This window comes from Acinetobacter sp. IK40 (genome assembly GCF_035615075.1).
GTDB classification, from domain to species: domain Bacteria; phylum Pseudomonadota; class Gammaproteobacteria; order Pseudomonadales; family Moraxellaceae; genus Acinetobacter; species Acinetobacter courvalinii.
The window spans coordinates 288,357-346,027 of the sequence record NZ_JANBOE010000003.1; the positions used below are offsets into that span (position 1 = coordinate 288,357).

Sequence of the window (57,671 nt, forward strand, 5' to 3'; positions counted from 1 at the left end):
CAAGTCGGTTCTAAAGAAATTTTGCTGGATGATTCGAAACGCTTTAGAGAAAAAGCTGAAAAAGCCGATGTCGAAGTGAACTTTAAACTGTATACCGGCATGTGGCATAACTTCCAGATGTTTAATGCCTGGTTCCCTGAGGCTAAACAGGCTTTGGCCGATCTTGCTGAATTTGCACATGCCTTAGATCGCGACTAAGTACCCTCAAAATCTGTGTAAAAAATGGTCAGCTTGGGCTGACCCTTGTCACTCTTGATTCAGTTTGGTCATCAACTAATAAAAATGATTGAATATTCTGATAACAGCTTATTTTTCAAAATATTTTTCCCGTCCTGATTTGCACTAAATCCGCCAGATGCAGACTTTTTTCTCATTCTAAAGATGCTATTGTTATTTGAATAAGCGTTCCTCCGTATTTTGATGACGGATACACAGTTCCTAGGAATCTCATTGCATAAAAGGATGCATGCCAATGGTGAAGATTCATTTTAATAGGTCAACTGACGCAAAACGATGGGGCTTTCGGCTTTCTTGGGAACATCATATTGTCGTCAATTGGACCATGCTTAAAAAAAGCATTTTATTACTTATACTTGCTGCATTAATGAACCTGTTCTGGATCAGCTGGGACATTTTCGTACTCATGAATCCGGTTTATTCAGAATGGGTCCATCTCAAGCTGGTCCGTTCACAATTATGGACCAGCCTGATTATGCTGGTGGTTTTGATCCTGTTGATTATTCCCTGCCATCTGTTCAGGGAACAACACTGGGCACAGGAAGTCCTCCCGATCCTTAGTGTGCAGGTCTTTACTGCCATGCTGTGCCATAACAGCTATCTGGTCGGCAGCTTTAGTCCCGCCACCATGGTGGGCTATGTCAGTGTCGTGGGTGTCGGTCTGGTGCTATTTGACCGCCGTATGGTGTATTGCGCCCTGATTCCAGCCACACTGGCGCTGTTCTTTTGTAATTACCTTAGCATGGTCGGGGTTCTTACCTACGCACCATTATTTAACATGCAACATCTGAATCAGGTGGCCATGCATCCCTTCTGGGTCGGCAGTATGCTGTTTTTTCTGGTTCCGATCTTGCTGGCCTGTTTATTTCTATTTGAAATTTTACTGACCCAATGGCGGACTCGAGAAATGACTATCCAGATGTTGAGCCGTCTCGACCCCCTCACCAATGTCCTGAACCGGCGCAGTATTGGCAGTTATCTGGACAGATTACACCAGCAACCAGAGCAGCAATATTCGATTGTGCTGCTCGATTTAGATCATTTTAAAAATATTAATGATTATTTTGGACATAGCATGGGAGATCAGGTGCTGATTCAGGTGGCACAGTGTCTGACCACCCATCTTAGAGAACAGGATATGATTGGCCGTTTTGGCGGGGAGGAGTTTATTTTATTGCTGCCCGATACTCATACAGCCCAGGCACAAAAGGTTGCAGAGCGCTGTCGGCAGGCAATATCTCAATTACGTTTTATTACCGAACATAAGCAAGAGTTCAGTATTAGTGCCAGCTTCGGTATTAGTAGTTCACTCAGTGCCGATGAGCCACATCTGATTATTAGTCAGGCAGATCAGGCCCTATATGCGGTGAAAGCGGTGGGACGTAATCAGGTCAGAATCTTTACTGACCTGATCACCCGTTAGCAAAGTGAAGGCCTTGATTTGCCTTCACTTGAGTCCCAATCAGACTTTTAAAAATTCTTCCCGCTGTTGACGATAAGGCTCATCAAAAGGCACAAACTGCTGTTCTTGCTTGGCTTCAGCAATCCATTGTTGTACTGAAGGTAAAGCCAATATTTTCTGCATATAGCTTTGGCTAGAAGCCGAGATGGGGAGTTGATAACAGTCAAAACGCATCACCACCGGCGCGTAAAATGCATCTGCAATACTGAATTCGCCACACAAAAAACTGTCGTCACCTGGACGTTGTGACCAGATCTGTTCAATACGGGCCACATCAGCACGCAACTGCGCATGCTCAGACCAGAGCTGCTGACCAATATGTGTCAGGTCTGCTTCGACATTCATGGGACAAAGATTGCGTAATCCCTGAAAGCTACTATGCATCTCGGCACTGATACAGCGCGCTCTGGCACGCAAGCTTTTATCTTGTGGCCATAAGGCATGCTCAGGATGTTGTTCTGCCAGATATTCACAAATAGCCAGTGTATCCCAAACCACCAGTTCTCCATCCACAAGTGCAGGCACTTTCCCGGTTGGATTCAGTTTAAGAATTTCTGTTTTAAACTGGCTATCTGCTTCAAAGCTATCAAACCGGATCAGCTGCTCCTGAAATGGTATGCCCGCCTGTTTCAATAAAATCCACGGACGCATGGACCAGGTTGAATAGTTTTTATTGCCAATAAAGAGTTGGTACATTGTTATTCTTTTCCTTTAAATAAGGCCAGTTGTTGTAATAGCTCGGCTTTCTGGAATACACCCGTTAAACGTAGCGAGCGAACTTCTTGTTGTTGCTGATTCAGGAATAAATAGGTTGGTGGACCTAAAATATCCCACTGTGCTAAAAGTGCCTGATGCGATGCATCATAGTGGCTTAAATCCAGTTTAATTAAATAATAACTCGCTAACGCCTGCTGCACCTCGGCATCTTTTAAAATACGATGCTCAATTGGCTGACAAGCCACGCACCAGTCTGCATAGACATCAATCACAATGCCGCGATCTTTCGGTGCATGGGCGAGAATCTGCTGAAACTCGTCCGCAGTGTGTGCCACATGCCATTCAGCCAGCTTGTCTGCCTGAACTGAACTCAGGCTTTGGATGTGCTGGTATTGGTTAAAAGCCAAGGCCGGAATCACGACAATCAGCAAGATCGCATACAGCCATTGCAACTTGGATTTCTGCCCAAACAGGCGATAAACCGCATAGATAATAAATGCCAGACCCAGAACTAAACTCAGGATTTGAATGGCGAGTTCCGGCAATAAAGGACGAATGAAATAAAGACTCAGGGCCAGCATCAAGAAGGCAAAGATCACCTTAATCTGGTTCATCCAGTCACCGGCTTTCGGTAAAGCTTTGGCCCCCAAAACACTGGCAAGTAACAATGGAATACCCATACCAAAGCCTAGGGTAAACAGTAATAATGCACCCTGCCATTGGCTCTGCGTTTGCGAGATAAACAGTAATACGCCGGCCAGCGGTGCCGTCATGCATGGCCCAACCAGCAAGGCTGAAATCATGCCCATGACACTAGCACCCACCAAGGTACCGCCTTTTTGATTGGATTGCATCTGATCAAGTCGATTGACCCAACGCTGGGGCAATTTCAACTCGAACAGGCCAAACAGATTCAGGGCAAACACCACAAACAGCAAACTAAATGCAATCAGGGTCGCAGGTTGCTGTAACCAGCGCTGAAAATTCAAACCTGCTGCGGAAGCAATTAAACCGAGGACCGCATACACCAGCGCCATACTGACCACAAAGGTCAGCGCAATTGACCATGCTTTCACACCTTTGTTGTCACGTACGATCAACGAGGTCAGAATCGGTAACATCGGTAGAGAGCACGGCGTAAAAGCCAACAGAATGCCTAAGCCCAAGAACAATAAGATGCTATACGCCAGGGAATGCTGTTCCAGTGCACTAGACCATTTCTGGTCTTGGGCCATCACACCCGAGTTGCCTTGTGAGGTTGATTCTGCAGCTGTTTCAGTCTGTACTTCATCATCGCTGGCTGACTGTTGTGCATTCAATACACTGGATGAACGGGCCACGTCCAGAAAGCTTTTTTGCGTATTGGAGCTGACATTCTGGGCACTGACCAAACCATCCGCATCGGTTTGAAACTCAATATTTTGTGGTGGATAGCAAATACGGTCTTTGGCACACCCCTGCCAAGTCACGCGGTAGTGTTGTGATGCCTGAGTCGGGATACTGAATTCAGCTTGTTGATAATAAACCTGGCTATGACCATAGTTTTCATCATATTGCTCAACCGCTTTGGGCAAATTCAAGGCAACCGGTTGATTGCCCTGCTTTACCTCAAATTTATGCTGATAGAGATAGTAGTTGGGCTGAATCGACCAGTGTAACCGTGCCTGATTCGCTTGCGTCGACTCAACCGTAAATGCAAACGCCTGTTCAGGGCTAAGTAAGGGTGCTGATGTATTCTCTTGGGCATAGGTCAGTGACCCACATAACAACAATAAGGTCCCAAGAAAATAATGCATCAGTGAAGAACCGTCTCCACCTTGAACAGAGCTTTTCATTCTCATCTCGCTATTTTTCTCCCGAATCTGCTAGGCACTTCTATAAAAGTAAGTTTAAGCGTATTCAGGAGCATGATTATTAGAATAAGACCGATACGCCGAGGCCACCGTTATAGCTTTTCTGGTCGCCATTGAGATCAACCCCAATGCTAGCGTCCAGCTGGGTGCGATTATTCAAAGCATAAATCAGACCTGTACCTAAACCATACTCATAGTCTTGGCTCTCGGCTTTACGGTAAACAAATTCGGAATAACCTGATAATTTTCCTGCAATTTTATAGTCAATGGTTGGAATCGCAGTTACCGCCCAATCACTGTTTTGCGCTTCATAACGCATGGTAATCGAGGTCCCGATCAGGTCGCTAAATTCATAAGCAACCGCGGAGGTAAGGCTATAAATATCATCATGGTTGGTAAATTCATCATTACCGGTTGCAATGATGGCTTCTGCCAACAAAGCCATAGATAAACGGTCATCTTTGAGATCAATGGCTTTTTTCAAACCAATGCTGACATCGCCTAAACCATTGGTTTCCTTTTTCATGCCGGCACGCTTATATTGCTGCCAGACCGGACCTTGCCAACCCAATTGCAATTCCAGGCCATCTGCCAGACCGGTACGCAACAACATATCGCCATTTAAGGTCAGGGTTTTATCTTTTACCCCATCGACATTACCTTCCTGATAACTGACGCTTGGCAAGCTTTGTTCCCATGCCAGTTTACCAACCGGGGTAATGCCTGTGCCCATACCGGCACCGGGACGGTCAAAAGAAAAATCAGCCGCAAAAGCGCTGCTTGCCATCATCGATACGGCAACTACGCTTAAAGTTTGAAGTATTTTCATCATGTTCCTCGTTCTGTTATATCGGCTGGGCTTAAGTGCCTAGCTCTTTTGACATTTTTGCGCCATGCTGACGTAACAATTCCAGTGTTGCACGTTCTTCTGGCAATGATTCTGACCAATCAATTTCATCAAATTCACAATCAAAGAATAATTGGCTAATTGAAGATAGAACGGTTAAACCCTCTTCATCACGGGTATTTGGATCTACTTTTTCTTCGAGTAAACGTTGTACCACAGGCACACAAGCCGAACTTGCTGCATCCCAAAGCGGGCCATAAAATTCTTCAGCATCCCATAAATGCAAATTGGCTTTGGCCTGAATCAGCGCATCCAAAATATCCAGATAGACTTGAAGCGATTGTTGCTTTTCTTCTTCGCTTAATGGCTGGCCTGCCTCATATGCTTCACAAATTGCTTCCCACCAGGTGAATAAACCATCACAAATCACCGATACAGGCGGCCCCTGTTCAGGATCAATAAAATTCGGGTCGAGTCCTTCAGCAAGTAAAGATTGCACTTGGTCTAAATCGAGTTGTTGTATGGCTTGCACCAAGGCCTGCTGTTGCTTATTTAACATGACCAGTTCTCACAATATTTTTTAATGAATGTATTATGCCGAATATCCTGACAGGATTTTATAAAACCATCTAAAAAATCATGTAGAAATTTGATACAGGCATAAAAAAAGCCTTAAATTAGTCTAATAACACATTATTTATTTAATGAGAATGGACAGTGTCGGAATGAAAATAACTTTATTAGATGTACAAAAAGTATTCAACGATGTGCTAAATCATAGAATTAGTCGAGAGGAAGCTGAAGCGTGGGCAGCAACAAGGATGAATGCCTTGGACAACAACGAATTGTTCTTTGATCCTGCTACAACAGAGGATCTTCTATGGGAGGCTGTACTCTATTTAAGTGGTATTGGGTTAAAAATAGCCCCTGATAAGTATTTGGAGAATGAAGATGGCATTAAAGAAATGTTTGATACTTATTGGAATTAATAAGTGAAGATCTAAAGCTAACCATAAGAAATATATTCACGATTAGAGTCACAATAAATTCAAGCTTAAATTAAAAGGACCGAGTCCTACCTATATACAGAACTCGGTCCTTAAAAGCTGCTTAATCAAACTGCTCAAATTATTGAGATCAGCTCAGATTAAGGCCTTTTTTGCGTTTATTTTTACGCTTCGTCGTCTACTTTGACACCTTCATCTGCATCGACATATTCTGGTAAACCGCCACGGTGATGATCTTTCTTCTCATAAAGATGCTCCAGACTGCGTTTTAATTTATCAATCGCACCATGAATCGAGTGATCAATATTTGGCGCTTTATGTGTCACTGCAACAGGTTTCATGCCTGCTGGACGGGCTTCAATCATACAACGTTTGTCATGATCGCCCGATTTATCCCCGTTTTCATCACTAATATGAACCGAAAAGTGCGTAATACGCTCGCTATAACGTTGGAATTCCTGTGTAAGTTCTGCACGAACATAACTAATTAAACGTTCACTACCTTGAATGTTTTTATCTGTACGGATTTCAATATTCATAAATATCTTCCTCTCTTTTCTGTGAGACGGTGCTACAAAACTTTGTTATTCAGCACACTTTGAGCATGCGGTCATTCAGTGCAGTTGTATATTTTGATTATGTAAATGCTTGTGGTCTCCTCGCTTAGCATCTGTTGATTTTCAGTATGTAAGAAGATCTTCTATAGTTCCAATATCTGTCTTTCCTCAGAAATATGCAAGCTGATTTTTGACATTTTTATTAAAACTTAAACAAAAACAGCTTTAACTTTACACGACTTTATTTTTGGCCCGAGCTCTACAATTATTTTGTACCTTTGGTCAAATTTGGCTTTATTTTTGCTTAATACCTTGTATGCTTTACACGCCTTTTTGGGGGGAAATTTTTAAATGCAATTGAAGCAAGTTACAGCAGCATGTTTATTAGTATCTACAGCAGCTTTCGCTCAGGCAAAGCCAATCTGGCAGGACTTTAGCCTGACCGGTTTGTATGGGGAAAACTACGAAGTTGTTGATGAAAAACAAACAACCTTAACGGTTGAATATGCGGCAAAAGTGAAGTATGCCGATATGTTTTTCTTTATGGACCGTATGCGTGGTAATGAAGACCATAAAGTGACTTATTTCGAACTCTCTCCGCGTTTTAGCTTAGGCGAGATTTCAGGTCACAAACTTGCTTTTGGTCCGGTTAAAGATGTGTTGATTTCAACCACATGGGAAAGCAACAATGATGACTTTTCCAGTTTTGACAACTTCTTGTACGGCGTAGGCTTTGATCTTGCAGTTCCATATTTCCAATATGCAAATGTGAACTTCTACCGTGCCAACAACGAAAACACATCAGATGACTATCAAATGACCATTGCTTATGCATTGCCATTTAAAGTATCAAATGAAGATTTCCTCGTCGATGGTTTCCTTGATTGGTCTACTGGTGAAAAAGATCACGCCAGTGAACTGAACTGGACTACCCAATATAAATGGAATGTGGGTAAACACATTTCACCGGATACTCGCCTCTATTTAGGTGTTGAGCATTCGGTGTGGAATAACAAGTTCGGTATGAAAAACCGTGACGAAAATAATGTCAGCGCTTTGATCAAATACCACTTCTAATCAGATTAGAATGTTAAAAAACAGCAAGGATTTCCTTGCTGTTTTTGTTTGCATCCCTGAATATAAATGTCAGTTGATCTTTTGTCCTGTCAGCATCCCATCTGTTTATTTTGTCTAATTTGATGACCTTTGCTTATGTCTGAAAATATCGTACTTGCCGCTTCTACCTTAGCCGCACATTTCCGCATTCGCTTTGCCACAACAGATGACCTCGAACACATCCTCACGATTTATAATCACGAGATTTTAAATGGCACAGCCAACTGGAATGATCAGGCTGTCTCACTCGGGGATTATCAGCAACGTTTTCACGGCATGCAACAACAGCACTTCCCCATGATTGTGGTCGAAGACTTGAATAGCCATCAAGTGGCTGGTTATGCCTATTACGCCGCGTTTCGTGCGATCAGTGGTTATCGCCAAAGCATTGAACATTCTGTTTTTATTGATCCAAGTTATGCTCGCCAAGGCCTAGGAAAAGCGCTGATGCAACAACTGATTCATCTGGCCAAACAGCAAAATATGCATATTATGGTGGCCGCAATTGACAGTGAAAATAAGGGTTCGATTGTGCTGCATGAACAATTGGGCTTTGTGCAAACAGGCTATATGCCACAAGTGGGACAAAAGTTTGGGCAATGGCGGGATTTAGTCTGGATGCAACTGCAACTCACAGAATCTCAATAAAAACCTCACTTTTACCCTACTGTCTTACGACTGAATTGTGGCTTAGAATGAAAGCAATACTTGATTTCAAAAATAGCCAAAATGATTAAAACATCTCAACTCGGTCTGTGCCTTTCCATCGCAATCGCTTCAAGTGCCAGCTTTGCAGAACTGTCCTTCGAGCAAGAATTGCAACAAGGCTGTGCCAAAGTGAAACAATATGCCCAAGCAGGTAAAAAGTTTTACGATCAGAAGCAATATCTTAAAGCAGCCAAGCAATTCGAAAACCAAGCCGCATGGGCACATTTCTGTCAGGCCAATGCAGATGAAAGCGGGATTCAGGTCAGTGACCGGGACATTGAAATCGCTAATAATAATGTGGGGTTAAGTTATGCCAAACGCGGTAAGCCGCAATGGGCCAGAGTCTGGTTTTTACGTGATAAAGACTCAAAAACCAGCCAATACAACTTAAAACAACTGCCAAAGCCTCAAATCTCACCAGGTCTACAAGGGACTTATGTCCGTGCCAATGGCTTTGGGCAATGGGACTATATCAAGGTCAGCAAAAAACAGAATCAATATCAGATTGCCTTCGATGGCTACTATTTTGGTCCACGCGGCCTGATCTATGGTCCCAATATGGGACAGTTTGAAACCAGCATGTCCCTCAAGTCAAAACAGGCGAACTATCGTAATGAAGACTGTGTGATTAAACTTCAATTCGCCAATGACGCAAAGCTTGGACAAAAAATTGAGGTTGAACAGCACAACGGCGAATCTTCATGTGGCTTTGGACATAATGTCTATGCAGGCGGAACGTTTTATAAGGTTGAAGACAAATAAATCGAGTGCTAACCATTTAATATTCTAAATTGCATTTTCCCAACATTCACTATCGTTATAGGCGACATGGATGTCGCCATGTTCGACTGCCTTGCGCTGCTTCCAAAGCCATGCTTTGGAATTGCTCAGGATGTACCGTCAGTCGAACAAAAGATTTTTGCTTACTTTTGATCTCTCAAAAGTAAGGTCCATCATAAAGATACATTCCTTAGAACAAGGATAAAGTAACTGTTAGCCAAGAAATACTAAATCGCCACCAACTCCCGAATCCCCTTCTCAGGCATCTCCTCCCCCCGCCCTTGTGCAATCATCTGCCCACGTGCCATCACGCTATACGCATCGGCCAACTCTTCGGCAAAATCATAAAACTGCTCCACCAAAATAATCGCCATCTCGCCTTGATCTGCTAACTTGCGAATCACCCGACCAATATCCTTAATAATTGAAGGCTGAATCCCTTCCGTCGGCTCATCCAGAATCAATACCCGTGGTTCAGAAGCCAACGCCCGAGCAATCGCCAGCTGCTGTTGCTGACCACCGGATAAATCTCCTCCACGGCGGTGTTTCATTTCATCAAGTACGGGGAAAATTTCATATAAATGCGTCGGCACTTTACGCGTCTTGGCACCCGAAAATTTAGCCATGCCAATTAAAATATTTTCTTCTACCGTTAAAGTCGAAAAGATATCACGACCTTGCGGCACATAGGCCAAACCGGCACGTACCCGTTGTTCAGGAGACATCTTGGCAATGTCTTTACCATCCAGCAGGATCTGTCCTGACTTAATTGGCAGAATACCCATCAGGCATTTCAGCAAGGTGGTTTTGCCCACACCATTACGCCCCAGCACCACACTACATTCACCCACAGGCGCATTAAAAGACACATCACGCAGGATATGACTGCCACCATAGAACTGGTTAATTTGTTTCACTTCTAGCATGTGTCTCTCCTAACGCCCTAAATACTTTTCAATCACATCTTCATTGGCCTGAACCTCTGCCAATGTGCCCTCAGCCAGAATCGCGCCTTGCGCCAAGACCGTGACTTTTTCACTGATGGTGTCAATAAAACTCATGTCATGTTCCACCACCACCAGCGTGTGATTTTTTTTCAGTTCCAGACACAGTTCAGCCGTGCGCTCGGTTTCAGCATCGGTCATACCGGCAACAGGCTCATCCAGCAAAATCAACTTGGGTCGTTGCATCAGCAACATGCCGATTTCCAGCCACTGTTTTTGTCCATGTGAGAGCAGACCTGCGGGCTTTTGCACAAATTCCGTTAAACGGATCTGCTCGAGACTTTCATCCAGGGCCAGCTGCGCTTCTGGGTCTAAACGGGAAAAAAAGCTTTTTTTCACCCGTTTATCGCGTGGCGCTGCCAATAGCAGATTTTCCATCACGCTAAAATTTTCAAATACCGTGGGTTTCTGGAATTTACGTCCAATCCCCGCTTCCGCAATTTGCTCGGTACTCATTTTGGCAAGATCATAGTTTTGCCCAAAAAATGCCGTACCTGTGCTTGGACGGGTTTTGCCGGTAATCACATCCATCAGTGTGGTTTTTCCTGCGCCATTCGGTCCAATAATGCAACGTAACTCACCCTCGGCAATGTACAGTGACAAATCATTCAAGGCCCGAAATGAATCAAACCAGACACTGACTTTTTCCAGATATAAGGCAATGCCGTGACTAAAATCCGCACCTTGCGTCTTGGTGCGTCCATAGCCCTCACCCAGTTGACCGCCATGTTGAGCAGCGTCTATTAATACATCACTCATTTAATCACGCTCCTTTTTAAAACGGTCAAATACGCCAATCACACCCTTAGGCAAGAACAAGGTCACCACGATAAACAGCGCACCCAAGATCAATAACCATGCTTCTGGCGCAGCCACAGTGAAATAGGTTTTCACTGCATTGATTAAACCTGCCCCCAAAATCGGTCCAATCAAAGTGCCACGTCCACCCGCAGCCACCCACACCGCCATTTCAATCGAATTGACGGGATTCATTTCACTTGGGTTAATAATGCCGGCCTGAGGCACATACAACGCCCCTGCAATACCGGCAATCACCGCGGACAATACCCATGCCGACAGCTTGTACCACAGCGTGCGATAACCGAGATATTGCAAGCGATTTTCACTGTCGCGGATTGCGCCGAGCACGCGACCATAAGGACGATTCATCAACTGGCGCAAACCGAGGAAACACAACATCAACATCAACGCTGTGACAAAGCATAAGGTTGCACGCATTGGTGGCGAGGTAATATCAAAACCGAGAATGGTCTTAAAACCCGTAAAGCCATTATTGCCACCAAAGCCTGTTTCATTACGGAAGAACAGTAAGGCTGCGGCAAAGGTCATGGCTTGAGTAATGATCGAGAAATACACCCCTTTGATTTTGGAGCGAAAGGCAAAAAAACCAAAAATAAATGCAATCAATCCAGGGACAAGCACGACCAGTGCCAAGGCCCAGGCAATATGCTCAGTCCCGACCCAATACCAAGGCAATTCGGTCCAACTGAGGAAGCGCATAAAATCAGGTAACCCATCACCTGCAGATTGACGCATGAGATACATACCGAAGGCATAACCGCCCAAGGCAAAATACAAACCATGTCCCAAGCTTAGAATCCCGGCATAGCCCCAGACCAGATCCAGTGCAAGAGCCACCAAAGCCAAACACATAATCTTGCCAATCAGGGTGATCCAATAAGCGGACAAGTAAAATGCAGAGTCAGGAGACAACAGGTGTAGCCATGGCAACAGCAATAACACGCCAAAACAGATCGCAATTGCCACGGCGCTATAGGGTTTGTCAGCAAATAAAGCAGTGATTTTCATTGGCTTACTCCACAAAACGGCCTTTGATGGCAAACAAACCTTGTGGACGCTTTTGGATAAACAAAATCACAAGAACCAAGAGAATAATTTTTGCCAGAACTGCACCTAAACCAATTTCCAGCACTGTTCCACTGATGCCCAATCCGAGTGCTGCCAGTACCGCACCCCAGACTTGGCCCACGCCACCGACCACAACCACAAGGAAAGCGTCAATAATGTAGTTTTGACCGAGATCAGGCCCCACATTACCGACCTGTGCCAAGGCACAGCCTGCCAAACCAGCCAGACCTGAGCCCAGACCAAAAGCCAGCAGGTCAATCCGGGCAGAACGAATCCCAACCGCACGTGCCATTTGACGGTTTTGCGTGACCGCACGAACGAATAAGCCGAAACGGGTTTTATTGAGTAAAAACAGCAACAGCAATAATACGGCGACGGTAAAACCAATAATCGCCATACGGTTATATGGCAGCATCAGGCTCGGTGTCATCGCGATCCCACCACTCAACCAGCTGACATTGGAGACTTCAACATTCTGTGCACCAAAGACCATACGCACCAGTTGCATCAGAATCAAACTCACCCCAAAAGTAGCAAGCAAGGTTTCCAGTTGACGACCGTATAACGGGCGAATCACGGTGCGTTCAATCAACATACCGATCAAGGCACTCACCAGAAATGCGGCAGGAATGGCTGCTACCAGATACCAATCCACCCACCCTGCAAAATGGCTTTTAAAAAAGCTTTGAATCACGTAAGTGGTATAGGCACCGATCATAATCAGCTCACCATGTGCCATGTTAATCACCCCAAGCAGACCATAAGTAATGGCTAAACCAAGCGCAGCAAGCAGTAAAATGCTGGCCGTACTCATACCTGAAAAGACATGGCCTGACCACTCACTGATTTGTAGTCGGGTTTTAATTTGATTTTGCGCATCCAGCAAGGCAGCCTTCAATGCAGGATTGTTTTGTGGTTGTTCTAGAGTTTGGTTAATTAAGGCGAACACATCAGGGCGATTGGAATCTGCCAAAACTTTCACGGCTTCAAGCTGGGTAAACGCATCAGCACTGTTAAAATCCAGACGAGCTTTGAGCTGTGCTAAACGCGTTTTGACCTGATCATTTTTTTCATTCAGATAAAGCTGCTTCACCATCGCCACATCAAGTTCAGCCAGATTATTTTCTAAAATATCGACCGCGGCCAATCGTTGTGATGCATCATTGGAGTTGAGTTTGGCTTTGGCTTGACCAAAATTCAGGGCCTTGCGTAAGGTATTGACCAAAGTCACTTGGGATAAATCGGCAGGCCATTGTTGTAGCGCCTGCTGCTCAGGATAGCTAAACAGTTTGTCATCATTTTTTAACAGATAGGTATTGCCTGCACTATCGGTATAAAGCTCATTTTGATCAATATAGGCCACCAGTTGATCCAGTTGTTCAATACTGGCAGGCCACTGATTGAGCATGGCACGACGCGTCGCAAAGTCAGCCTTTACAAAGGTCTGAATGGCATCTGGAGAAGCTGTAGACGTCACAGGTGCTGTGGATGTGGCCTCTGCCCATGCTGGACTCAACATCAGCTGTGCCATGATGCAGAGCAGTGCCAAAACAAAATGTTTCGCCATAGAACTCCCCTTATGGTTACGGTTTAAATGGATCAGAAAAATAGAAATGCCTGCTGCCAACACAACAGACATGAAGCGAATTATTTAGGGATATACGGACTCCAAGGCTCCGCCTTGATGGTTTGCGGGGTTTTGTAGACCACATCGAACTGGCCATCGCCACGGATCTGTCCAATCATCACAGGCTTATGCAAGTGGTGATTGCTTTCATCCATTTTGAGGGTATAGCCTGATGGTGCCGCAAAGGTCTGACCAGCCATCGCATCACGAACTTTATCCACCTCAGTGGTGCCCGCTTTCTCAACCGCCTGCTTCCACATATTGATCCCGACATAGGTCGCTTCCATCGGATCGTTGGTCACCACTTTGTCGGCATTTGGCAGTTTGTATTGCACTGCATATTGTTTGAATTTATTTACAAACTCGGTATTTTTAGGATTCTTGACCGACATGAAATAGTTCCATGCCGCTAAATGACCGACCAAGGGTTTGGTATCAATACCACGTAATTCTTCCTCCCCGACCGAGAAAGCCATGACCGGGATATCGGATGCCTTAATGCCTTGGTTGCCCAGTTCGCGATAGAACGGCACATTGGAATCACCATTGATGGTCGAGATCACTGCCGTCTTTTTACCTGCAGAGAACTTCTTAATATTGGACACAATGGTTTGATAATTGCTGTGACCAAATGGGGTGTATTCTTCCATGATGTCGGCATCGGCGACGCCCTTTGATTCCAAGAAAGCCCGAAGAATTTTATTGGTGGTCCGTGGATAGACATAATCTGTGCCCAACAACACAAAACGTTCTGCTTTCCCGCCCTCATCTCCCATCAAATACTCAACTGCAGGAATTGCCTGCTGGTTCGGAGCCGCCCCGGTATAGAAGATGTTTTTCGATTGTTCCTGACCTTCATACTGCACCGGATAGAACAATAAGCCATTCAACTCTTCCACCACAGGCAACACTGATTTACGCGACACAGAGGTCCAGCAACCAAAAATAACCGCGACTTTATCTTGGGTAATCAGCTGACGCGCCTTTTCTGCAAACAGGGGCCAGTCAGAAGCTGGATCGACAATTACAGGTTCCAGTTTTTTGCCCAGTACCCCACCATTGGCATTGATTTCATTGATGGTCATCAAGGCGGTGTCTTTTAGTGAGGTTTCAGAAATCGCCATGGTGCCTGAAAGCGAGTGCAGAATCCCAACCTTGATGGTGTCACCGCTGGCTGCAGGTGCAGTTTTGGCTTCAGTTTTTGCTTGTTCTGTTTTTTCGGCTGGTTTTGAACAGCCCACCAGACCCATCCCCATCATGGCTGCCATGAGCACTGACATCGACATCAATTTGTTTTGCATCATTCTCTCCACCCATCAATATTGTGATTTTTACTGGATGGAGTTATTCAATTTTTATGCCAACACAACAAGCTATTGTTTTTATTTAATTTTAATAAATTTTACTGATGCTTTTTTTGATCTTGTATACAACATTGCATACAAAAAATACGCAGCGACCTAAAATGATGCAGATTTGTTCAGCCCAAATCTAAAGACTTTACACAAAGAAAAAGCCAGACATTTGTCTGGCTGATCTCGATCTTCTAAAGGGAGTTTAGACACTGATATCTGCTAAATTACCTTTTTGCTCTAACCAGTGTTTACGGTCGGCAGAACGCTTCTTCGCCAGCAATTTATCCAGTAATCCAGCCGTTAAATGGGCATCGTCCAGATCCAGTTGCACCAGACGACGCGTATTCGGGTCCATGGTGGTTTCACGCAACTGGCTGGCATTCATCTCGCCCAAACCTTTGAATCGGGTGATTTGCGGATTTTTATTGCCTTTGACTTTTTTCAAGATCGTCTCTAGCTCATCATCATCCAAGGCGTAATACACATCCTTCCCAATATCAATACGATACAGTGGTGGCATCGCCACAAACAGATGACCTTCCTCCACCAGTGTCGGGAAATGTTTTACAAACAATGCGCATAATAAGGTTGCGATATGCAGACCATCCGAGTCCGCATCGGCCAGGATACAGATTTTGCCATAACGTAATTCAGACAAATCGTCACTGCCCGGATCAACCCCGATCGCGATGGCAATATCATGTACTTCTTGCGAAGCCAAGACCTCATCGGAAGACACTTCCCAGGTATTCAGGATTTTTCCGCGAATCGGCATAATCGCTTGGAAATTCTTGTCGCGCGCCTGTTTGGCACTCCCGCCCGCAGAGTCCCCTTCGACAATAAACAGTTCACTGTCTTCACGGGTTAAACCGACACAGTCAGCCAATTTCCCGGGTAAGGCTGGGCCTGCGACAATCTTTTTACGCTCGACTTTTTTTGCGGCTTTGAGACGACGTCCTGCTTTGGCAATCGCCATTTCAGCCAGCTGGGTCGCAATCTCGGCATGTTGATTCAACCATAAGGCAAATGCATCTTTGGCAATATTCAATACAATATTAGAGGCTTCACGGCTAGATAAACGTTCTTTGGTTTGTCCGGAGAATTGCGGTTCCTGAAATTTCAGCGATAGAATAAAATTTACCCCATCCCAGACATCTTCCGCAGACAACTTCATATTACGCGGTAACAAATTGCGTAATTCACAGAACTCACGCAGCGCTTCGGTTACACCTGAACGTAAACCATTGACATGGGTACCGCCTTGCGCAGTGGGAATCAAATTGACATAACTTTCCTGAATCTGTTCGCCACCTTCCACGTTCCAGCAAATCGCAAACTCACAGGCTGCACGATCCGCTTGCCCCTGACTGACAAAGGCCGGATCAGGCAGAATTTCACGATCTTGCAGTTCGTCCATCAAATAGTCGACCAGACCATTTTCAAACTGCCATTCAATTTTTTCTTTATTGATTTTATCGTCATAAATAATTTTTAAGCCCGCAGCTAATACCGCTTTGGCTTTTAAATTATGTTTTAACGCCTTTAATGCAAATTTAGGACTGTCAAAATATTTGGCTTCCGGCCAGAAACGAACGGTTGTTCCTGTGGCACGCTTTGCCACCTTGCCTTCCAAAACCGATAAGGGGGCAACCGGTTCACCCTGTTCAAAGGCCATTTGATACAGGTTACCCTGACGCTGTACCGCCACTTCAACACGGGTCGACAAGGCATTGACCACGGAAATACCGACACCATGCAAACCACCAGAGAACTGATAGTTATCGGTACTGAATTTACCGCCGGCATGTAACTTGGTCAGAATAATTTCGATACCGCTTTGCCCATATTCCGGATGGATATCGACTGGCATGCCGCGTCCATTATCTTCAACTGACAATGAACCATCTTCATAGACCGTGACACAAATCTGGTTGGCATGACCGGCAAGTGCTTCATCGACTGCATTATCAATCACCTCTTGCGCCAAATGGTTTGGACGTGAGGTATCGGTATACATGCCTGGTCGACGACGAACAGGATCTAAACCAGAAAGAACTTCAAGGGATTGGGCCGTGTATTGTGTCACTGGGTTGGACTTCCTTTTTGGAGGGCTGCCGATAAAAATTCGAGTACTAAAGGTAATTTTTCTTCAAAATCATCCATTGCATGATTACCACCAGCGTCAGTTAAAATCAATGAGGATGGATGAACTGCACTATAATAGCGTTGAGCCTGATGATAATCCAAGACTTCATCGCCTTGTTGCAACAGCACCAGAATTTTATCAGCATGCTTTAACTTCGTGTCAGCAATCGATTGTAATTGCTGCAATTGATCTGTATCAAGTGTCCATGATTCAGTGACTTTGAGCGGGATTTGTTCAATACCGAATAAATCTTGAAAGAGTTGCCATGGTTGCATAGCAGGATTGATCAGTACAGCAGGACAAGCATACTTTGCGACAAGATATGTCGTGTAGAACCCTCCCAGGCTACTTCCCACCAAAACCACTTTATCATGTGGTAAATTTTCGATAAGCTGAGAAAGCTGTGCAAGTACCTGATCAGGAGCACGATTTAAGTCAGGTAAATGTACCTGAACGTCATCGCGTCCTGCACAATATTGTTGCAGCTGTTGCCCTTTGATCGACATCGGACTGCTTCGAAAACCATGTAAATAAATAATTTGCATATGCACCAAAAAAGACAGCGGCTTGACTTAAAGTGAAATAGATCACATTATTTTGCTTAATTGTTATACAAATAACAATATAACATACAGATAAGCTCAACATTGTCAGACATAAAAAACGATACTGGACTCCGTTCATCAGTATTCTAAAAAAATTAGTTATGAAAGACATAAGATGTAAACGTTTGTTGTAGTTTACCTAAACAGTATCAAGTGAATCACTTCAAATCTTCGGTATATATCAAGGATGGGGAAAACAATATGCCAAGTTTAACACCGCTGCATGAAACCTACTGCAAGTGGGACCGTACGCCCCCGAGTCAGGCCGATGTTCTGGAGGGTTTGGCCCAGTTGGTCAGTACCAGCCTCAGCGGGGTACACGAATTGGTGCAACTGGTACAAACTGAGGTATTACGGACAACGCTCGGTTTAAGTGCACAAAAAGCCAAGAATTTACAAAAGCACCCGCAACTGCAAAAGTTCTACCAGTTTTCTTATGTGGCCCTGCAAAAATACGGCAGTCATTTTCTTGCCCCTAATTTACGCCGCATTATCGCCAAATTTCCGATCCTGCATGATAAACCGCTGACACCGACCTTACATTTTGCGGTCGGCGCACTAAATGGCATCTTTGGCGATTTCTTTTTAAAGCAACATAATCCAATGGCCTTGCCCATGGTGCTTTATGATCACTATGGTTCTTTACAACAGGGTGAACTAACCGGCCGTGTGGTGATCCTGACACATGGTCTATGCATGAACCATCTGACCTGGTCCAATCATCGTTATGGCGGGATTGGCGAGCGCCTACTGGCTCAACGTGATAACAACACCATGTTGTATCTGAACTACAATACAGGTCGCCGGATTTCAGCCAATGGCCGTAGTTTTGCCAATACGCTGGAAGATCTGGTACAGCGTAATCCGCGTATTACCAGTATTGACCTGATTGGGCACAGTATGGGCGGTCTGGTTTCCCGCAGTGCCCTGTTTTATGGCAAACAGAATCTATATCAATGGGTGCATATGGTCGAGAACTTGGTCTGTATCGGTTCACCACATCATGGTGCAGTACTGGAGCGTTTTGGCTTTGTCTTACAGGATAAACTGGGTGCATTTCCATTTATCAGCCTGATTGGTCAGTTGGTCAATGTGCGCAGTAACGGTATTCTGGATCTGCGTCACGGTAGCGTTCGTGATGATGACTGGGAACATAATGATGCACGTATCGGTTTTGCAGATGACAATCGTAAGCCTGCGCCACTCCCATCACATATCAATACGTTTCTGATTGCAGGAACTTTAGAATTTGAGAAGCTGCGTAATAAAGCACTCTCTGTGATTGGTGATTATCTGGTCAGTGTCAAAAGTGCTTTAGGCGAACATCCAAATCCACGTTTTCAACTCAAGCTACCCGATACGCATAAAGCTGTTTTCTACGGGCTGAACCATTTTGAAATCCAGTATCACTCGAGCGTAGCCGAGCAGATTACGCGCTGGCTGTATCCTGATGCGAGAGAGAAAGTGGAAGCTGGCGTACAGACCCATATGATCAATGTACCGAACAACTATACCTTTGATGACTTAGAAGGGATTGTTGAGACCTAAATAAAAAAGCCCAGCTTTATCGCTGGGCTTTTTTAACTTTGAATTCGTTAATTAGTTTCTTTTTCAGCTGCCAAAACACCTGTATTTTCAAGAAAATTATCATTTTAATTGTATTCGTTTTTCTTTATTACCTTCCATATAAGTTAAATTATAATTCTTATCAATTAATACATTTTTAGTTGCTGGAATAAATTTATTTTCTTTTATTCCAAAAGTATTAATACTTAAAATAGCAAGTTGTGGCCCTTCATCTTCATTATCTTCAAATGGAGAAATAATAATTTGTTTACCACTTTCTGTTTCTGGAAGAACAACACCATCCCCATAACTTGGAGAAATAGATGGATAGAATTTTATCAAATTAGATGAGCTAACCAAATTAACTTTAGAACAACTATTTATATCTTTCTTTAAAATACATTTAAAATGATCAGCTGAATTATAGGGCAAATATGTTACAACTAAACCATGAATATTTTTTTCCTCTTTCGAAGTTTTTCCAGTAGTTAAAAATGCTAACCTAGATAAATACTCATCTCTATAACATTGACTTCTAACTAGACCTGCACCTTCCCCAGCTATATGACTTATTTTCCCTTCACACTTTTTTTGAATTTCTTTTTCCCATTTTTTGAAATCTCTTTCTTTACTATTTCCTTTATTTATTAACTATTCTTTTAGAGAACCATTGCTTTTCAAAAGACAACTTAGATTTTGATTTATATTATCAGACTCGCACTTCTTTTCTGAAGCATTCGTACATGAAGATATTAGACCACATAAGCTAACCAAGCATAAGATATAGATATGTTTTTTTTTGAAAAAATTCATCTTAAATATCCTATTAGTTTAAGTAATTTTGCAATACTACAAAAATTTAATTTAAAAGCAATACCAAATCTTCAAATTTAAATATTACTTTTACACACAACTAAAATTTAATAAAAATTATTACTCATCATGATCATCACAATTCACATCCTTACTCTTTAAACTAACATCAGTTGTATAACGAATTTTAAAATTTAAATTCAATAAGTCTTCTTTTCTAAAAACTTTGGGAACAATATTCCAAACATTTTCACCATTAGTGAGAAAGACCAAGTTAAATTCTGGAACTTTATTATTAGTATCAATTTGATATTCTACTAAAAATTCATTCTTTTTCTTACCAACCACATTATATATACGTGGTTTACTTAAACTTTTGTCACAAGCTTGATATACATAAATCTTGTTGTTTAAAATTTTAATTTTATTTTCAGTACAATAACACCCACCAACTTCCATTTTTTTACAACACCATCTTTATAATTAAATGGTTTTATTAAGTTTCCTTCTAAACTATCAAAATCCAAATATGACTTCTTCAAGTCTTTAATTTTTGAATTATTAAATTCACTTAGACACTTATAGTTTTCATTATTTACTTCTCTCCCATTAAAACTACATTTTAAATTTCTATTTTTCAACCAAGAACGCTGAGTTGCAACAAGATAGTCAACTTCTTTTTTATTGTCACCAATATAGCTTTTAATACCAGAATATATACTATTCAAATCATGCTCAATATTGACATATATAATTTTCTCATCTAATCTTTGATTTTTATAATCTGCAGCATTTGAGCATGCACTCAAACCAAAAATTAATAATACATTAAGAAAATTAATATTAATGCCTTGCATCACCTATTACTTTTTGTAAGCAACTATTACTCACTATTCCGACATTTTAAAAAACATATACTACCAACATTAAGCATAACGATAACGAGAATTTCTTATTCATAATAAGCATTTCAGAAAAATTAATATTTATGAAATACCTTCCTCATGAATATTCCTTTTGATATTGCATGCAGCTAAATAAAACATAGTGGCAAATAAAAAAATTATTCATTAGTATAAAACTCTTTCCTTACAGAATATAAAACACTTAATCCTCATAGCAATTTATATGATCCTTAGAGAACAATCCAATGGAGTCAACCTTATCATCTTGGTTAGTAGTATAAATATAATAAAATTTAGAGTCCTGTGAAACCAACTTGTATTCGTAATAAGAACCACCTTCTTGGTTATCCATTTTCTTTAATTTATTAATCGATTTCAATTCTAGTAATTTTTTTGAATCTTGCCCAACACTTATTCCATTTGCATCTATCACTCTTGGATTCGTGGTATTTATCGCTGTTATGAAACCTTTACTACTAACATCTAAGTTTGTCTCATTATTATCTATAATAATATTTTTTGAATTCTCACAGCCTACTACATTACTAATGTCTTTATAATTTTGAACTAAAATATCTCCTTTGTATTTTTTTACAAAATCTTCTAAATTACTTCCCAAAGAAATCCCATTCAATTTATGAAAATCCAAACTATCTTTATCTAAACCATGAACTTCGTTTTTTGCACAACCAACTAATAATATTAGTGATAGAAATAAACTAGCCTTTTTCAAAATCAAATATCCTCTATATAAGCCGAAAGCCCTTGCATATGCAAGTGATTATTATGTCTTGGTTTTTTACTTTTTAACTGAAAGCACTTTGGAAAAATATAGTTACTTTTCACTCCCGCAGTTGCATTAGTAAAATATTCACTTATCATTAATTTAGAACGTCCCCATCCAAAGCTTATAAAATTATTTATAAGCTCCAAACTTCGTTGATGATCATAAATTTCATCTTGTAGAATAACAGGTTCAGCTTTCTTATCTTTCCTCAAATATCTTATATCTCCAGCCTCTCCATTGATATGCGAAGAACTTTCTCCTGGTGATCCATTAGACGTACTAAAACCATTAAATGAAATATCATCATAACCAGACTTACATAAGCCACCAAGAAATGCAGCCATCTCCACACCACCCAAATAGTATCTTTGTTGCTGGGAATTCATTAACATTTTATACCCAACATTTCCATTACGATATGATGAAAAAGACCTAACATCTACTAAGAAAATATTTCCAGTACCATGAACATCTTTTTTATCCCATCTTTTAGCAACTACATATCTAGATTTCCCTAAATTATGAGTCTTACCATTTTGGTCATAATAAATGAACTCAGCAAAACCTGTTGCCGCTTTATTCTCTCTTTTGATTTTTCCATCATGATAAATATGATATCGAGTCGTATCGCTTGTTGGCGGTGATTGATTACTTACCGTTGTTAATGGCTTTCCTCCACTTTCAGTATACGTATTATTTTTCTTCGTTTGATTCTTCTTATCTGGTTCAGTTTTTGCTTTTTCTGCTTCTTCTTTTGCTTTCTTTTCCTGAACATCTTTCTGCTGCTGTTGTCTTTTTAGATCTTCAGCCTGTTTACGTTTTGCATCTGCAACTTCATATAATTTCGATGCCTGAACAGCACTACCATTTACAATAAAGGGTTTAGTTGAGCTTGATTTTTCAACACGACTTAAAACTAGACTTTTTCCTTTTATACCAAAGCCAAAAACAAAACCCGTTAACATCCGTACATTCATTACACCACTGTTATTTGTTCTTTTTGGTATTTCTCGACCTCTATAAAAGAGACTAAACAATGTGTTTGGAACAGGTTTACCATCTTGGGTTACTGAAATATTAAAAGAATGTACAGGTAATTTCACTTTAACTGTTTTATTTTTTAATGCCGCATTAACTTGAAAATGATGTATGACCTGTTTCTGCCCATCACCTTCTACTGAAACCTCAACATCTTGTCCCTCCTCCGCAATAATACCTTGCTTGACCCCATGACTATCAGCTGTATGTTTTTTAATATTGCCTTTGTAGGTAAGAAAAAAATTCATATTAGAGATTGCCTTACCAGAATCCCCTTCGACTATTTCAATATTAAAATTTACATCTTTAGATACAGGAGTTAACTCTGCCTGTTGAGGTGTTGAAGATTGCATCTGCTCACTTCTTACTTCTTGAGGTGTTTTATTAACCTGAGGTCTCGGTTGAGGTGCACTATCTGTTGCTAAAGTTGCAGAATGGCTTGTAACTTTAAAATCACTTAAAGTTGCTTTTTGTTTTTCATTTGCTTTTTGAATAATACTATTCGACTCTTTTCCATCAGCAACTATTTTTATTTCTGTGTTTGGGTTTCTAACAATAACAGGAAGGTTACCATTCTCATCACTCTTAACCTTGACTCTTGTTTCTCCTGAAATATATTTACCATTATTTTTAGAAACAATCGTTACTTCTTTATTTTTTAATTCTAAGCCTGCACTATCTTTTAGAGTAATATAAATTTTTCTTTTGCAACAGCTTTCTAAATCAAAACCACCGAACATTGATAAGTATGAAGAAATATGTGTTCCATTACCATCAGATACAGCTGATTTTTTCTTAAATACAGGTGAGCCAAGAAAAGTTGCTAGTCCTCCTTCACCCATCAAATGGGCACTAGCTATTGCTCCCGATTCAGTTACCTCAACCCCATTAATAATTTTCCCATAATATTGATTGAAGTTTAATATCTGCATACGTTTACATAAATAATTTATCCAATCACTAACTGCCATTAATTGTAATTCAGGCTTTGTAAGAAAATCATTGAAAGAATGAATTCCATTTTTACCTGACCATTCCCCTTTCCAATCATTTTTCTCAAAAGTTGCTCTAATCGTATCTATTCTTTGCTTCTCTTTCTCTGGGTTTAGTTTTCTAAAATCTACACCTAAATCTCCTAAATAGTATCCAGTTTCAAATAAGGCAGACTCTCCCATTTGAAAAAAACCACGATATCCTCCTGAGCTTTTTTTGGCTGCTGCTATTATATTCGATTTGTGGCTTAAGCTTTGCTTCAAATCAGCACTTGATTCTTTATAACTAACAGCTTGTATAAATCCATTTCTATTTAATTCAAAGTCTTGTACTGATCCATCTTGAAACTGTATAGTCTTTTTCATTATTTAAACCTGTCATTAACCTTATATTTAGAAATATTACTAATAGATGTTTCTTTGAATAAATATCCATTTAAAGCGGATACAATATTTGCATCCTCTCCAACTTTACTACAAGATAAATTCACATCTACGTAATCTTCCTTTCTAAATCCATTTTTAATTTTTTTCCGGTCTATTTCCCTTGAATATGCGAATGAGTTAATATCATTATATATCATAATAATATCAGTTTTATTATGTTTCATTTCCGCCCAATAAATATAATAATTTTTATTTTTGTATTGAACATGATTACATGTTCCTGTAGATGTCCAGTTTTTATCTTTTAAATCAAAGCCAATGTTTTTTGCTATTTTTTTGTTTTCTTTACTAAAGTTATCTTCCCATATATCAGGACACTGAACATCTTCTGATACAATCACTTGTACTGCTGGCTCGCTCCAATATTTCATACATTCTTTAGCACTTTCTGCATGTAAATTTATACTATTTAGCAAAATACATGCACCAATCATTAACTTTACAGTGTTCATTATTAAATTAATCCTTAAGTCCAAAACTTTCAAAATCTGCTTTTAAATCTGCATCTTCATTATGATCATCACTATCGTGCTCATGGTTATGATCATCATCACCACCACAACAGGCCTCATCTGAACCATGCCCTTGCCCTTCCGTGATCACTTCTTCAACCAGTTGTAGCTTATCTGAACTGTCATCATTCTTACCAAGTAAAAGAATTTCGACGCTGTCAGGATTATCACTAAAGATCCGCGCCGTCCTTGCAAACTGATCAAGAAAACCGATGTATTCTGTTTTCTTAGCGTGATTAATAACTTTATATTTAAATCCATCTTTCAATAAATCAGCATTAACCAACTCGCTAAAATCGAATCGACGGCTAAAGATTCCACTTTCTGGCATTTTTGGCAGTTCAGCATTTACGGTTGCGCCACTCGTAAACAGATGCTGCCCAGCCTTACTCTCAAACTTACCGCCTGTGGTTGAAAATATCCCGTTGGCATTGATCTTCAGCTGAGAACCACCCGCTGTCAGGACAATCTCTTTCGGACTGGTGATCTCAATCTTTTCCTCAGTAGAAATAAGCTTAATCACCTTCCTCGCAATCGCCTCAATCGCATCATCTTGCGCCTGCAACTCCAACTTGCCTTTTGCTGCATAAGCTCTAAAGCCCTTTTGTGCGGCAAACAGACTGATCTTGTCCTGTGCATGTCCGATAATATTCTTTTGGGCACTCAGGTTAATTGAACCACTGGCACTCTCGGCAATATCCTGAGAAGCCTGCAAAATAATATTTTCAGGTGTCGTTAATGCAATCCCATTCGGGGATGCCAACAACATCAGCGCCTGTCTGAAAATCTTGCCTTGTTCTTGCTGCTTGGCATCGGAACTGCTTTCCAGACCTTGGGTATAGCCCTCCATAAAACCCTGTAATGAACTCAATGCCTTAGAAGGTGTAATATCTAACTTGCTCCCTTTACTAAAAGTCCCACAGGTACTCATCAGCTCAAAATCTTTAATATCGACATTGGCCAAGACTTTACCAACTTCTTTAATACTCTCGAACGGATTCTGCTCTATCTGGTCTTTAATACTGGCAAGCTTGCCTTTCACAAGATCAGCACCATGCTCTTCGACGTTTTCGATAAACTGTTTTAGATTTTCAACCGCATCTTTGGCATCACTAAAGAAGCTATTAAACTCTTCCACTGCGCCTTTGGCATCGCCCCCGAGTGCACCAATATCTTCAATAAAACCACCGCAATCCTTTAAGGCATGAATCGGGTCTTGACTCATTCCTTGTTTAAATAGATTTAAGGTGCTATCCAGTGCTTGTCCCGTAGTTTTAAGCTCCAATGACTGAATAAACTTCGGTAAACGGTTAATCACATTCAGCGCATCAGTCTGTTGCTTTGCAGCCACTTCGCTGAGCATTTTCATGCTGTCATAGCCCTGCGACAGCAAGGATTGTGCTTGAGCAGCCTCCAGATGATCGGCGACCGCCTGTTCCTGGGCATAGGTACTAATCAGCATGCCTTTACCTGCCCGCACCGCACCCCAGGCATCTGTTCTGAGTTCGAAGCCTTCCCCACGACCATCACTGGTTTCTTGTGATTTGGGATGGCTTAAATTACCCAGATTCAGCTGTGATGCTGCATGGCTACTTTGTAGCTGGGTGCTGATTTGCCCGGTGGTATCATCAAAGCGCAACTGGTTAAAGCCACTGCCATTGACTTCCTGACTGCGGATCCCACTGAGCTTTTTGGTGTCAGGCAGTTGTCCCTTAACGTCAAACTTGGTCGGGGAGCGTTGTGCTTCATGGATACGTCCAGTCACAAAAGGACGGTCAATGTTGCCATCAAAAAAGTCGATGACCACCACCTCACCAATACGCGGCAAGAAGCGTGCTCCATAGCCTTCCCCCGCCCAAGGTGTGAGCACATCTACCCATGCGGAGTCGGTGTCATTGTCATTACTACCTGCTCCACCATCATGGCCATGATCCTCACTGCGGGTAAACAGAAAACGAACCTTGATCCGTCCCCACTCATCCACATAAATGGTTTCTCCTTCAGGCCCGACCACTTTGGCACGCTGCGGATAGGCAACCGGACGATGCAACTCCGGATCATATTCAGGAATGATTTTGATCTGACGGCGAATCAAGGTCAGTTCATTGCCCTGACGCTCTGCCTCATCATAGCCATGTTGATCCCAACGACTCTGGCTAAGTAGTTGACTGACCTGTTGCTGCAGATCTTTGGGTAAATTATTTTGATTATAAAAATGCTTGGCAATAATCAGGAACTCCTGATCAGCCCCTTCGTGTTGATCAATTTCAGGATGTTCCCTGAGATTAAACCAATAACCGACTTGGCTATCGCGCACACTACTATACGCCTTAAAATATTTGGCCTGACTGGCATACATATCATTGAGTTGCTGATTCAGTTTTTCTAACTGACTACCACCTGAAGCCGTGGCTTGGTCTTCACCCTTTAAGTCCTGCATCCAGGCCGGGCTGATATGCCACGCCTGCTCCAGACTCAAACTGGCGGAATCAAAGCTTTCAGAATGGTTATGAGTAGTGACCACTGAACCTGCGCCTTCTTCTTGAGCCAAGGCATCAGGTTGCCAGCGTTGCAGGTGTACCGCCGTCGGTTGCAAGCTTCGAACCGCCACAAAGCCGGTAATGCTATCCTGGAATTCTGTGGCGCTGCTACGGTGATAACGAATACTTCGTCGAGGCAAAGCCTGATACTCGCTATTGTCATCCATTAATCTGAGCTTTTGCGCTTTGAGCGGCGTACTTGAATGCGGGACAAACAGCTCGGCTTCATCGATCAGCCAGCTAATGCCTTCACTGCGCCATAAGCGCGTGAGAAAGGCATAATCAGATTCATTATGCCCCATCACAAATGGCCGAATATCATAATTCTGACTTAAACCATTCAGATCAAGGCTCAGACTTGCCGCAAAAAGTGCGCTTCTTTGCTGCCATTCCTTGAATAAAACTTCAGTAATTTCGACAACAGTTTTATTCATAAAAACACGGCTGTTACGGCGTTTATGCCATAAACTGGTCGCATCTTTTAGTGTCAGCTTATACAGGGTTAGTGCGCCATCACTTTGCCCGTAACTGGCTTCCGTTACCATTCCTGTGGTTCGGAACAGCTGTCCTGAATCGGTGACCTGATCCACGGCGACCTGAACCCCTATAAATTGTTTTAAAGGAATCTGGGCATTGGTCGACAGACAAATCAATTCGGCTTCCAGCCCGACATTGATTTGATGCTGGCCTTGTATGCGTTGTAAAAAAACTTGATTATTCAGTAGATGATTAGAAAATTGTACGTGAATGGCACGTTTCTGTGCATTTAGCCCTATTTTTTCTAATACATTAAATATATTAAAAAGCATTTTTTATAATCAGATCGTACAGGGGAATCGGCTGAACTTTACAAAAAACAGACCTATCTGTCCACAAAAAAATCTTTTGGCCAACAAAATGGCACAAACTATTGAGAAATACAGAAAACAAAACCCGAAATATGTTGCCACATTTCAGGTTTTAGCCAATCAATCAACAAGGTCGTTATTATTTTGCTGTGCTGTTGTAGTTTCTAAACAGCTGCCATAGGCAGATGAATAAAATCAAACTGAAATAAAGCAAAGACCACACCGGTAATGATTGACCGAGGAAGGTCCAATCCACCACCGCACATTCACCCGAACCGGACAATACTTCCTGCAACACGGTTTTCATCGGTAATGCATCTACTAGATAATCCAGACCTGGGCCACAGCTTGGCACTTGATCCGGTGGCAAGCTTTGCAGCCAGACATGACGTGCCGCTACACCAACCGACCAGCCAATCGATAAGGTCGCCAGAAAAGCATAAAAACGTTTGAATCCGCTTGAAACAGGATTATGGATAAAGGCCACCAGCGCAACTAGCCCCATACCGATCAAACCAAGGCGCTGGAAAATGCAAAGCGGACAAGGGTCCAGACCCTGCACATGTTCTAAATACAACGCAAATGAGATACCAATAATGCTCGTCAGTACCAACAACGCACTCACTAAGCGGTAATTCCAACGCATGGGAAATCCTCTAAAAATATTAGGGTCTGTTGACCTGCTGATCAATCAACAGGCTAGCGGTATTGTGCAAGATATTGTTCAAAACTCATGTCGTTATCTTGTTCAAGTTGCGCCTGTTTTTGCAATGACGTTTCTGCCAGCTGCGCAAAGTACTGTTTGGTTTCTTCGCTAAGTGGATGCTGGTCATAATGATCGACATGGTGCTGTGCCATCACACTGCCAAAGTTCCAGGTACCACCATGTTGCAAGGTATCTGCAATCACATGCGCAGAAAGGGTGTCTTCAACATCATCTAAACGTTGCTGCATGATCTGGATCGCATCCTGATACAACCGGGTTGCATCCATTTGATCTAATAAGGCTGCGCAGCCTTGAATAGCATTTAAATGACGTTGTGCCCAGTCTTTTAATGCAACCGAGCTGGCGCCTTCTTCGATCTGTGCATCTGCTGCACGGCCACGATTCACGACTTCCAGTTGATTCCGGTCAATCTGTTCCTGCTCTTCCGCAAACAAATCTGGGCTCTCATTCAATAAGCAATAAAGTGCCAAACTCTCCAGAAAACCGGCCGAAACTTCATCAATACCAATCGGGCTATACGGATTCACATCCACTGCACGCAATTCGACATAACCGACACCACGGTTTTTCAATGCCTGCGAAGGGGTTTCACCGGCTTGAGGCACCTGTTTTGGGCGAACCAGACTATAATATTCATTTTCGATCTGAAGCACATGATCATTGATCTGAATTGGCTCACCCTGTTCATCATTCAGGCCTAAATCAGTAAATGCTGGGTAAGGGGTATGCACCGCTTTCTGCAAGCCATCCAGATAATCATGCAGGTCATTGTAGTGAATGCCCAGTTCTTTCTGTGCCGAGTTCTGATACCCCAGACGTCCCATCCGCAAGGCGGTCGCTTCCGGTAAATATAAAGTTCCTTTCACCAAAGGCTGTAAATGATGCTGACGTCCTGTCAGGAAACAGCGGCATACGGAGGGACTTGCGCCTAACATATACATGACCAGAGGAATTAATCGGATAAAATTCCGGATCAGGCCAAAATAGCGATGGCTACGATAATCTTGCAGGCTAAGCTGTTTTAATTGTGGATTTTGCTCATGTTGCTGTAAGGCAATAAATAACGAGTCAGGGAAAGATAAATTATAATGCACGCCGGAAATGGTCTGCATACGGCGACCATAACGGACTCCCAGTCCACGGCGGTAAAGTGTTTTAAAACGGCCAATATTGGAAGAGCCATATTGCGCCAGTTTAATATTTTCTTCGTTATCATCTAGCATACACGGCATGGATAACGGCCACAGTCGTTCACCGGCTTCCAGTTGCTGATGTACCACACTATGGATATCGCTTAATTCGTTTAAAGCTGCAGCAATGGTGGTTTGCGGCGTCGTAATAAACTCCATTAAGGCTTCTGAATAATCGGTGGTGATATGTGGATGTGTCAGTGCTGAACCCAAAGCTTGTGGATGATTTTTTTGTGATAAAAATCCATTACTTTGCATCCTTAAACTTTCACGCTCAATCCCGCGTAACATCCCTTTTAGTAGCGATGCATCTACCCAAGTAGGTATCACAGAGGAAGTAAGTGTGCTGGGTTGATTCATATTATAGGCTCGCTTATTCAAGATCAGCCGACCACATCAAAGGTAGCGACTTCGTCGACCATACAGGCATCATGACAATGCCAATCCCTTCGACTCAGCCAATTATAACGACAATTGTGATCTAGTCATCTAGGCTCTGTGAACATTTGAAAAATGCTTGCGACAGAAATCCCTGTTTAGTCTGGCAATTTTTATCACAATCTTGTTACATAAGACACGCTCAAATTGTGATTTTATTGAAAAATAAATCTTCTAGAGGAGACTCGCCCATGCAAGCGCAAGACATTCTGAATTTTTGGTTTGACCCTGACCACCGTTCCCTCTGGTTTGCCAAAAGCGATGATTTTGATGCAAAAATTCGCGAGTCGTTTCAAGAGATTCATCAACAGGCCGCACAGGCGGAACTGTGGTCATGGCGGCAAACGCCCGAAGGCCGTCTGGCCGAAATTATCGTGCTTGACCAGTTCTCCCGTAACTTATACCGCGATCAGGCACAGGCCTTTGCTTACGACAGCCTGGCCTTGGCTTTGGCACAAGAAGCGATTAGTTTACAACTCGATGCGCAACTCAGGCCTGATCAGCGCTCATTTTTATATATGCCCTTTATGCATAGCGAATCCAAACGCATCCATGAATTTGCCCTCAAATTATTCCAGCGCCTCGGCAATGAAATTAATTTAAACTTTGAGAAAAAGCATAAAGTGATTATTGATCGTTTTGGTCGTTATCCCCATCGCAATAAAATTTTAGGGCGAGACTCTACCCCAGAGGAAACAGAGTTTTTAACCCAGCCCAATAGTAGCTTCTAGGTCGATCTCCCTCGACCATTGATATTAGGAATTGCATATGAAATCGTTATTAATGTGCACACCGCTTCTGCTCACATTGACATTTGCAGGCTGTGCAACCGTCCCTGCCAAGCCCCGAACCTTTGACCAGTTGGGCCAGTTCACCGCTTATCCGTTAAATAACAAAACCTACCGTGTCGGTTTTCAGGCGGATAATAATTTGAGTTATGGTACAGCAGAGGAAATTACCTTACTCAAGGCTGCGCAGACCACGGTTAAAAATGGTTTCCGCTACTTTACTGTAGTGGATGACCCGAGTAATGCCCGGCATAAAGCGCCACGTCAGGCCGTGATTTATCCGACACCGTCGTATTATCCTTATGGTTACTATCGTCGTCATCCCGCCTTTTGGCCGGATCCCTTCTACGATACCCCACAAGTGGTCAATATTGATCCAATCCAAGTGTCGTATACTATTGAGTGTTTCAAGACTCAGCAGCAAGCACCAGATGCCTTTGATGCACAACTGATTTTGCAATCTTTGGGGCCAAAATACGGTTTGAGTCCAACAGGAGACGTGTTGCAGCCGCCTGCACCACCTCAAAATAAAAAGTAATTAAAAGGATGGCTCAATGAGTTCAGTCGAAGAAATCCACGTACCTAGCCTGCAAAGAAGTAAATACTTTGCCACCATGGCCCTGATTATTGCCGTGGTGTCATGGATTGCTTTAATGGTCGCGGCGCATTTTCTCCCTGAATATAAATGGCTCATCCATATTTTCATGCTTGGTGCAGAAGCAGGCGTGGTGGGTGGCTTAGCCGACTGGTATGCGGTCACGGTACTGTTCCGCAATCCCTTTGGCAGAATGCCTTTACCCAAGTTATTACGTGATCACACTGAAATTATTCCACGGAATAAGGCACGTATCGCCGAGTCGATGGGACGTTTTGTGCAGGAAAACTTCCTGTCACCACAGATTGTCGAACGCAGTTTACAAAATGCCGATATCAGTCTGGCGGTAGGGCAATGGTTGGCCAGTCCAAAGAATAACCAGCAGGTGGTGCAGATGATTCAGCACACCGTGCCAAGAATCTTTGAATTTGTCAGTCAGGATCAAATTGCGCATTTTGTCCAGAATAACAGTGTGCAATGGGTCAGAAGCACCAAGGTCAATAAGCTGGCCAGTGAAATGCTGCGGGCAGTGCTGGAAAATGATTTCCATCAGGATGTGTTACAACGCGGACTGGATCTGGCACATGAATGGATGGTGTCTCATCCTGAAGAAGCACGCGATTTATCACGTAAACTGTTTCAGGAACTCGGGGTCTGGAAACTGGCCAAAGGTGCCAGCTGGATCGGGATTGACGTCCAGCAACGTACCATTGACTCGCTGATAGAAAAAGTTGAGTCGATGCTGGCCAATCCTGATCATCCATGGCGTCAGGATATTGAAACCACCACACATAATCTGATGCTGCAGCTGGCAGAACCCGACAGTGAAGCCAGCCAGCGTTTAAATCGTGGCAAAGATGCCTTGCTGGATAGCCCACAAGTGCTGAACTTTATCAGTGGTGCAGTTGCGATACTATGTGATGCGATCAAGACCGATTTAATGCAGCCAGATTCAGGTATTGCCACCAACTTACAGGCGGCGATTCAGCAACTGGGTGAAAGCCTGATCCAGAATGAAAAAGTACGTCAGGTATTGAATGAAAAAATGGTGGGCTTGGCGACCAATTTCAGTGAGCAATATAGCGACAAGATCATTCGTTATATCAGTGAACGTATCCATGAATGGGATTCACGGGAAATGATTGCCAAAATCGAAAGCGAGGTTGGCGGTGATTTGCATATGATCCGCGTTAACGGCGTGATTGTCGGTGCCTTTATTGGTTTAGCGCTTGGTGTAATTCGTGCTATTGTGGAAAATGTTTTGTGATATCAAATAAAAAACCTGTTCCCTGTTCTAAATAAGATACGCAGGATAAGTCATTCGCAACCTGCGTGGTTTCAATTCAATGTTGTTTCTGCGAGGTAATCGAAACAATGCAAGAAGTGAACAGGTTTTGCGAATGACAATGCTTTTGGTTACTTTGGGCAAAACCAAAGTAACTCCAGCTGAAGGCTTATCCTGAAATTAGGTGGGTACTCGGCAAGACACCGCCACAATAAATAATTCATTAAAATTTAATTAGGTAATTTCAATCATGTTGCAACTTCAGTCAAAACTCCCAAGCCAAGGCGTGACCATTTTTAGCATCATGACTGAACTCGCACACAGACTCAATGCCCTGAATCTGTCCCAAGGCTTCCCTGATTTCCCGGCTCCAGCTGCCCTGCTAGATGCGCTGAACCAAGCCACACTCTCAGGCTATAACCAATATCCCGCAGGGGATGGGGTATTGGCCCTGCGCGAACAGCTCGCCACACAATGTTTACAACGCAATCAATTGCAACTTGATCCTGCCACTGAAATCACCATCACGTCAGGCGCAACCATTGCCATCTTTTGTGCCATTCAAGCCTGCATCCATGCAGAAGATGAAGTGATTATTTTCGATCCAAGCTATGACAGCTACGCGCCTGCAGTTCAACTGGCTGGTGGAAAATCCATTCATATCAATCTGGAAGCGCCATCTTTTCAGGTGGACTGGCAAAAAGTCAAAGACAGTATCAATGCCAAAACCCGCATGATTATTGTCAATACACCGCATAACCCAACCGGCGCAATCTGGTCAGTACAAGACTGGCGACAACTGATTGAACTGATTCAAGATAAAAATATTGTAGTGCTTTCAGATGAAGTCTATGAACATCTGGTCTTTGATGGACAAAAACACTTTAGCGCACTGCAATTTCCTGAATTACGCGATCGCAGTTTTGTGATTGGCTCTTTTGGTAAAACCTACCATGTCACTGGCTGGAAAACCGGTTATTGCGTGGCTTCGCCGCAGCTGATGCGACTGTTTCGCCAGATTTATCAGTTTGCCAATTTCTGTGGGAATATGCCGTGTCAATTGGCGCTGGCCGATTACATGCAACAGCAACCTGAGCATATTCAAGAGCTCCCTCATTTTTACCAGGCAAAACGCGATCTGTTTAATACCCAGCTTCAACACTCACGTTTTCAATTTACCCCGTCTCAAGGCACTTATTTCCAGAATCTGGATTACAGCAATATTCGTCCAGACTTAAATGATGTCGAGATGTGTCAGTTCCTAGCCGAGCAACATAAAATCGTGGCGATTCCCATTTCAGTATTTTATCGAAAAGCACCAGAATCACTGCGCCTGATCCGCTTCTGCTTTGCCAAGACCCATCAGACCCTACAACGTGCCGGTGAAATCCTCCTGCAGTGTTGATCAACAAAAAATAAACCGAACGATAAAGTTCCCAGCATCACTTATGATGCTATGTTGGAAAAAATAGATACGCTTCAGGCTGAAGGGTGAAGGAAACTGAATGACTCCACGTCAACCGCTGGTGATGCAACCCAATCTCTGGAAAACATTTTTTCTGTTTCTGGTGCCTTTGATTGCCACCAATATTTTACAAAACCTGTCGGGTACGATTAATACCATCTTTGTCGGTCAAATGATGGGCGTAGATGCCATTGCCGCTGTTTCCGTGTTCTTCCCGATCCTGTTTTTTCTGCTGGCTTTCGTGATCGGTATTTCAGCGGGAACTACTGTACTGGTGGGACAGGCCTGGGGCGCACAAAACCTTGAAAAAGTCCGCTGTGTGATTGGTTCGACCCTGTTTATGACCTTGATTGGCGGGAGCATTATTGCCGTACTCGGTCTGATATTTGCCAAGCACATTCTGGAATTATTGGGCACCGATCCCAAGGTGATGCATCTGTCCTTGCCTTATGTGCAATGGATGCTGGTCGGTAGTCCGCTGTTGTTTGTTTATATTATTTATACCTCGATTCTGCGTGGTGTCGGCGATAGCGTCACTCCCCTAATTGCCTTAAGTCTGACCAGTCTGATCGGTCTGGCAGTCACCCCGGTTTTGCTGAAGGGTTATTTTGGTTTCCCTGCATTAGGTATCGTCGCACCCGCGATTGCCACCATTCTGGGCTATGCCTTTGTACTGATTTTTTTAACGGTTTATCTGAACCATAAAAATCATCCCTTAAAGATTGATCGTCAATTATTGCAACATATTCGCCATGATGCCGAGCTGAGTAAATTAATTCTGAAACTCGGGATTCCAACCGGCATCCAGATGGTGACGACCTCTTTAGCTGGTCTGGTAATTATCGGCCTGATTAATCATTATGGCGCACATGCCACCGCAGCTTATGGTGCCGTGAATCAGGTACTGAACTATATCCAGTTTCCAGCCTTGTCGATTTCAATTGCCGCTTCGATTTTTGCGGCTCAAGCGATTGGTGCAGGTCAACCTGATTTATTGGCCAAAGTGACCCGAACGGCTTTGGGCATGAATTTCCTGTTTACGGGGACCTTGATTATTCTGGGCTACTTATTCTCTAAATATTTAATGGCGTTGTTTATTACCGATCACAGCGTGATTGTACTGGGACAGCAACTGCTGTTTATTGTGTTGTGGTCAATTTTATTCTTTGGTGCCAGTGCGATTTTTGCCTCGATCATGCGTGCCAGTGGTACGGTCAATGTTCCTATGCTGATCAATATTTTTACCATTCTCCTGATCGAAGTACCGTGTGCCTATTGGTTTAGTTCATTGTGGGGCTTAACGGGTATCTGGATTGCCTATGCGCTGTCTTTCGTCAGCTTATGTATTTTCCAAGGCTTTTATTATCAATTCTTCTGGAAGAAATCAAAAATCAAAGTCCTGATTTAAAACAAAGAAAAAAGCCATTCACAAAGAATGGCTTTTTTATGCAGTAATGACTTACATCATTTTGGTTGCAAGGGCTGCAATACGTTGATATCCCGTCGGGAATAAGCGCTGGAATGAATCCACAATACGCGCATCAGTACCAATTAACAGACGGCGTTTGTCCTTCTGTACGGCATTCAGAATTTGACGTGCTGCTTCTTCTGGTGGGGTACGCAGGAACTTGTCAAATTGCTTGATCGATTTGCTCGGGTCCATACCCAGACTCTTCAAGCTGTCATTCATTTTTGCTGCTTTGGCAATATTGGTGCGAATACCGCCCGGATGCACGCAGAGTGAGCTGACACCGCTCTTCTCAATATCCAGCTCCTGACGTAACGATTCAGTAAAACCACGCACTGCAAATTTGGTGGCGTTATAGGCAGACTGAGTTGGCTGCGAGGTTAGGCCAAAGATACTTGAAATATTGATGATATGACCATCTTTGGTTTGTTTGATAAATGGCAGGAATTCTTTGGTGCCGTACACCACGCCCCAGAAGTTGATGCCAACGATCCACTCCAAATCTTCATAGCTTGCGCCTTCGACCGTTGAGCCAAGTGCGACACCTGCGTTATTGAAGATCATATTGACCGAACCATGATCCTGTACCGTCTCTTGCGCCCATTGTTTTACCGCATCACGGTTTGAGACATCAAGTACTTTTGTGGTGACTGTTACAGGGTATGGCTTCACCAATTCAACGGTTTGAGCCAAACCTTTTTCATTGATATCACTTAACGATAAATGACAGCCCTGTTTCGCTAACAAGATCGCCAGCTGTTGTCCAATCCCAGAACCAGCACCGGTGATCGCTGCGACTTTATTTTTAAAATTTTTCATTGCCTATCCTTTGTGTTGCGAATGATATGCACAATATTCGCCCCAATCATGCGTTGTCATGTGCTGTTTAACCTGTAACCAATATAATTTTGACAATACAGGTTGTCAATATAGTACAGTCAAGCTTTATGACAAATGGCAATAACCGACACCTAACATGTCATAATAGGCCTATTTACATTCTTGACCGAAGATGTGTAAAAGAGACAAGGCATATTTTCAAAATTTGGTTATGCTAGATCGGCAGCAAATGACAGCAATGTAAAAAAGTACGTGATATCCGATTTAGCGACATTTTAGGGAACGGTTTTTCAATGACAACTCCAGAGCAAGCGACAGACAAGAAAAAAAAGGCAGCAACCAAAGAGCGTCAATTCAAAGGTCTCTCGTTAACTGAGCGCAAGCAGGCACGTCGTGACAAACTGATTGAAGCGGGTATTGCCACCTATGGTACCCATGGCTTCTTTTCGGTCACGGTCAAGGATGTCTGTAATGAGGCCAAGCTGACTGAACGCTACTTTTATGAATCCTTTAAGAAAAGTGAAGATCTGTTCCAGACCGTGTTCCTGAAAATGATCGAAAAAATGCAGACCTGCCTCACTCAGGCGGTTCTGATGGCAGCCCCTGAACCTAAAAATATGGTTAATGCCGGTTTATCCGCCTTATTAAATGCGATTAAGGATGATCCTCGTATGGCACGGATTATTTATATCGATGCCATGCTGGTGCAGGACCTGCATAATCAGGCTACCATTCAGGAAACCCTGACCCAGTTCGACCGTATTATTCAGGGCTTTGTGATGATTACCATGCCCAATGCACCGCAAAGCACCGAAGAAGTGTCGTTAATGGCAACTGGCCTGAATGGTTATGTGACCCATATTATTATTCGCTGGGTTTCGGAGGGCTTTAAACAGCCGCTTCAGGATGTGCTTTCTGCCTGTTGTGCTGTGTTCTTGTCCTTTATCGAAACAACCTCACAAAAAAATTAAAATCGTTTTACAGTTTTGTGACAGTCATAGCCATCGCATGACAGATTGATTAACCCAATGAATTTATTTGCTTTATGATCAGGCAAGTTGTCATCATATGGTCATGACTCTGCCCCACAATTGTCACAATTTATTGCTAAATTCGACTTTATTCCCTCTTTTGCAATGATATTGTCATAATTAATCTTTGTAATAAGCCTGTCATAACAACAAAACGGTTAAACCGTTACAGATTTTAAGGGTATTGCGCTGTGAAAGATGACTATATTTTAATTGTCGATGATGAGTTACCGATCCGCGAAATGATCCATACCTCTTTGGATATGGCAGGCTTCCAATGTTTACAAGCCGAGGATGCCAAACAGGCGCATCAGATTATCGTTGATCAGCGTCCTGCACTTATCTTGCTGGACTGGATGTTACCAGGGGGTGTGAGTGGTGTAGACTTATGCCGTCGCCTGAAACGCGATGAGAACCTGTCTGAAATTCCTGTGATCATGCTCACTGCACGTGGCGAAGAAGACCATAAAGTTCAAGGTCTGGATGCCGGTGCAGATGATTACATGACCAAACCCTTCTCGACACGTGAACTGGTTTCCCGTATCAAGGCGGTATTACGTCGTGCCAATGCACTAAGCGGAGAAAAAGTGATTGATGCCAATGGCTTATTACTCGATCCGGTTAGTCAGCGTGTTAGCTTTGGCAACAGTATTTTAGACATGGGTCCAACCGAATATCGTTTACTGGCCTTCTTTATGACCCATCCGGAACGTGCCTATACACGTGCGCAGCTGCTTGATCAGGTGTGGGGTGGCAATGTCTATATCGAAGACCGTACCATTGACGTGCATATCCGTCGTTTACGCAAAGTGCTAGAGCCTTTTGGTGTTGACCGCTTTGTGCAAACGGTTCGTGGCACAGGTTACCGTTTTTCGACACGAGCCGATTTAGCAGTAGGTTAAAAATCTTTTATGTACGAACCTTATCCGGTCCCTGAACTGGCACGTGAACACCAGCGTTTTCGCTACAGCAGTTTATGGACGTTTGCAAAACAAGATTTAAGGCTGTTACTTTTTTTCTTATTGATTGCAAGCTTAATTGGATTTGGGGTTGGCTACTTTTGGAGCTGTATTTTTATTGCTTTTGTGGTGTTTTTCGCCCTGCAGCTCCGCTCGCTTTATCTGGTCAATGAATGGATTTCAAACCGTCCCTATGATGTTCCACCCAATTTAAACGGGATCTGGGGCGCTTTGCTGTTCAATGTTTATCGTGCACAACGTCAGGAACGCATTGTTCAGGCGGAAATGGTCGGTCTCATTGACCGAGCCCAGTCTTCTCTGGTTGCTCTGGCAGAAGCCGTGGTTCTGATTGATGACCAACATCAAATCGAATGGTGGAACCCCGCAGCCGAAAAGCTGTTAGGGATTAGTCCTTTGGACCGCGGACGTAACCTATTGTCGATTTTACGCCAGCCCAGTTTTATTGAATATTTTAACAACCCAGATCAATCCCCTGATGGGATTCGTTTGCAAGCGCAGATGGAAGAAGAGCGTTATGTGCACGTCAAACTCACCCGTTTTGGGGGAGAAAGTCGTTTATTGGTCGCACATGACACCACGCGCGTCCATAATCTGGAACAAATGCGTAAAGACTTTGTCGATAATATTTCACATGAATTACGTACGCCGCTGACCGTACTCAGTGGTTATATCGAAACCTTTACCGATCAAGATGACATTACACCGCGCTGGAAACGTGCTTTTACGCAAATGCAGTCCCAGACCAAACGAATGAATGCCTTGGTCAATGATTTATTGTTGTTATCCAATCTGGAAAATAATAAGAAAGTCGCGAAAAATCAGATTATTGATATGGCCAATCTGATGAACCAGATCTTTGATGATGCACGTGCCTACAATCTGGATTATGGTCATACTTTAAATCTGGATATTGATAGCCATTGTGACCTGATTGGCTCGGACATTGAAATTGCCAGTGCCTTCAGCAACTTAATTACCAATGCAATTAAATATACACCGCCTGGAGGCATCATCACCATTGGCTGGCATGAAGCGGGTGACCATGCTTCCTTTACCGTACAGGACAATGGTATCGGCATTGATCCAAAACATTTACCACGCCTGACTGAACGCTTCTATCGCGTCGATAGCGCGCGTAGCCGTCAAACCGGCGGTACAGGTTTAGGGCTGGCCATTGTCAAACACGTCTTGATGCAACATGGCGCACATCTAGAAATCACCTCTAAAGAAAATGAAGGCTCAACCTTTACCGCGATCTTCCCGAAAGAACGTCTGTATCGCATGCTATAAATTTTAGCTTCAATAAAAAAAGCCGACCCTTCTGGATCGGCTTTTTCAATTCTGGATCATAGCAATCAGTGACTGGCGTTTGCATTAAGCTCTGTCGACTCGAGCAAATGACTGGGTAAGCCAAAGATATGATCAAAAAAGTAATTATAAACAAAGGTATAACATGGGATCAGCACCATCAGACTGAAGTCCAGCAAGAACGCCTTAACTAAACTGATTTGCATCCACCATGCAATCAACGGAATCAAAATCATCACCAGTACAATCTGAAAGCCAATCGCATGCGCAATACGTCTTAACACGGTACGCTTTTTCGAGGTTTGGGTTTTTTCCCACATCTCGAACACATAGTTATAAAAAAAGTTCACGGTTACGGCGATGACTGCAATCAAGATCGACAAAGGCCCGGTATGACTAATGGTGGTACCTGACAGCACTGCCAGCACCATTGCACAGATAAAAAAGCTAAAAACTTCATAGAAAAACACATAAGTGACTCTTCTCTTGGTTCCTTGCATGACCACACCTTAAAATCAATAATGAGTGGATTTTACGCTTTAATTTTGATAAAAAAAGTCAATCGTTATCAGTACAACTGACAAGTGAATTAAAATGAAATTGACCAGTGAACAGCTTGAGCTGATTCTTGAAATTATTGATCGAGGAAATTTTTCAGCGGCTGCCCGGGCACTGAATCGGGTACCTTCTGCCGTCAGTATGGCGATTGCCAATTTAGAAGCGGAACTAAATTTAAAATTATTTGAACGCAGTAAAAATCATCTTGCGCCCACTGACATTGCCTTATCCATCGAGCCACACGCCCGATTGATTGTGACTAAACTGCGCCAGCTGGAAATGCATTTAACTGAACTTTCAACAGGACTGGAAACCCGTATTGCAATTGGTGTGGCTGCAGACGTCAACCAGAAACTTTTGTTGCCTGCTATTGCCCATCTGCTGCAACGCTATCCGCTACTGGACATTGAAATGGTCAGTGCGCCACAACAAGAATTAAAAGCACGCTTACATCACAATGAAATTGATCTGTATATTGCCTATAGCTCATCCGAGCTCGACCGGAATGAGCGCTTTCGACTTTTAGGAACTGAAAAATTTGTTGCAGCAATTTCTCCTCAAGGTGCACAACAGCTCAAGGACAATCATAAAAATGAATTGACCATGCTCTCTGAACTCAGACAGATTATTATCGCCAGCAAACACTACCCTCTCCCGGATAGTCGGGTCCTGGTCTCTGATTCTTACTGGTATAGCGATAGTTTATTGATGGCAATTAATATGGTGGAACAGGGCTTTGGCTGGGGAAACTTTCCACTTTCGACCGTGCAAGAACATTTTACTCAAGGCAGTCTGGTTCGACTGGAATTTCATGACACCACCAATCGACTGGATATGCCGATTCACGCCATCTGGCCGAGCCACAAACCTTTAAGCCAGACCATCCAGATGCTGATTGAACTCTGGACCAAACAAATCAATATGGAATAAAAAAAGCCCGACATCCTGTCGGGCTTTTTTCGTATTTCGTTACTAGGTGCAACTCCTGTCATACCTCACGTCCTGATGCCTGAACTTATCATTTTTGTTTTATGTTCTGGAACTTCCTGTTCCTGATGAGTTCATATTAGGCAATTCAGCTTGGGTTGAAAATGGGATATTTCCTCTAATCAGTGTAAGCAAAAACGTACATCGCCATGCGCTCATCTCATTTATAAAATTGGTCATGACATCAAACATGATGCGAAGATTTACCTAATCTCCTGATAAATCAGTCTGCTGTGAGATCGGCTGTATGCCCATATAATGGTCATAGCTCTGCACCAATAAACAAATCATTACTGCAGCAATCAAGGTCACAATCTTGTTTTTCATCGTCATTTTCAGCCACCTGAATCAAGAACCTATAAAAAAGATATAAGATTTCTCCCATCTCATCTAATATAGAAAAAGCTGGTACTGATCTAATTTTGAGATATGTGGACATTAAAACAATTCAATTATCTAATCACGATTGTCGAAACCGGTGGCTTTATTGCCGCTTCGGAGAAGCTGTTTATTGCCCAATCAGCACTGAGCAGGCAAATTAAAAATTTAGAAGAAGAATTAGGCTTTGAGGTTTTCGACCGCTCTGAAAAGAAGATAAAACTTACGGTTGCAGGTGAAGCACTATATAAAAGTTTAAAAACCAATCTTGATCATTTAAAAAGTTCCATTGTCAGTGCCCAAAGTATCAGTCGGGGTGAAGGCCGAATTATTAAAATTGCCCATTCCAGCAGTATCGTACTGGATCAGAACAAACTGGAAGTCTTTGAGCAGCTGTGTGACACCCATAATATTGATATTGAAATGAATACTTTATCCTCTGAATTACAGCTCGAATATTTATTAGATGGCAGTATTGATCTGGGTTTTATCCGGCCACCGATTTATCACAATTTAGATGAGGTCAATTCGATTAGCTTATACACTGCCCCATTATATGTGGCCGCCCATATTGCCGATCCGATTTTAAGTGAAAAAGAAAATATTTCGATACGTGAATTAGCAGCATTGAATTTTGTTTCTGTACCGCATAAAGCGCGTGGTGGCCTAAGCTATCTAGCTGCCAACTTATGTCTGGTCAATGGTTTTTCTCCGAAAAGAACCCGAATTTATTCAAGGAAAAGGTCTCAACTGGAACTGGTCGCCAATGGCTTTGGCATTTGTATTGTGCCTGAAGAATTTAAAGTGATTCTGCCGAGTAATGTCAGGCTTATTCCAATTCAGGACGAGAATACACTCAGTGAAGTGAAACTGATCTGGAAAAAGGATGAAGACCTGCTGATTGACCGCTGTGCCGCCTCAATTCATGCGTATTACAATGCCAAGCCAATCAATTAAACAGCACTCTAAAAAAATAAAATGAAAAAAGCCCGACATCCTGTCGGGCTTTTTCGTATTCCTTTCACTAGATACAACTCCTGTCATATCTCACATCCTGATGCCTGAACTTATCATTTTTGTTTTATGTTCTGGAACTTCCTGTTCCTGATGAGTTCATATTAGGCAATTTAGGTTGGGTTGAACATGGGACATTGACCTTGATTGATGTAAGTAAAAGCGTACAGGTTTGGGTTAAAGTCCATCAAAGTTAAATAAACTTTATTTCCTTTTAAAAAGATAAAAACAACTGGATATTAAGAATGCAGCCTGAAAAGTAATGCATATCAGCACTGAATAATTAGCACACTGCGTAATTGAGTCATAAATAATTTCTTTATAAGATACGGTTTCGATCATATTTAATAGAATCAATTCTAAAACAAGTAGTAGAAATGTCATAGCTACATAAAAGCATTTGTTTTTTATGAAGATTAAAATTATTGAAAAAATAATAGATACTACACCGCACGCCGCTAACATTGATGGATCATTAGCGGAAACCCCATTTAATTCTTTAAAATAGGTAATAGTTCCTATAGCGATATATTCATTGATACATAAATCTTGACCAAATTTATCAATCGTATACCCACCTATACCTGACAGGAATAAAAACACTATAGCTACATATCTCATCATAAGTTATGGACTCAATTTTAATGATAGATCAAATTTCCAAGTTTCAACTTGTCTTTCAGAATCTGCACGACATGTCCCTTCACATCCATCAGGTATTGTAATAACACACCATACAGAGCTAATTTTACGGCGTCATGCTCTTTCCATGAGCGGGCAAAGACGATCTTTTCTAACTATGCTTAGGAATTCTTCTCCTTTATCCCACTGTCTCAGGCCTTTTCACCGCGAATAATAAAAAAACTCGCCCAAGTTCACCATTTGAAAGACTCACGATTCAGTTTCAGGTTAATTTTTTAGAATAATCAAATTGATTGTTAGAGTGCTGTAATCACAAAACTGTACATCAAAAAATCAAAATCAGTTTTTGATAAAACCCGTCTAATCTTATTTGAATTACGCTATATCATTGGATTTTAATAATTGATTTCAAAATAATGTCACTCTCTGTTCTTATAAGCATGTTTATTTTTTCACTTACAATGTCCATTTCACCAGGACCAATCAATATTACAATTCTTTCAACCAGCTTAATGCATGGATTTCGAAAAACACTACCCTTTATTTCAGGAGCAACGCTTGGCTTTACCTTGTTATTAATATTTTTAGGCTTTGGATTTAGCCAAATTCTTAGCCATTATCCTATTTTTTTCAAAATACTAGAATGTGCAGGTGCATTATTTATTTTTTATATGGGGCAAAAAATTATACTTTCTAAACCAGAGATTGAGCTTGTAAATAATATATCTGTTGCCAGTTTTACAGAGGGATTCCTCTTACAATGGCTCAATCCTAAAGCATGGATTGCATGTCTCTCGGGCATCTCCTTATTCACCTCACCCATCAGTTATTTTCCTCTTGTTCTGTTTATTCTTATTTATTTCGTTACTTGCTATCTCTGTTTCATTATTTGGGGTGTATCAGGGCATAAACTCGCAAAAATATTAACCAACTCATATCAGCTCAGGCTCCTGAATATGTTGATGGGCGGATCTTTAATCATACTATCCATCTTTATGCTGATCCAACTATTGGGGAATTAAATGATTGATAAATTCGCTCAATTAAAGCATGGGCAATACCATTAATTGGTATATTCGCAGGCCAAACTGCATACACACTCAAGGGTTCAAGTATCCAATCCGGTAGCACTCTTACAATATTTTGCTGATCAAGATCAGCTTGAATTAATTCATCAGGAGGTGCTGCCAGTCCTGCATTTAATTTTGCCAGCCGATAAGCAGCATCAACATTATTCACATAAATATGAGGCTGGTATGAGATTACGACCTCTTCTCCTGTATGTCGATGCCGTAATATTCGTTTATTTTTTCTCATACTCAAACCCAGCCATTTCATATTGATCAGCTGTTTTGGATGAGTAATGGGCGGATACTGACGTAAAAAATCCGGGGTCGCAACAATACTTCGGGCTAAGGGAAACAGATAACGAGCTTTAAATGAACTATCTGCAAGCTCACCAATTCGAAAAGCAATATCCACATTTTCAGCAATCAAATCTGTTCTGCTATCATCACAAGTAATGTGTACAGTTAAGTCCTTATATGCCTCAAAAAATGTGGTAATACATTGCATAAACTCGCTATGGATAAAAACTGCTGGGATGGAGATATGCAATTGTGTCTTTCTAAGAATAGAACGTTGTTTAAAGTCTGAAATACCTGTCTCATAGGTTTCCAGCATACCTTTGGCCGTTTCTAAAAGTTTTTGTCCATCATGTGTTAAGGTCATTTTTCGTGTATTACGATAAAATAAGGCACACTCCAAATTTTTCTCTAACTTGGCGAGATGCATACTCACCGTTGCCGTCGACAGGCCTAGTGCTTTGGCTCCTTTGGATATTGAACCAAATTCAGCAATTTTTGCGAAAATAATTAAATATCTTATATCTTCAATCATATTATTTAATCTAGAGCACATAAAACATAATAAAAATCAAAACTCATTCTTAATCTTGGAATTGCTTTTATAACTTAAGTAAAAATTTAAGCTGGCTAGCCCTGCTGCAAAAAAACAATACAGCATGAAAACGGTAATATTGATTAAGGGCCGGTCTAGTAAGTAATTACCTAATATTGTTGCCGAAGTTAAAATTCCTAAAAATTCAAAAAAAGAAAATTGAGGTATTAAGTCTTTCATCATTATTCACCTTTATTTTAAATTATCTAAGCTTATTTCTAGTGGTACAAAATATATAAGATATTGCATATAAATAAAAAGCCCCAGTTTTGGGGCTTTTTTACAATTTTATCAATTAAACCGAATGACCTAAACGCTCACCCATCACCACAGTCGAATTGGCTTTAAACTGCTCTTCCCAAACCATTTTATCTTTTTCAAATAAAATCACAGCAGTTGAGCCAAGATAGAAACGACCTAATTCCGCACCTTTATCCAATGGCATTTGATGATGCTGTAACTCGACACGGCCTGTCGGTTTTACCTTACCTGTCGCAACGGTTTCAATTCCAGCGACAATCATTGCACCCACCAGAACCACTGCCATACGACCCAGTTCGGTATCAAATAAGCAGACCATACGCTCATTACGCGCAAACAAGCCCGGTACATTTTCAGCAGTCACTTGATTGACTGAAAATAATTCGCCTGGGATATATAAAGTTTCGGTCAAGGTGCCTGCCAAAGGCATATGCACACGGTGATAATCTTTAGGTGACAAATAGACGGTCGCAAACTGCCCTTCATGGAAAGGTTTGGCTAACTGCGGATCACCAATCAACTTTTCCACTGAAAAGCTTTGACCTTTGGCCTGAAAAATATCACCCGCTACAATTTTACCGAGCTGTGAGATTGCACCATCGGCAGGACAAACAATACTATCTGCCTGTTCATCAATGCCACGGACACCCTCTTTTAACGCACGGGTAAAAAATTCATTGAATGATTTATAGTGTTGCGCATTGCTTTGTTCAGCAATGCTCATATCAATTCCATATTTGGCTTTAAATGCCTGAATAACAGCAGTTTTTACCAAAAGATTTTCACTTGCGGCAACCTTGCCAATCACACGGCTGAGTTGATGTTGCGGCACAAGATTTTGTGCTTTGATAAATAATTGTTTTTTTAAATCTGCTGCAAAACTCACAACGGCGACTCTCCTGAAATAATAGGACTATCGAGGCGATTGCCCCACTCACTCCACGCACCATCATAGGCTTTGACTGGCCAGTTAAGCAACCTTGCCAGAATATACGCCAAGCCAGAACGATGGTGAGACTGACAGTACACCACCACAGGTTGTTGTAAATTAAAGCCTAATTGTTCTAAACGTTGTTGTGTGCGTTCAAGCGGGTGTAATTTTAGATGATTTTCACGGTTTAGGGCAGTACTCCATTCAAAATGCAGTGCATTTGGGATGTGACCGCCGCGTCGCGCAGCCAGACGCAAGCCCGTATATTCATCATTACTACGGCAATCCCACAGTTGAATATTCTGTTCTTCAACTTGATTGAGTAATTCCTGATATTCGACCCGATATTGCTGGACAGTGGCTAAATCAATCGGCAATAGTTCCGCAACGGGTTTCACCGGATCGACTTCAGCCGTCGTCGGTAATCCAGCGCCGAGCCAACCATGAATGCCGCCATTAATCAGACTGGTATGCTGGAAGCCTAGACAATGTAAATTCCATATTAATCGTCCAGCCCAGGCACCGCCTTCATCGTCATATACCACCAAGTGATGTTGCGGTGAAATATTCAATTTCTCGATGAGCGCCTGTAACCCTTCTAAGTCTGGCAATACCCCATTGGCTTGTTCTTGTTGTGCCACCAGATATTTAGGCTGCAAATGGATCGCATGAGGAATATGCAGTTGTTCATACACCGATGCACGACTTAAATCGACAATACGAATTCGCTCATGTCCTAAATAGGGCACGAGTTGTTCAGGTTCAATCAGTAAACCCAGTTTAAAATCTACGTCAGTCATTGTTATGCTGTTTTGTCATCCGCCTTATGCGTAATTTTAGCATAGCCGACTTTTTATCTTTGTCTGATTTTTTGCATTGATTTAGCAGAAAAGGAGATATAGCAAAAAGTTTAAAGATTATGGATTAAAAGTATAAAATTTACTGACAATTGCGAAAGTTAGCCATATAAATCTATCGAGAAAATTTACTGGTGCGGAGGCGGCATGGATGCCGCCCGTTGAACTGCGGCATCAAGGATGTGCCGTCAGTTCAACAAATGCCTTTGGTTACTTTGGGCAAAACCAAAGTAACTCACCGAAGGTCTATCCTGAAAATGAATGAGAATTAGGTAAGACACTGCAATGTCTCTACTCAACTTCCTCAATTTCAAACACCTGACGCAAATATGCCAAGAAGGTATCATTATCGGTCATGGTCTTACCCGGGCTATCTGAAATTTTTGCCACGGATTGACGATTACACTCCACCAATTTCAACACAATATTCAACGGCTTCTGCCCCATATCATTGGTTAAATTGGTGCCAATCCCAAAACTCACCTGAAAACGGTCTTTAAAATATTGATGCAATAACCAGGCTTTTTCCAGATTCAGGCCATCACTAAAGGTTAGCATCTTGGTCTTGGTATCAATCTTGAGTTTACGATAATGCTCAGCCGCCTTATCTCCCCACTCATACGGGTCACCACTGTCATGACGTAAACCATCAAACAGCTTGGCAAAATACAAATCAAAATCGCGTAAGAATGCATCCATGCCGACTACATCGGTCAGAGCAATCCCGAGATCACCCCGATATTCTTGTACCCAAGCTTCTAAAGCAGCCTTCTGGAAATTACGCAAACGTACATCAAGCGCCTGAAAAGCCTGCAGGAATTCATGTGCCATGGTTCCAATCGGGCTAATTCCTAACTGTTTCGCTAACAGCACATTACTGGTACCACGAAATACCTTGGGTGCCGCAGCATGAAACGCTTGCACCACATGTTTTTGCCATTCAAAGCTATAGCGACGGCGTGTCCCAAAATCAGACACTAAAAAGGGAGGATCATTCTGTTGTTGTTCTTGGGCATAGTGTTGCAGTTGTACCAATTTTTGCTGTAAACGACGTTCGCCTTCTGCCAGAACCTCATCACTGCGGATACGGCGGAAATACAGTTCATTGACAATCGCTAGCACAAAGATCTCAAACATCATGGCCTGAACCATAGGCCCTTCAATCCGAATATCCAGTCGACCCGCCTCATCAATACTGGCCTGAATAAAGCGACGTTTGAGCTGAAACAGTTCCAGATAATCAACAAAATCACTTTTAATAAAACGTAACGAGCGCAGATATTGCAGCTCGTCTTCGGCAAAACGTAATTCACATAACCAGTCTAACTGCTGGTTTAAGTCATCCAGAATCTCAACCAGTGGATAAACCGTATCTTCCAGATTTCGACAACGGAATAAATACACACTGTGCGTTTGTGGAAACTGATGTAACACCACCTGCAACATGGTGAATTTATATAAGTCGGTATCAAGTAAAGATTGAATAATGGGTGTAGACATGACTGACTAGGATCTATTCTCGTTCTCGCATTAAAGCATACTTTTGCACAGAAATGAGTCTGTCGATTGCAATGCATGATTTTTCACAACAGCAAAAGCAGGACAACTTTTTAAATTCAAAGCGTTAGCATATGGGCGTATTATTTTTATTGCGATGGCTGGATATCTTTTAAACGCTGCTGCTGTCCAAACTGTAGCGCAAACTGTTCTGCAGTAAGTTGACCCGTTGTGGCGGCATTGAGATCACAATCGACCTGACGCAACTGCTTGGCGATACTCCACTCGGCTTTCACGATTGCAGCCATCAGTGCGGTATGTCCGCGCTTGTCCCGGAGACACCGGTTGGCCCCTTGTTGCAGCAACAGTTTGACTGCATCTTTCTGACCATAGTAACTCGCCATCATTAAAGCGCTATAACCCGAATGGTCCTGTACATCAATCGGAAAGCCGTGCTTTAAAAACTCGTGTAGGACTACGGTATTTCCCACTTTGGCCGCAGAAAAGAACAGCTCGATCACTTCATCTGATCCGTTGGCTGTGGCAGATGGCACTGCGGCATAGACAGAAGTCCCCACACTGCTGCAAAGCAAACACGCAGCAAACAAGATCGAACGTAAATGGATCATGAGCATTCCTCAAAAATCTAAATAAGGAGTGCCTGTAACACTCGCCCTAGGTGCAGGAAAGGCTATTGAGGTTACAGGACTTTCTGGGGGTAACATTCAGGCACCTGTTACCACATCAATAAAAGCGTTTACTGGTCTTTCAACTGCGCTGCTTTGGCTTGCGCATTTTTAAGGTTTACACCCACCGCTTTGGCAAGACGCGTACCATAATCGGCATCGGCCTTATAGAAGTAAGACACCATAATGGTTTTGGTTTCTACATCTTTGACTTGCCCCAGATCCGCTGCCAGATTACGGATCAGGTCATTCTTTTCAACCGCCGAATAACTGCGGTAAAGCTCACCCGCCTGTTTAAATGGCTGCTGTTTTTGAATCGCCTGTTGCATAACCGTGCCTTCGAGTGGCGTAGCAACTGCACGCGCAATCTCGGTTGATGGCTTCGGTTCAATCGTACTTGGTTCATAATTGACATGAGACTCGGTTTGTCCCATGTTCATTGCCCCTTCCTGATTGTTGTTGTTTACCGCAACACGAGGACGGTTCACTGGAATTTGCTGATGATTCGCACCTAAACGGTACATCTGGGTATCTGAATACGAGAAGATACGGCCTTGCAGTAAACGGTCTTCCGATGGCTCGATGCCCGGAATCAGGTTACCGGGTGCAAAAGCAGACTGTTCGGTTTCCTGGAAGAAGTTCTTCGGCATCCGGTTTAGGGTCAAGGTCCCGACTTTCATTTCAGGTACCAACGACTCAGGCCAGATTTTGGTCGCATCTAATGGATTGAAATCAAATTTATCCAGATCTTTTGGATCAAGCACCTGAATGTACAAGTCCCATTTCGGGTAGTTTCCGGCATAGACATTTTTATACATATCATTGGTCAGATGATTCCAGTCGCGGCCTTGTACCTCTTTCACCTGATCCAGATTCAGACCTTTTAGGCCCTGTTTCGAACGCCAGTTAAATTTGACGTATTTATACTCGCCTTTGGCGTTATAAAGTTTAAAGGCATGCACACCAAAACCATCCAGCGTACGGTAACTTTCCGGTGTCCCGAGATTGGAATAGACATAGGTCAACATATTGATTGACCATGGCTGGCTTTTTAAGAAATCAAAGATTCGGTTCGGGTCCTGCACATTGGTCACCGGATCGGGCTTCATCGCATGGACAAAATCAGGAAACTTGATTGCGTCACGGATAAAGAATACCGGCAAGTTATTGCCGACCAGATCCCAGTTGCCTTGCTGGGTATAAAACTTCACGGCAAAGCCATGTGGATCACGTGCCGTTTCTGGTGAGCCTTTCGGATGAATCACGGTAGAAAAACGAACAAAAACAGGTGTGGTGGTCCCCGCTTTAAACATAGACGCAACAGTTAAATCCGACAAATCTTTTGTTGCAACGAAATCACCGTATACGCCTGTACCACGTGCATGAACCACACGTTCAGGAATACGTTCACGGCCAAAACGCTGTAATTTTTGAATCAGCTGGACATCTTGCAACAAGGTTGCACCATTCGCGCCAGCTGTGGTTGAGTTCTGGTTATCACCGACAGGTGCACCATTGTCTTTTGTTAAAGGAGCAGCATACGCGGTGCCTAACATTGCTGCCATTATTGTGAATAAAAACGTTCGTTTAAACATACTGTTAAATCCAAAATCAAATACCTTTCCTGCACGGGGACTATACAAACAATTTAACAATAGATAAAAAAGATAATTTTAATAAAACAAATCGAAAAATAAGATCAAGCATTGCGGAGCCTTTTCTTGGGTCACGCTGTAACCTCATTAAATCTGCTAGACTGCGCAACTGACTGAACATTTAATCTTTAATTTTATGCGCGCATTAATTCAACGCGTCCTCGAAGCCAAAGTGGTCGTTGAGGGCGAAACGACAGGTGAGATTCAACAAGGCTTACTGGTGTTCTTGGGACTGGGCAAGGAAGATACCTTAGAGAAAGGCCAGAAGCTGATTGACAAGATTCTGAAATACCGGATTTTTGATGATGAGCAAGGCAAGATGGGCTGGAATGTCGGTCAGGCCAATGGCGGGATTTTATTGGTCTCTCAATTTACCTTGATGGCCCAAACTCAAAAAGGCTTACGTCCAGACTTTGGTCCAGCCATGCCGCCAGCCCAAGCCAAGGCACTGTATGAGCAGTTGGTGGAATATACCCGTCAACAATTCAGTCATGTGCAAACAGGAATTTTTGCAGCAGACATGAAAGTTCATTTAATCAATGACGGACCAGTGACCTTTAATCTGGAAGTTGAATAATTTAAAGATATAAAAAAACTCCCGAAATGGGAGTTTTTTTAGGACATTTTTATTTGCCTGTTTTTTCTTTAATAAATGCACGTGCCTGACGGATTTTTTCTTTTACCGGTTTTGGCACTTTAGGTGGAATCAGTTTTGCGGCCTGGTTAAACCATACCAATAAGCTGAAGTCCCCTTCCATTTTAATGCTGCCATCCTGCATACCAGTCATAAATGCAGTCGGGTCACCTTTCAACAAGGTTTTTACACCTTGCTCACTTGAAGCAAACTGCAGAATAAAATCAGCCTGTTCCGGTTGACCAGCGACCGTATCAATTTTGCCACGATTCACAATAATCTGGCGGGCAAAGCCGGCATCAGTACCGATCTGGATACGGAACTCACGGTCATGAACCAATTCAATAAACTTTGGGCTAGTGCGTGCCAATTGCTTCATACGTAACGCTAAACCTGCCACCAACAAATCCAATGGATCCGTGCTGACATCAACGATCGGTAACTTAACCACAGGTAAAGAAGAAAGCTTCATGACAATTATGCCTACAGTATTATGATGAAATTTAAGACAACAGTATCCTAGCATAATTGTCCAGTTGTCTGTAAAAGCTTTGTTGCAGAAAATTAATACAAAAAAGGCATGCTGAGCATGCCTTTGATGTTGTTCATATTATTATAATTTATCTGCTAGAACATTGTTGCTGGTCATCCTTATAAACCGGGGTATGTTCAATATACTGACGATTCGCCAGTTGTTTTTGTGCCTGTTTATCTTCACGTAATAGAATAAATGTAACCATAATCATCGCAAGGCTCAAGGCGGTGAGATAGCTATAGGCGACGGACATCTCGAATATGGTTTGCGCACCAAAGCGTACCACTTCTAACAGTCCCCAGCACAGCATACCTGCCAACATAAAACCTAACCAACGACGATAAGGAGAAAAGAAAACAGCAATAATTGCGACAGCGATTAAGCCAAATCCAACCAACATGGTGAAATTCGCTGCTTCCATAGAAACCTCCGTCTTAAAAAGGATGGTCTGTCATTGTGTCCAGACCTCTATATTGTTCTGTAATCTCAAACAGTACTTGGTGTTGCATTAACGTCTGTATGCATTATGGAGGGTTTTTTTTAGAAAAAAAGAGCCTGAAATTAACCTTACGACATAAGCTGTCGCAATATGCTTTTGTCATTACATTTTTTAAAATTACAAAAGTCCCAAATCTCCATATAGCATCAATTGCGGCGTGTCATTACAAAAAACTATCGATGTTTTTAGGCTTAAAAAAACTTTTTTCAGAAATTTTTTATCGTTGTTTTTCTATACATTTAGACATAAATATGACGGAATCATGACGTGTTAAAAATGAATAAGGCCGCTTAAAAAGCGACCCTATTTCCACACCCCAAATTGCTGTCTTAAGCGCGATTCAAGTCTTTATCATGCATACCCAACAAGTACAAAACACCATCTAAACCCACACTGGAAATGGCTTGATTGGCATTTTGGCGAACTAAAGGTTTGGCACGGAATGCCACCCCGAGACCGGCAATCGAGAGCATCGGTAAATCGTTGGCACCATCGCCCACTGCCATGGCCTGTTCCAAAGAAATGCCCATTTTCTCCGCTAGCTGGCGAAGCAGTTCAGCCTTACGCGCACCATCGACAATGGCGCCTTTGACCTCACCTGTCACCACACCATTTTCAACGTCGAGAATATTGGCATGTACTTCATCGATTCCTAATTTTGCTTGCAGGTATTCAGCAAAATACTGGAACCCACCCGATAAAATTGCGGTCTTGTATCCTAAGGCTTTCAAGGTTGAAATCAGGCGCTCCGCCCCTTCAGTCACGGTTAGCCGTTCTGCAATTTTAGGTAAAACTGAAGCATCCAGACCTTTGAGTAAAGCAACACGGGCACGGAAACTTTGCTGGAAATCCAGCTCACCCAGCATGGCACGCTCGGTAATTTCCGCCACCTTGGCACCTACACCCGCCTCGAGTGCCAGTTCATCAATCACTTCTTGCTCAATCAGGGTAGAGTCCATATCAAAGCAGACCAGACGACGATTACGGCGATAGGCATTATCTTCCTGTACCGCCACGTCAATATTCAACTCACCTGACAAGCTCAAGCAGGCTGCACGCATGGCTTGCGCATCGAGCATCTGCCCACTCAGTCCAAACTGAACACAGGCCCGGCGTGGGAAAGGACTCTCGGTATCCAGTTCCAGACGTCCGGACAAGCGCGTGACCGTTTCAATATTAAAACCCTGACTGGACACGATTTTTGTCACCGCCTGCAAATGCGCAGCAGTAAGTTCCGGAGCCAGTGCGGTCACGATATAACGGGTTCGTCCGCCTTCACTCACCCATTGATCATATTCTGCGTTGGAGATTGGTTTAAATCGCACTGTTAGGCCAATATCATGTGCTAAAATCAGGATCTCTTTCATTGCCAATGCAGTAGCAGTCTCATTATCCGATGCAACAACGATCCCGAGGGTCAGTTGATTGTGGATAACGGCCTGACCTACATCAAGTATTTGCAAAGAATGTACGGATAGTACCTGCATTAATCGAGTAAACTGATTCGGTTGATCGGGTCCTAGAAAGGATATAAGAATGATTTCTCGCATGAATTGACTCGTGGTTGAGCGACAACTATTGTATGTAAGAATCATAACATAACCGAACCTAAATCTATTTGCCTTGGAAGTTTAACTTGAATGCGCCTCGCCAAGGGCTATTTGCTAGCCTACTGATCGTAAGTTTTGCATTGCATACCTTTTTATTGGTGATTGCAACGACACATCAACTCAATGAAAACCGCGCCAGCCAAGGGCAACTGATGACCAGTCAGTTAGTGGCAGATACGCTTTCGGAACTGGAACCCGCCAATACCGTTTCTTTGGCACTGGTCGCGAATCGTTATGCCACCAATCCAAGTGTTGCTTCGATTCGTATTCTGGATGCCAATAAGCAAGTGCTTGCTACAAGTGGTATGTCAAAAACCCGCCAAGGCGAAGTATTTGTTCGTGATGCATTGCAAAACGAGAAAAAGGTTGGCACGGTTGAAATTACCCTGATCCAGCCTAGTATCGGTGAAATCTTACGTACCCAGTGGTTAGCGATTTTAGTGTCGTTATTTATTCATGGCCTGATCTGGCTGGCTTATCGTGCCATTGCCCGTCCAACCCGCAGTGAATATCTGGCCCGTATTAATCAGGAAAATCATCTTAAGCATGAAATTCAACGTTTAACTCAGGCCTTGGCGCTGGAAAAACAAAATACCGTAACGTTGGTCGCTCAGGCCCAACAGCAGGCCAAAACACAAAGCAAGGCCCGCGTCGAGAAGCGTCCGGCAGAAGCGGTTCAACTGGATGATCAGGCCCTGGCTTTGAACATTCAGTTCTATGATCCAAAACAACTGCTGAACAGTGTCAACCAGTCTGTATCGGTGCCGTATTTTAAACTGTGCCAGTTGTTTCTGGATAAAAGTATCGATTTATGTGCCAAGCATTATCAAATCGATGCCGCTAAAATTCAGGTGACGCAAGAGTTTGATAGCGAAGGTGCTACCCTCACCACCAACACAGAACACGCTCAAGCACTCGAGTGCCTGATGATGGTCGGTGCCGTGTTCCAGCTGTTGTCGGATGTCCTGTATAAACGTTACCGCGAAGATAAACGTTTTGCCTTGCAAACCCGTGGTGCGGTTGCTGGCGCGGTGGATGCCATGCAGCTGGATGCGGTTGAAGCAGCGAAACGTTTAACTCAACACCTACATGCCAAAGAAGCGGCTTTACACCTGAATCATGATCAGCTGAAAACCATTCAGAATAATTATGAACTGGTGGCGATGCCAAACCCAAGCAACATCATGACCCGCCATGCATTCATGATTAACGGTATGAATGAAGCCTGTGCAACCGTAGCACAGACGCTACGTACTGAAATCCTGATGGGCAAAAAAGCCAAAGCAGCGACTGAATCCTGATTCAAGCATCGCAGCTTAAATTTAAATAAGGCTTTGTGAAATGACAAAGCCTTATTTTTTTCCACTCTACATTCATCATAAAATCAGCTGAAAAAGTACAAGGCCACCAGTTCAGATCAAGCCAATATCTGCTTTTGCACATGGCATATTTGAATTGATCAAGAAGCACAGGCGAAATTTTTTAAAATGCGGTAAACTATGCCAGATTTATCGAATACTAGAGCCTTAAAAGGCAACATCAAAGGTGAAAGCGAATGCCGCTGAGTCGTGTTGAAGAGCTTGTCGCAGATATTCGTGCAGGCAAAATGGTCATCCTGATGGATGATGAAGATCGTGAGAATGAAGGTGACCTAGTCATCGCCGCAACGCATGTTCGCCCTGAAGATATTAACTTCATGATTACCCATGCACGTGGTCTGGTCTGCCTGACCTTAAGCCGCGAGCGTTGTAAGCAACTCAATCTGCCATTAATGGTAGATCAGAACGGCGCACAGCACGCGACCAACTTCACGCTTTCCATTGAAGCAGCAGAAGGCATTAGCACCGGTATTTCAGCAGCTGAACGTGCGCATACCATTCGTACCGCGGTAGCTGCCCATGCCAAGCCAAGTGATATCGTACAGCCAGGGCATATTTTCCCATTGATGGCCCAACCGGGGGGGGTGTTACACCGTGCAGGTCATACCGAAGCAGGTTGTGATTTAACCCGTTTGGCAGGTCTTGAACCGGCATCCGTGATCTGTGAAATTATCAATGATGACGGTACCATGGCACGTCGCCCTGATCTGGAAGTGTTTGCAGAAAAACATGGTTTAAAAATTGGGACCATTGCAGACCTGATTCATTACCGTATGACCAATGAGCAAACCGTTGAACGTTTGTCTCAAGAAAGCATCGAAACTGAATACGGCGCATTTGAATTGTACAAATACCGTGAAATCGGTAATCCGGACATTCATGTTGCCTTGGTCAAAGGTGAACCGAAACAAGGTGTCACCACCGTGCGTGTGCATGGTTTCAGCCCGATTCGTGACTTGTTAAAGCTGAATAAAGCAGACGGTTCACCGGCATGGAATCTTGATCTGGCCATGAAAACCATTGCTGCAAGTGATCGTGGCGTGCTGGTCTGGATCGGTCAGGATCATCTCGAAGATTTAGGTCCGGCTTTAAATAGTTTGAATCAGCCAAAACCG

The 57,671-nt window shown here is 42.7% G+C and carries 53 protein-coding genes and 1 pseudogene (2 of these 54 cut by a window edge); 21 read left to right on the plus strand and 33 right to left on the minus strand.

Annotated elements, in window-relative coordinates:
• Positions 1-198, plus strand: the 3' end of a protein-coding gene (locus MSG93_RS07700) for an alpha/beta hydrolase (protein ID WP_005227960.1). The gene continues 714 nt to the left of window position 1, outside the view; only the last 198 of its 912 coding nucleotides appear in the window; the start codon falls outside the window, past its left edge; it ends in the stop codon at positions 196-198.
• Positions 199-472: 274 nt separating this feature from the next.
• Positions 473-1,660 carry a GGDEF domain-containing protein gene (locus MSG93_RS07705; RefSeq protein WP_324621245.1) on the plus strand — a complete coding sequence of 396 codons (1,188 nt, stop codon included), beginning with the start codon at positions 473-475 and terminating at the stop codon, positions 1,658-1,660.
• Positions 1,661-1,699: 39 nt separating this feature from the next.
• Here MSG93_RS07705 and MSG93_RS07710 read toward each other — a convergent pair whose 3' ends face one another.
• The 4 genes from MSG93_RS07710 to MSG93_RS07725 form a co-directional block, all read right to left on the minus strand.
• A complete protein-coding gene (locus MSG93_RS07710; RefSeq protein WP_324621246.1) occupies positions 1,700-2,395 on the minus strand; it encodes a glutathione S-transferase family protein in 696 nt (231 codons plus the stop codon).
• A gap of 2 nt (positions 2,396-2,397) precedes the next feature.
• Positions 2,398-4,251: a protein-disulfide reductase DsbD gene (gene dsbD, locus MSG93_RS07715; protein ID WP_324621248.1), complete on the minus strand. Its 1,854-nt coding sequence runs from the start codon at positions 4,249-4,251 to the stop codon at positions 2,398-2,400.
• A gap of 79 nt (positions 4,252-4,330) precedes the next feature.
• Positions 4,331-5,098, minus strand: coding sequence for a transporter (locus tag MSG93_RS07720; RefSeq protein ID WP_324621250.1), 768 nt, complete (start codon positions 5,096-5,098; stop codon positions 4,331-4,333).
• A 31-nt stretch (positions 5,099-5,129) separates the two neighbouring features.
• A complete protein-coding gene (locus tag MSG93_RS07725; RefSeq protein ID WP_324621251.1) occupies positions 5,130-5,675 on the minus strand; it encodes an ankyrin repeat domain-containing protein in 546 nt (181 codons plus the stop codon).
• A 166-nt stretch (positions 5,676-5,841) separates the two neighbouring features.
• Here MSG93_RS07725 and MSG93_RS07730 point away from each other — a divergent pair, with 166 nt between their 5' ends.
• Positions 5,842-6,105, plus strand: coding sequence for a hypothetical protein (locus MSG93_RS07730; protein ID WP_324621252.1), 264 nt, complete (start codon positions 5,842-5,844; stop codon positions 6,103-6,105).
• A 182-nt stretch (positions 6,106-6,287) separates the two neighbouring features.
• Here MSG93_RS07730 and MSG93_RS07735 read toward each other — a convergent pair whose 3' ends face one another.
• Positions 6,288-6,662: an HPF/RaiA family ribosome-associated protein gene (locus MSG93_RS07735; RefSeq protein WP_005227968.1), complete on the minus strand. Its 375-nt coding sequence runs from the start codon at positions 6,660-6,662 to the stop codon at positions 6,288-6,290.
• A gap of 369 nt (positions 6,663-7,031) precedes the next feature.
• Here MSG93_RS07735 and MSG93_RS07740 point away from each other — a divergent pair, with 369 nt between their 5' ends.
• The 3 genes from MSG93_RS07740 (at position 7,032) to MSG93_RS07750 (ending at position 9,266) form a co-directional block, all read left to right on the plus strand.
• Positions 7,032-7,757, plus strand: coding sequence for an outer membrane protein OmpK (locus MSG93_RS07740; RefSeq protein WP_324621253.1), 726 nt, complete (start codon positions 7,032-7,034; stop codon positions 7,755-7,757).
• A 135-nt stretch (positions 7,758-7,892) separates the two neighbouring features.
• A complete protein-coding gene (locus MSG93_RS07745; RefSeq protein WP_324621255.1) occupies positions 7,893-8,444 on the plus strand; it encodes a GNAT family N-acetyltransferase in 552 nt (183 codons plus the stop codon).
• Positions 8,445-8,525: 81 nt separating this feature from the next.
• Entirely contained in the window at positions 8,526-9,266 is a 741-nt protein-coding gene (locus MSG93_RS07750) for a hypothetical protein (RefSeq protein WP_324621256.1), read from the plus strand.
• A 245-nt stretch (positions 9,267-9,511) separates the two neighbouring features.
• Here the strand turns inward: MSG93_RS07750 and urtE are convergent, their stop codons facing one another.
• The 7 genes from urtE to MSG93_RS07785 form a co-directional block, all read right to left on the minus strand.
• Positions 9,512-10,210: an urea ABC transporter ATP-binding subunit UrtE gene (gene urtE, locus MSG93_RS07755; protein WP_324621257.1), complete on the minus strand. Its 699-nt coding sequence runs from the start codon at positions 10,208-10,210 to the stop codon at positions 9,512-9,514.
• Positions 10,211-10,219: 9 nt separating this feature from the next.
• Complete coding sequence (gene urtD, locus MSG93_RS07760) at positions 10,220-11,047, minus strand: urea ABC transporter ATP-binding protein UrtD (RefSeq protein WP_324621258.1); 828 nt, start codon at positions 11,045-11,047, stop codon at positions 10,220-10,222.
• On the minus strand, positions 11,048-12,118 hold the full coding sequence (gene urtC, locus MSG93_RS07765; RefSeq protein ID WP_324621259.1) for an urea ABC transporter permease subunit UrtC: 1,071 nt from the start codon (positions 12,116-12,118) through the stop codon (positions 11,048-11,050).
• Between the two features lie 4 nt (positions 12,119-12,122).
• Positions 12,123-13,745, minus strand: a complete 1,623-nt coding sequence (urtB, locus tag MSG93_RS07770; RefSeq protein WP_324621260.1) for an urea ABC transporter permease subunit UrtB — start codon at positions 13,743-13,745, stop codon at positions 12,123-12,125.
• A gap of 80 nt (positions 13,746-13,825) precedes the next feature.
• A complete protein-coding gene (gene urtA, locus MSG93_RS07775; RefSeq protein WP_324621332.1) occupies positions 13,826-15,106 on the minus strand; it encodes an urea ABC transporter substrate-binding protein in 1,281 nt (426 codons plus the stop codon).
• Positions 15,107-15,362: 256 nt separating this feature from the next.
• Positions 15,363-17,246, minus strand: a complete 1,884-nt coding sequence (gene parE / locus MSG93_RS07780) for a DNA topoisomerase IV subunit B (protein ID WP_005227983.1) — start codon at positions 17,244-17,246, stop codon at positions 15,363-15,365.
• Positions 17,243-17,851 carry a YqiA/YcfP family alpha/beta fold hydrolase gene (locus MSG93_RS07785; RefSeq protein ID WP_032873412.1) on the minus strand — a complete coding sequence of 203 codons (609 nt, stop codon included), beginning with the start codon at positions 17,849-17,851 and terminating at the stop codon, positions 17,243-17,245. Before MSG93_RS07785 ends, parE begins: the two co-directional genes overlap by 4 nt.
• 261 nt (positions 17,852-18,112) lie before the next feature.
• Here MSG93_RS07785 and MSG93_RS07790 point away from each other — a divergent pair, with 261 nt between their 5' ends.
• Positions 18,113-19,459 (plus strand): hypothetical protein, encoded by a 1,347-nt coding sequence (locus tag MSG93_RS07790; RefSeq protein ID WP_004776311.1) that lies wholly within the window; start codon positions 18,113-18,115, stop codon positions 19,457-19,459.
• Positions 19,460-19,558: 99 nt separating this feature from the next.
• Here MSG93_RS07790 and MSG93_RS07795 read toward each other — a convergent pair whose 3' ends face one another.
• The 8 genes and pseudogenes from MSG93_RS07795 to gshA all read right to left on the minus strand — a co-directional run bounded on the left by MSG93_RS07795 (position 19,559) and on the right by gshA (position 30,636).
• On the minus strand, positions 19,559-19,909 hold the full coding sequence (locus MSG93_RS07795) for a hypothetical protein (RefSeq protein WP_324621261.1): 351 nt from the start codon (positions 19,907-19,909) through the stop codon (positions 19,559-19,561).
• Between the two features lie 501 nt (positions 19,910-20,410).
• Positions 20,411-21,147, minus strand: a pseudogene (locus MSG93_RS07800) (lysozyme inhibitor LprI family protein).
• Between the two features lie 250 nt (positions 21,148-21,397).
• Positions 21,398-21,928 (minus strand): hypothetical protein, encoded by a 531-nt coding sequence (locus tag MSG93_RS07805; protein WP_324621262.1) that lies wholly within the window; start codon positions 21,926-21,928, stop codon positions 21,398-21,400.
• Between the two features lie 2 nt (positions 21,929-21,930).
• The gene (locus MSG93_RS07810) at positions 21,931-24,378 is read right to left on the minus strand and encodes a hypothetical protein (protein WP_324621263.1); all 2,448 of its coding nucleotides are present in this window, start codon (positions 24,376-24,378) and stop codon (positions 21,931-21,933) included.
• The gene (locus tag MSG93_RS07815) at positions 24,378-24,911 is read right to left on the minus strand and encodes a hypothetical protein (protein WP_324621265.1); all 534 of its coding nucleotides are present in this window, start codon (positions 24,909-24,911) and stop codon (positions 24,378-24,380) included. The genes MSG93_RS07810 and MSG93_RS07815 overlap by 1 nt, the downstream gene beginning before the upstream one ends.
• Positions 24,912-24,918: 7 nt before the next feature.
• Positions 24,919-28,320, minus strand: coding sequence for a type VI secretion system Vgr family protein (locus tag MSG93_RS07820; protein ID WP_324621267.1), 3,402 nt, complete (start codon positions 28,318-28,320; stop codon positions 24,919-24,921).
• A 178-nt stretch (positions 28,321-28,498) separates the two neighbouring features.
• Positions 28,499-29,005 carry a disulfide bond formation protein B gene (locus tag MSG93_RS07825; protein WP_324621269.1) on the minus strand — a complete coding sequence of 169 codons (507 nt, stop codon included), beginning with the start codon at positions 29,003-29,005 and terminating at the stop codon, positions 28,499-28,501.
• A 53-nt stretch (positions 29,006-29,058) separates the two neighbouring features.
• Entirely contained in the window at positions 29,059-30,636 is a 1,578-nt protein-coding gene (gene gshA, locus MSG93_RS07830; protein ID WP_324621270.1) for a glutamate--cysteine ligase, read from the minus strand.
• 269 nt (positions 30,637-30,905) lie between these two features.
• Here gshA and MSG93_RS07835 point away from each other — a divergent pair, with 269 nt between their 5' ends.
• The 5 genes from MSG93_RS07835 to MSG93_RS07855 all read left to right on the plus strand — a co-directional run bounded on the left by MSG93_RS07835 (position 30,906) and on the right by MSG93_RS07855 (position 36,255).
• On the plus strand, positions 30,906-31,445 hold the full coding sequence (locus MSG93_RS07835; RefSeq protein WP_324621271.1) for a DUF924 family protein: 540 nt from the start codon (positions 30,906-30,908) through the stop codon (positions 31,443-31,445).
• A 37-nt stretch (positions 31,446-31,482) separates the two neighbouring features.
• Positions 31,483-32,040, plus strand: a complete 558-nt coding sequence (locus MSG93_RS07840) for a CC0125/CC1285 family lipoprotein (protein WP_324621272.1) — start codon at positions 31,483-31,485, stop codon at positions 32,038-32,040.
• 16 nt (positions 32,041-32,056) lie between these two features.
• Positions 32,057-33,364 (plus strand): DUF445 domain-containing protein, encoded by a 1,308-nt coding sequence (locus MSG93_RS07845; RefSeq protein ID WP_005282321.1) that lies wholly within the window; start codon positions 32,057-32,059, stop codon positions 33,362-33,364.
• Positions 33,365-33,632: 268 nt separating this feature from the next.
• Positions 33,633-34,787: a methionine aminotransferase gene (locus MSG93_RS07850; RefSeq protein WP_324621273.1), complete on the plus strand. Its 1,155-nt coding sequence runs from the start codon at positions 33,633-33,635 to the stop codon at positions 34,785-34,787.
• 100 nt (positions 34,788-34,887) lie between these two features.
• Entirely contained in the window at positions 34,888-36,255 is a 1,368-nt protein-coding gene (locus MSG93_RS07855; RefSeq protein ID WP_324621274.1) for an MATE family efflux transporter, read from the plus strand.
• Positions 36,256-36,306: 51 nt separating this feature from the next.
• On the opposite strand, the gene MSG93_RS07860 is transcribed toward MSG93_RS07855, so the two are convergent.
• Positions 36,307-37,134, minus strand: coding sequence for an SDR family NAD(P)-dependent oxidoreductase (locus MSG93_RS07860; RefSeq protein WP_005282314.1), 828 nt, complete (start codon positions 37,132-37,134; stop codon positions 36,307-36,309).
• A gap of 314 nt (positions 37,135-37,448) precedes the next feature.
• On the opposite strand from MSG93_RS07860, the gene MSG93_RS07865 reads away from it, so the two are divergent.
• From MSG93_RS07865 to phoR, 3 genes are all read left to right on the plus strand, one after another.
• Positions 37,449-38,126, plus strand: coding sequence for a TetR/AcrR family transcriptional regulator (locus MSG93_RS07865; protein WP_324621276.1), 678 nt, complete (start codon positions 37,449-37,451; stop codon positions 38,124-38,126).
• 251 nt (positions 38,127-38,377) lie between these two features.
• Positions 38,378-39,088, plus strand: coding sequence for a phosphate regulon transcriptional regulator PhoB (gene phoB / locus MSG93_RS07870; RefSeq protein ID WP_004776327.1), 711 nt, complete (start codon positions 38,378-38,380; stop codon positions 39,086-39,088).
• A gap of 9 nt (positions 39,089-39,097) precedes the next feature.
• Entirely contained in the window at positions 39,098-40,456 is a 1,359-nt protein-coding gene (phoR, locus tag MSG93_RS07875; protein WP_004776329.1) for a phosphate regulon sensor histidine kinase PhoR, read from the plus strand.
• Between the two features lie 65 nt (positions 40,457-40,521).
• Here phoR and MSG93_RS07880 read toward each other — a convergent pair whose 3' ends face one another.
• Positions 40,522-40,974, minus strand: coding sequence for a PACE efflux transporter (locus MSG93_RS07880; RefSeq protein ID WP_009510171.1), 453 nt, complete (start codon positions 40,972-40,974; stop codon positions 40,522-40,524).
• Positions 40,975-41,068: 94 nt separating this feature from the next.
• Here MSG93_RS07880 and MSG93_RS07885 point away from each other — a divergent pair, with 94 nt between their 5' ends.
• Complete coding sequence (locus MSG93_RS07885; RefSeq protein ID WP_199949161.1) at positions 41,069-41,962, plus strand: LysR family transcriptional regulator; 894 nt, start codon at positions 41,069-41,071, stop codon at positions 41,960-41,962.
• Between the two features lie 264 nt (positions 41,963-42,226).
• Here the strand turns inward: MSG93_RS07885 and MSG93_RS07890 are convergent, their stop codons facing one another.
• On the minus strand, positions 42,227-42,352 hold the full coding sequence (locus MSG93_RS07890; protein ID WP_009510212.1) for a hypothetical protein: 126 nt from the start codon (positions 42,350-42,352) through the stop codon (positions 42,227-42,229).
• Between the two features lie 96 nt (positions 42,353-42,448).
• On the opposite strand from MSG93_RS07890, the gene MSG93_RS07895 reads away from it, so the two are divergent.
• Positions 42,449-43,354, plus strand: a complete 906-nt coding sequence (locus MSG93_RS07895) for a LysR family transcriptional regulator (RefSeq protein ID WP_202740329.1) — start codon at positions 42,449-42,451, stop codon at positions 43,352-43,354.
• Positions 43,355-43,615: 261 nt separating this feature from the next.
• On the opposite strand, the gene MSG93_RS07900 is transcribed toward MSG93_RS07895, so the two are convergent.
• Positions 43,616-44,035, minus strand: coding sequence for a hypothetical protein (locus tag MSG93_RS07900; RefSeq protein WP_202740328.1), 420 nt, complete (start codon positions 44,033-44,035; stop codon positions 43,616-43,618).
• Positions 44,036-44,469: 434 nt separating this feature from the next.
• On the opposite strand from MSG93_RS07900, the gene MSG93_RS07905 reads away from it, so the two are divergent.
• Positions 44,470-45,075, plus strand: coding sequence for a LysE family translocator (locus MSG93_RS07905; RefSeq protein ID WP_199949165.1), 606 nt, complete (start codon positions 44,470-44,472; stop codon positions 45,073-45,075).
• Here MSG93_RS07905 and MSG93_RS07910 read toward each other — a convergent pair.
• The 6 genes from MSG93_RS07910 to MSG93_RS07935 all read right to left on the minus strand — a co-directional run bounded on the left by MSG93_RS07910 (position 45,047) and on the right by MSG93_RS07935 (position 51,839).
• Entirely contained in the window at positions 45,047-45,952 is a 906-nt protein-coding gene (locus MSG93_RS07910) for a LysR family transcriptional regulator (protein WP_199949166.1), read from the minus strand. The genes MSG93_RS07905 and MSG93_RS07910 overlap by 29 nt on opposite strands.
• Before the next feature lie 355 nt (positions 45,953-46,307).
• Entirely contained in the window at positions 46,308-47,159 is an 852-nt protein-coding gene (gene asd, locus MSG93_RS07915) for an archaetidylserine decarboxylase (RefSeq protein WP_324621280.1), read from the minus strand.
• On the minus strand, positions 47,156-48,004 hold the full coding sequence (locus MSG93_RS07920) for a sulfurtransferase (RefSeq protein ID WP_324621281.1): 849 nt from the start codon (positions 48,002-48,004) through the stop codon (positions 47,156-47,158). Before MSG93_RS07920 ends, asd begins: the two co-directional genes overlap by 4 nt.
• Positions 48,005-48,352: 348 nt before the next feature.
• Positions 48,353-49,561 carry a nicotinate phosphoribosyltransferase gene (pncB, locus tag MSG93_RS07925; RefSeq protein ID WP_005282293.1) on the minus strand — a complete coding sequence of 403 codons (1,209 nt, stop codon included), beginning with the start codon at positions 49,559-49,561 and terminating at the stop codon, positions 48,353-48,355.
• Between the two features lie 146 nt (positions 49,562-49,707).
• Entirely contained in the window at positions 49,708-50,187 is a 480-nt protein-coding gene (locus MSG93_RS07930) for an ankyrin repeat domain-containing protein (RefSeq protein ID WP_324621282.1), read from the minus strand.
• 128 nt (positions 50,188-50,315) lie between these two features.
• Positions 50,316-51,839: a catalase gene (locus MSG93_RS07935; RefSeq protein ID WP_324621283.1), complete on the minus strand. Its 1,524-nt coding sequence runs from the start codon at positions 51,837-51,839 to the stop codon at positions 50,316-50,318.
• 196 nt (positions 51,840-52,035) lie between these two features.
• On the opposite strand from MSG93_RS07935, the gene dtd reads away from it, so the two are divergent.
• Positions 52,036-52,476: a D-aminoacyl-tRNA deacylase gene (gene dtd / locus MSG93_RS07940; protein WP_009508821.1), complete on the plus strand. Its 441-nt coding sequence runs from the start codon at positions 52,036-52,038 to the stop codon at positions 52,474-52,476.
• A gap of 49 nt (positions 52,477-52,525) precedes the next feature.
• On the opposite strand, the gene MSG93_RS07945 is transcribed toward dtd, so the two are convergent.
• From MSG93_RS07945 to serB, 3 genes are all read right to left on the minus strand, one after another.
• Positions 52,526-53,005, minus strand: a complete 480-nt coding sequence (locus MSG93_RS07945) for a hypothetical protein (protein WP_005228046.1) — start codon at positions 53,003-53,005, stop codon at positions 52,526-52,528.
• Positions 53,006-53,153: 148 nt separating this feature from the next.
• Positions 53,154-53,489 carry a ciprofloxacin tolerance protein AciT gene (gene aciT, locus MSG93_RS07950; RefSeq protein WP_005228048.1) on the minus strand — a complete coding sequence of 112 codons (336 nt, stop codon included), beginning with the start codon at positions 53,487-53,489 and terminating at the stop codon, positions 53,154-53,156.
• Between the two features lie 407 nt (positions 53,490-53,896).
• Positions 53,897-55,117, minus strand: coding sequence for a phosphoserine phosphatase SerB (serB, locus tag MSG93_RS07955; RefSeq protein ID WP_005228049.1), 1,221 nt, complete (start codon positions 55,115-55,117; stop codon positions 53,897-53,899).
• 68 nt (positions 55,118-55,185) lie between these two features.
• On the opposite strand from serB, the gene MSG93_RS07960 reads away from it, so the two are divergent.
• Together MSG93_RS07960 and ribBA are read left to right on the plus strand one after the other, a co-directional pair.
• Complete coding sequence (locus MSG93_RS07960; RefSeq protein WP_199973434.1) at positions 55,186-56,478, plus strand: hypothetical protein; 1,293 nt, start codon at positions 55,186-55,188, stop codon at positions 56,476-56,478.
• Between the two features lie 254 nt (positions 56,479-56,732).
• A protein-coding gene (gene ribBA / locus MSG93_RS07965; RefSeq protein WP_005228053.1) for a bifunctional 3,4-dihydroxy-2-butanone-4-phosphate synthase/GTP cyclohydrolase II crosses the window boundary here: on the plus strand, positions 56,733-57,671 show its 5' portion. It continues 183 nt past the right edge of the window; the window shows 939 of its 1,122 coding nt (coding positions 1-939); its start codon is at positions 56,733-56,735; its stop codon lies beyond the right edge, outside the window.

Excerpts from the sequence above, each read along its gene's own strand:
- MSG93_RS07730 (WP_324621252.1), top strand. The coding sequence starts at position 5,842 with ATGAAAATAACTTTATTAGATGTACAAAAAGTATTCAACGATGTGCTA.
- MSG93_RS07820 (WP_324621267.1), bottom strand. The coding sequence starts at position 28,320 with ATGCTTTTTAATATATTTAATGTATTAGAAAAAATAGGGCTAAATGCA.
- MSG93_RS07825 (WP_324621269.1), bottom strand. The coding sequence starts at position 29,005 with ATGCGTTGGAATTACCGCTTAGTGAGTGCGTTGTTGGTACTGACGAGC.
- MSG93_RS07705 (WP_324621245.1), top strand. The coding sequence starts at position 473 with ATGGTGAAGATTCATTTTAATAGGTCAACTGACGCAAAACGATGGGGC.
- MSG93_RS07855 (WP_324621274.1), top strand. The coding sequence starts at position 34,888 with ATGACTCCACGTCAACCGCTGGTGATGCAACCCAATCTCTGGAAAACA.
- MSG93_RS07945 (WP_005228046.1), bottom strand. The coding sequence starts at position 53,005 with ATGAAGCTTTCTTCTTTACCTGTGGTTAAGTTACCGATCGTTGATGTC.
- MSG93_RS07725 (WP_324621251.1), bottom strand. The coding sequence starts at position 5,675 with ATGTTAAATAAGCAACAGCAGGCCTTGGTGCAAGCCATACAACAACTC.
- MSG93_RS07735 (WP_005227968.1), bottom strand. The coding sequence starts at position 6,662 with ATGAATATTGAAATCCGTACAGATAAAAACATTCAAGGTAGTGAACGT.
- MSG93_RS07900 (WP_202740328.1), bottom strand. The coding sequence starts at position 44,035 with ATGATGAGATATGTAGCTATAGTGTTTTTATTCCTGTCAGGTATAGGT.
- MSG93_RS07810 (WP_324621263.1), bottom strand. The coding sequence starts at position 24,378 with ATGAAAAAGACTATACAGTTTCAAGATGGATCAGTACAAGACTTTGAA.
- urtC (WP_324621259.1), bottom strand. The coding sequence starts at position 12,118 with ATGAAAATCACTGCTTTATTTGCTGACAAACCCTATAGCGCCGTGGCA.
- MSG93_RS07835 (WP_324621271.1), top strand. The coding sequence starts at position 30,906 with ATGCAAGCGCAAGACATTCTGAATTTTTGGTTTGACCCTGACCACCGT.
- MSG93_RS07895 (WP_202740329.1), top strand. The coding sequence starts at position 42,449 with ATGTGGACATTAAAACAATTCAATTATCTAATCACGATTGTCGAAACC.
- MSG93_RS07720 (WP_324621250.1), bottom strand. The coding sequence starts at position 5,098 with ATGAAAATACTTCAAACTTTAAGCGTAGTTGCCGTATCGATGATGGCA.
- MSG93_RS07880 (WP_009510171.1), bottom strand. The coding sequence starts at position 40,974 with ATGCAAGGAACCAAGAGAAGAGTCACTTATGTGTTTTTCTATGAAGTT.
- MSG93_RS07850 (WP_324621273.1), top strand. The coding sequence starts at position 33,633 with ATGTTGCAACTTCAGTCAAAACTCCCAAGCCAAGGCGTGACCATTTTT.
- aciT (WP_005228048.1), bottom strand. The coding sequence starts at position 53,489 with ATGGAAGCAGCGAATTTCACCATGTTGGTTGGATTTGGCTTAATCGCT.
- pncB (WP_005282293.1), bottom strand. The coding sequence starts at position 49,561 with ATGTCTACACCCATTATTCAATCTTTACTTGATACCGACTTATATAAA.
- MSG93_RS07865 (WP_324621276.1), top strand. The coding sequence starts at position 37,449 with ATGACAACTCCAGAGCAAGCGACAGACAAGAAAAAAAAGGCAGCAACC.
- urtD (WP_324621258.1), bottom strand. The coding sequence starts at position 11,047 with ATGAGTGATGTATTAATAGACGCTGCTCAACATGGCGGTCAACTGGGT.
- urtA (WP_324621332.1), bottom strand. The coding sequence starts at position 15,106 with ATGCAAAACAAATTGATGTCGATGTCAGTGCTCATGGCAGCCATGATG.
- MSG93_RS07790 (WP_004776311.1), top strand. The coding sequence starts at position 18,113 with ATGCCAAGTTTAACACCGCTGCATGAAACCTACTGCAAGTGGGACCGT.
- MSG93_RS07920 (WP_324621281.1), bottom strand. The coding sequence starts at position 48,004 with ATGACTGACGTAGATTTTAAACTGGGTTTACTGATTGAACCTGAACAA.
- dsbD (WP_324621248.1), bottom strand. The coding sequence starts at position 4,251 with ATGAAAAGCTCTGTTCAAGGTGGAGACGGTTCTTCACTGATGCATTAT.
- gshA (WP_324621270.1), bottom strand. The coding sequence starts at position 30,636 with ATGAATCAACCCAGCACACTTACTTCCTCTGTGATACCTACTTGGGTA.
- MSG93_RS07885 (WP_199949161.1), top strand. The coding sequence starts at position 41,069 with ATGAAATTGACCAGTGAACAGCTTGAGCTGATTCTTGAAATTATTGAT.
- MSG93_RS07860 (WP_005282314.1), bottom strand. The coding sequence starts at position 37,134 with ATGAAAAATTTTAAAAATAAAGTCGCAGCGATCACCGGTGCTGGTTCT.
- MSG93_RS07935 (WP_324621283.1), bottom strand. The coding sequence starts at position 51,839 with ATGTTTAAACGAACGTTTTTATTCACAATAATGGCAGCAATGTTAGGC.
- MSG93_RS07840 (WP_324621272.1), top strand. The coding sequence starts at position 31,483 with ATGAAATCGTTATTAATGTGCACACCGCTTCTGCTCACATTGACATTT.
- MSG93_RS07710 (WP_324621246.1), bottom strand. The coding sequence starts at position 2,395 with ATGTACCAACTCTTTATTGGCAATAAAAACTATTCAACCTGGTCCATG.
- MSG93_RS07845 (WP_005282321.1), top strand. The coding sequence starts at position 32,057 with ATGAGTTCAGTCGAAGAAATCCACGTACCTAGCCTGCAAAGAAGTAAA.
- dtd (WP_009508821.1), top strand. The coding sequence starts at position 52,036 with ATGCGCGCATTAATTCAACGCGTCCTCGAAGCCAAAGTGGTCGTTGAG.
- MSG93_RS07740 (WP_324621253.1), top strand. The coding sequence starts at position 7,032 with ATGCAATTGAAGCAAGTTACAGCAGCATGTTTATTAGTATCTACAGCA.
- MSG93_RS07905 (WP_199949165.1), top strand. The coding sequence starts at position 44,470 with ATGTCACTCTCTGTTCTTATAAGCATGTTTATTTTTTCACTTACAATG.
- MSG93_RS07785 (WP_032873412.1), bottom strand. The coding sequence starts at position 17,851 with ATGCAAATTATTTATTTACATGGTTTTCGAAGCAGTCCGATGTCGATC.
- urtB (WP_324621260.1), bottom strand. The coding sequence starts at position 13,745 with ATGGCGAAACATTTTGTTTTGGCACTGCTCTGCATCATGGCACAGCTG.
- MSG93_RS07890 (WP_009510212.1), bottom strand. The coding sequence starts at position 42,352 with ATGACGATGAAAAACAAGATTGTGACCTTGATTGCTGCAGTAATGATT.
- urtE (WP_324621257.1), bottom strand. The coding sequence starts at position 10,210 with ATGCTAGAAGTGAAACAAATTAACCAGTTCTATGGTGGCAGTCATATC.
- serB (WP_005228049.1), bottom strand. The coding sequence starts at position 55,117 with ATGCGAGAAATCATTCTTATATCCTTTCTAGGACCCGATCAACCGAAT.
- MSG93_RS07745 (WP_324621255.1), top strand. The coding sequence starts at position 7,893 with ATGTCTGAAAATATCGTACTTGCCGCTTCTACCTTAGCCGCACATTTC.
- MSG93_RS07910 (WP_199949166.1), bottom strand. The coding sequence starts at position 45,952 with ATGATTGAAGATATAAGATATTTAATTATTTTCGCAAAAATTGCTGAA.
- MSG93_RS07930 (WP_324621282.1), bottom strand. The coding sequence starts at position 50,187 with ATGATCCATTTACGTTCGATCTTGTTTGCTGCGTGTTTGCTTTGCAGC.
- MSG93_RS07815 (WP_324621265.1), bottom strand. The coding sequence starts at position 24,911 with ATGAACACTGTAAAGTTAATGATTGGTGCATGTATTTTGCTAAATAGT.
- phoR (WP_004776329.1), top strand. The coding sequence starts at position 39,098 with ATGTACGAACCTTATCCGGTCCCTGAACTGGCACGTGAACACCAGCGT.
- MSG93_RS07750 (WP_324621256.1), top strand. The coding sequence starts at position 8,526 with ATGATTAAAACATCTCAACTCGGTCTGTGCCTTTCCATCGCAATCGCT.